Here is a 57671-nt window from a genome sequence, read left to right as displayed (position 1 = left end):
CGTACTCGATATTGCTGTAACCCGCGGACTTCAGGGTATCCACGGCGGACTGGTGGACGCCTTCCAGGAGAAGGAAGCGGATCTTGCTCTTGTCGAGGGAAGTCTTGCTCATCTGCGTTGAATCCAGGGTTTCCAAGGAGAGGGAGCCTGCGCGGCGATCCGACCGGAGTCGCCAGCGGCGAAGGGGCGCCATCTTAACATGAGCGACCAGGTGCAGGTCCGATTGCGACCTGAAGCTTTCTCAGGGCGACCATGAGCGCCTCGCGACCAGCATCGCCCCGCGACCGCCGCTTTTGGTTAAGATCGAAGGCGGACGCCACTCATCAGGAGCACAAGATGGCCTATCAGCACCAGTACCTCGACGGCACCAAGATCCACTTCTCCCTGGGCAAGGTCGTCTGCATCGGCCGCAACTACGCCGAACACGCCAAGGAGCTGAACAATCCGGTTCCCACCGAGCCCCTGCTGTTCATCAAGCCGGCCAGTTGCGTGGTCCCGGTGGCTGAAGGTTTCGCCATTCCCACCGACCAGGGCTCGGTGCACTACGAGGCCGAGATCGCCGTGCTGATCGGCAAGCCGTTGTCGAAGAAGCCATCCGCCGAGGAAGTACGCGACGCCATCTCCGGCTTCGCCCCGTCCCTGGACCTCACCCTCCGCGACGTGCAGAGCCGCCTCAAGGAAAAGGGCTATCCCTGGGAGATCGCCAAGAGCTTCGACGGTGCCTGCGTGCTCGCGCCCTTCGTGCCGGGCGATGCCTTCGAGGACCTGGCCGACATCCCGGTGCGCCTGACCATCAACGGCGAGGTGCGCCAGGACGGCAACAGCCGTGACATGCTCAATCCCATCCTGCCGCTGATCCAGGCCATCGCCGGGCATTTCTCCCTGCAACCGGGCGATGTCATCCTCACCGGCACCCCGGTAGGTGTCGGACCGCTCAATGTGGGCGATGAGCTGGTGCTGGAGCTGCCGGGCGTTAGCCGCTTCGAGACCCGCGTGCTATAAAACCGCCACCCACCGTCGCCGGACGAGTGTCAGGCGACGGTGCGTCTGGCACCCGGTGACTCTCCAACAAGAAGCCGCATGTCCAGACTCCCTCGCCTCCTCCTGTTCCGCCTCCTCTCCGCCTTCGTCCTCTTGGTACTGATCGTCCTCAGCGTCGTCTGGCACTGGAACGACCGGGCGCTGCTCTGGTGGCAGGAATACCGCACGCCGCCAGAGGTGCGTGCCGCTTCGGTCTGGCTGCCGGACTACCAGGCGGTGATCCAGGGCAAGCAGCTACCGGGCCTGGCCGAGGCCGAGACCTCCGATCTCACCTACGATCCGCGCACCCGTACCCTCTTCGCCGTCACCGGCAATACCCCCTACCTGGTGCAGCTGAGCCTGACCGGCGACATCCTCAGGCGCATTCCGATTCGCAACGTCGCCAACCTGGAAGGGGTGAGCGCCCTGGAAGACGGCCGCCTGGCCATCGTCGACGAGCGCCAGCGGCGACTGTCGCTGTTCCGGCTCGCGGACGACGCCCAGGAGCTGGACGCCAACACCTTCGAACACCATGACCTCGGCTTTCCCGACGCCGGCAACAAGGGTTTCGAAGGCATCGCCTGGGACCCGCGCCGCCAGCGGCTGATCCTCAGCAAGGAACGCGACCCGGCCGCCCTCTTCACCCTGGCCAGCGACGGCCGTGGCGTCACCGGTAGCCTCCAGCCCTTCCCGCTCGAGCAACTGGTGATCGACTATTCCGCGGTAGCGGTCGATCCGCGTACGGGTCATCTGCTGGCGCTGTCCGACCAGTCCCACACCCTGGTGGAATTCACCGCCGAGGGCCAACCGGTCAGCTTCATCAGCTTGAGACGCGGCCTGCACGGCCTGGATGCCACCCTGGAACAGCCGGAAGGCGTGGCCCTGGACGAAGCCGGCAATCTCTACGTCATCGGCGAGCCCAACATCTTCCATGTGTTTCGCAAGGTGTCCGCGCCCGCGCGATGAGCGCCTATTCAGCTTGAATTCAGGACGGCGCCCTTAGGCTGCGCGGCAGAGCTGCAGAAGGACCGCCATCGATGTTCCCATTGTTTTCCCTACGCTTTTTCGGCACCGCCCTGGGCGCCGTGCTGTTGCTGGTCTTGACCCTGGTGGCCCAGCAACATCGCCTGTTCGAACGCCTCTGGTTCAATGTCCAGAGCCAGTTCCAGGCCGAGAGCCGGGAGGCCCGCTCGCTGTGGCTACCGGGCTATCGCGTCACCATCGAGGCGCGCGCCATCGGCGAAGGCATCACCGATGTGTCGGCGCTGAGTTTCGATCCGCATCGCCATACCCTGGTCAGCGTCACCAACAAGCCGGCACGCTTTCTCGAACTGGACCTGGATGGCAAGCTATTGCGCCAGGTGGAGCTCAAGGGCTTCAGCGATCCGGAAGCCATCGAATACATAGCCCCGGGCGTCTACATGATCAGCGAGGAGCGCCGCCAGCGTCTGGTGCGGGTGCAGATCGGCGCCGACACCCGCGAGGTGGACATCGACGACCGCCAGGTCAGCCATCCCTTCAGCCTCAGCGACGTGGAAGGCGACAACCGCGGCAACGAAGGCCTGGCCTACGACGCCGCCCGCGAGCGCTTCTTCGTCGCCAAGGAGAGCGATCCGGTGCGCATCTACGAGATCGACGGCCTCGGCAGCCAGGCCTTCGAGGGCCTGCAGGCGCTGTCGCTGCGCACCGATCCCCAGCGCGATCGCCGACTGTTCGTGCGCGACCTCTCCAGCCTGCAATTCGATCCCGGCACCGGTCACCTGCTGGCGCTCTCCGACCAGTCGCGGCTGGTGCTGGAGCTGGACGACGAGGGCCAGCCGATCAGCTCCCTGTCGCTGCTGCGCGGCCAGCACGGCCTGACCCGCAGCGTGCCCCAGGCCGAGGGCGTGGCCATGGACGACCAGGGCCGGCTGTACGTGGTCAGCGAACCGAATCTGTTCTATCGGTTCGAGAAGCCGTGAGGGGTGGGGGCCAGGCCGTGAGCTGATGGGCGGGCCGCTGCAGACAAACGCCTGCTCGGATAGCCCCCTCTCCCCTTGGGAGAGGGTTGGGGTGAGGGCGCGCCTGGCAACGAATTCGTGCCTGCTTTTGTGTCGACGTAAGGTGTGATCGCAGCCATGGCGATCTGCCAACGCGGCCGCTCCTGACTGCTTCTGTGCCGGATTGATGTTTGATCGCGGCCATGGGCCGCTCCTACAGGGGAGTGATGCTTTTGTAGGAGCGGCCCATGGCCGCGATTAGTCAGACGACCCTCACCCTCCTCTCCCAAAGGGAGAGGGGGTCATCTAGCGCGAAGCGCGGCTCCCGAGCCCCCTACTCCCCCTGCTCGAACAATTCCTCCAGATAGCGCCGCGCATTGGCCACGTAGACCTGGGCGTTGGCCGCCAGCTGCGCCTGCTGGGCCTCGCTCAGGGTGCGCACCACCTTGGCCGGCGAGCCGAGCACCAGGGAGCCGTCGGGGATCACCGTGTTCTCGGTGACCAGGGCATTGGCGCCCACCAGGCAGTGGCGGCCAATGCGCGCGCCGTTGAGTACCACGGCGTGGATGCCGATCAGGCAGCCGTCGCCGATCTCGCAGCCGTGCAGCATGGCCTGGTGCCCGACGGTCACACCGCGGCCCAGGGTCAGCGGCGAGCCGGGATCGGTATGCAGCACGGCGCCGTCCTGTACGTTGCTGTCCGGGCCGATGTGGATCAGCTCGTTGTCGCCACGCAGTACCGCGCCGAACCAGACGCTGGCGCCCTCGTCCAGGCGCACCTTGCCGATCACCGCGGCGGTGGGCGCGATCCAGCTCTGCGGATGGGCCTCGACCCGCTGTTCTCCCAGGCGGTATTTCATGCTGCTGATCCTTTTTGTTGTTGTCGATGATGGAGGAGCCGATTGTTCGCCGGTGGCGGTCCCAGGCGCAATCCGGTGCGACGAGCGCCGCGGTTGTTGCAAATAATTCTCGATACAGAAAGAATGGCCGCCGCTGATCCAAAGCCGTTGAACTGCGACGAAAGACCGCGGCCAGAGCCCTGGGCAAGGGCTGCGGCCTTTGCAACGCTTGGCCGCCGTTTACGCCGGCGTTAGAAGCTGTTCACGATCTCGCGAGCTGGAGCCGAACAAGGCGCAACGACCAACGGGAGTAACAGCCAACGGCTGGCCCGTAGGGTAAGCGCCAGCGAATCAAATGCCTGAGGAAGCGCATCGGACCGCGCTCTAGTTTACGACTGGTAAATGAGCATTCCGGTGGGGCTGGTCTTCCAGGCCATTTTCAACACCGTTTGGCCGACGCGCAGCAGGCCGTGAACAGCTTCTAACGCAGGGACAGGCGATTCGGCAGTCGACCCGAGACCACCGCAAGCTACGAGAGCCCGATGCGTACCTCCTGGAAATTCCTGCTGCCCCTGGCCGTCGCCGGCCTCCTGGCCTTGCTGCCCGCACCGGACGGCCTGGCCCCGCACGCCTGGCTGTACTTCGCCCTGTTCGCCGGCGTAGTGGTCGGCCTCATCTTCGAACCCCTACCCGGCGCGGTGATCGGCCTGATCGGCGTGGCCCTGGCCGCCCTGCTGGCGCCCTGGGTGCTGTTCAGTCCGGAGCAACTGGCCACGCCGGGCTTCCGCCCGCCCCAGGAGGCGCTGCGCTGGGGCCTGGCCGGGTTCGCCAACAACACCGTCTGGCTGATCTTCAGCGCCTTCATGTTCGCCCTGGGCTACGAGAAAACCGGTCTCGGTCGGCGGATCGCGCTGCTGCTGGTCAAGGCCATGGGCCGGCGCACCCTGACCCTGGGCTACGCGGTGATGCTGGCGGACCTGGCCCTGGCGCCCTTCACCCCGTCCAACACCGCGCGCAGCGGGGGCACCGTCTACCCGGTGATCCGCAACCTGCCGCTGCTCTACGATTCCAAACCCAACGACCCCAGCGCCCGGCGCATCGGCTCCTACCTGATGTGGGTGGCGATCTCCTCCACCTGCGTGACCAGCACCCTCTTTCTCACCGCCCTGGCACCCAACCTGCTGGCCACGGCCCTGATCGAGAAGACCGCCCAGTTGCACATCAGCTGGGGCCAGTGGTTCATCGCCGCCGCGCCCATGGGCATCCTCCTGCTGGCCCTGCTGCCGCTGCTGGCCTACTGGCTGTATCCGCCGGAGATCAAGCGCAACGACCAGGTCCCGCTGTGGGCGGCCAAGGAACTGGCCGCCCTCGGTCCGCTGACGCGCAACGAGAAGCTGCTGCTGGCCCTGGTGATCGGCGCCCTGGCGCTGTGGATCTTCGGCGCTGCCTGGGCCGATCCGGCGCTGGTGGGTGTCCTGGTGATCGTGCTGATGCTGCTGCTCAAGGTCATCACCTGGGACGACGCCCTGGGCAACAAGGCCGCCTGGAACACCTTCGCCTGGTTCGCCACCCTGGTCGCCCTGGCCGACGGCCTGACCCGGGTCGGCTTCGTCGCCTGGTTCGGCCAGTGGGTGGCCGGCCACCTGGGCGGCTTCCACGCCGGCACCGCCATGGTGGTGCTGGTCGTGGTCTTCTATCTCGCCCACTACCTGTTCGCCAGCACCACCGCCCACACCACCGCGCTGCTGCCGGTGATGCTGGCCGCCGGCATGGGCATCCCCGGCATCGACCTGCCGGTGTTCGCCCTGCTGCTGGGCACGTCGTTGGGGCTGATGGGGATCATCACGCCTTACGGCACCGGGCCGAGTCCGGTGTACTACGGCAGCGGCTACCTGCCCAGCGCCGACTACTGGCGGTTGGGGACGATCTTCGGCGCGCTGTTCCTGTTGGTGCTGCTGGGGATTGGGGTGCCGTGGATGATGATGGTGGCGTGAGGGGGGTGGGCTGAGGCCCGTGTCTTGGTGGCTCGGGCGAAGCAGCGGAGGTTGGGTTGAGCGATAGCGAAGCCCAACGAATAGGAGCCGCCTTAGCTGGCTATCGAGTGCCTTGACGCTTTTTGTTTCGCCCCCTCGGGCGACTCACTTTTTTCAGTCGCGAAAAAAGTAAGCAAAAACGCTTGCCCCGGTCATCCGGCCCGGCGCGAAGCGCCGGGTCCACTCACCCCAGCGCCGCTCCGGGGTCGGCCTACACGGGCCGTCCATGGCCCGTTAGGCCTCTCGCCGCATCCATGCGGCTCGACCCACTCCACGACACTGGGGCTCGCCCTCCTGAACGGGCGGTTTCGCCAGCCTGAAAGTTTTGGTTGAAGAGCCACTAACAGCTCGTAGCGTGGACAACGGCGCAGCTTTGTCCACTGATAGTGCCGGTACCTTCCAGTGGAAAACGCTGCGCGGTTTTCCACGCTACGACCGAACTCCGAATCCTCAAGCTGACGTCCCGTCCCCATCAGTGAGGCCGAGTTCCGGTGTCGTGGCGGGGGTTGCGAGGCAGGACGCCGAGCGAGGCGCGAGGGGCAGGAAGCCCCTTCGTGCCGTGCCCCTGCCACGGCGCCGGAGCGAGGGAAACGTAGCGCAGCGAAGTAACAGCTGCAGGCTGGCCCGAAAGGGTGAGCGAAGCGAATCACCCGGAGCGCAGCGGAGGGCCGAACTGTTGGGGTGTGCTTTCTTTTGCTTACTTTTCTTTGCACAAGCAAAGAAAAGTGAGTCGCCGGCCAGGCGAAACAAGAACTCTCAGCAAAGCTCGATAGATAGTCTGGGCACCGATAGAAAGGTACCACTGTCAACGCCGCACTGTTGGGCTTCGCTATCGCTCAACCCAACCTACGCCACACTCCTCCCAAAATTTCCCCCACCACCCGACCTTTTGCTTAGGGACCTAAGCACCCCTTCCGCGTAGAATCCACATTCTTAGTGTGCTTTCGATAACACCCGCAGAGGTCGTCATGTCCCACCGTATTCGCCATCCTGGCTTCGCCGCCAAACGCCAGAGCGCCGAGCAGGCCGCCCAGTTCATCCGCCACGGCATGACCGTGGGCATGAGCGGCTTCACCGGCGCCGGTTATCCCAAGGCCGTACCCGGTGCTCTGGCCCAGCGCATCACCGCGAGCCACGGCGCCGGCGAGGCCTTTCGCATCAAGGTGCTGACCGGCGCCTCCACCGCACCGGAGCTGGACGGCGCCCTGGCACGGGTCGATGGCATCGAGTTGCGGGTGCCCTTCCAGTCCGATCCGGAGTTGCGCAGTCGCATCAACGCCGGCGGCCTGGACTACATGGACATCCACCTCGGCCAATTGGCGGAGAAGGTGCGCTACGGCTTCTTCGGCAAGATCGACGTGGCGGTGGTGGAGATCGCCGCCATTCGCGAAGACGGTCTGCTGGTGCCCTCCTCCTCGGTGGGCAACAACAAGACCTGGCTGGACATGGCCGATGCGGTGATCCTCGAGGTCAATCGCTGGCAGCCCGATGCCCTGGACGGCATGCACGACATCTACACCGATGGCGCCCTGCCGCCCCATCGCACGCCCATCCCGCTGGCCCATCCCGGCGACCGCATCGGCTCACCCTACCTGGAGGTACCGTTGGACAAGGTGGTGGCCGTGGTGGAAACCGATGCCCCTGACCGCAACAGCCCCTTCAAGGCGCCGGACGCCGCCTCCCAGGCCATCGCCGCGCACCTGTTGGACTTCCTCCGCTTCGAGGTACGCCAGGGCCGTATCCCGGCCAACCTGCTGCCGATCCAGTCGGGCGTGGGCAATATCGCCAACGCCTTCATGCAGGGCCTGGCCGAGAGTGAGTTCGAGGGGCTGACCGCCTTCACCGAGGTGATCCAGGACGGCATGCTGGAATTGCTCATCAGTGGCAAGATAGAATTGGCCTCGGCCACCTCCTTCTCCCTGAGCCCGGTGGGCATCGAGCGCTTCCTCGCCCACGCCGAGTCGCTACGCCAACGCATCATCCTGCGCCAGCAGGGGGTGAGCAACCATCCGGAACTGGTGCGCCGCCTGGGCTGCATCGCCCTCAACGGCATGCTCGAAGCCGACCTCTACGGCAACGTCAACTCCACCCACCAGATGGGTACGGGGATGATGAACGGCATCGGCGGCTCCGGCGACTTCGCCCGCAACGCCTACCTGTCGGTATTCATGGCGCCGAGTACGGCCAAGAACGGGCTGATCTCGACCCTGGTGCCCATGGTCAGCCACGTCGACCATACCGAGCACGACGTCTCGGTGATCGTCACCGACCAGGGCCTGGCCGACCTGCGCATGCTCAGCCCCAAGCAGCGTGCCCGCGCCATCCTCGAGCACTGCGTGCACCCGAGCTTCCGCCCGGCGCTGCAGGATTACTTCGACCGCGCCCTGGCCGGCAGCCATGGCAAGCACACCCCGCACCTGCTGCCCGAGGCCCTGTCCTGGCACGAGCGCTACCTGGTCACCGGCAGCATGCTCGGTCCAACGGCCCAGGAAGCCCATGACTGAAAGGCAAGGCGCCCGACCTCTTTCGGGCGCCCATTCGCTCCGCCATCCCTGCCGTCCGTCGCCCATCTGCAACTAATTGTGACTTTTTCCCAGCGCGCTGTGTAAAAAGCTGCCTTGTCGGATTCCCAGCCGACAATCCGGGTGATAAAAGACGTGAAATCTCTGCGCAATGTCCTTGATCTGCAAGGGGCATTGCCGTTCGCGGTTGTTCTGACCCCGCCCCCCTTTTCGAGAGCTGCCACCGTGAAGATCTGTCATCAACTTGCCGGCCTGTTGCTGGCTGGCTTGGTCGGGCTGAGTCCGGCCGTCCTGGCCCAGACCCCACCGAAGGTCAAGGCCGCGGCCGCGGCCACTGCCCAGCGCCTGGCCTCCAACCACGCCCTGGTCGTGGACCTCAAGACCAACCAGGTCCTGTTCGCCCAGAATCCCGACCAGGTCGCCCCCATCGCCTCGGTGACCAAGCTGATGACCGCCATGGTGGTGCTCGATGCCAAGCTGCCGCTGGAGCAGACCATCGACATCGACATCAGCGAGAACCCGGCCATGCGCGGCATCTTCTCGCGGGTGCGCCTGGGCAGCCAGCTGAGCCGGCGCGACATGCTGCAACTGGCGCTGATGTCCTCGGAAAACCGCGCCGCCACCAGCCTCGCCCACCACTACCCGGGTGGCCAGAAGGCCTTCGTCGCCGCCATGAACGCCAAGGCCCGCGCCCTGGGCATGAAGAACACCCGCTACGCCGAGCCCACCGGGCTGTCGCCGCTCAACGTCTCCACCGCCCGCGACCTGGTCACGCTGCTCAAGGCCACCGAGCACTATCCGCTGCTCGGCCAGCTCAGCACCACCCCGGAAAAGACCCAGGCCTTCCACAATCCCAACTATGTGCTGGGCTTTCGCAACACCAACCATCTGGTCTACAACGCCGACTGGAGCGTGCAGCTGACCAAGACCGGCTACACCGACAAGGCCGGTCACTGCCTGGTGATGCGTACCGTGATGGCCGGCCGGCCGGTGGCCTTCGTGGTGATGGACGCCTTCGGCAAGTTCACCCACATGGCCGACGCCACCCGCGTCCGCCGCTGGCTGGAAACCGGTGCGCTGAGCCCCCTGCCGGGCGCACCCAAGGCGGGGCGCAGTACGGTACTGGCGCGGCAATGACGCCCGCTTGAGCGAGTCCCGAAGCCGCGTTCCGACGCGGCTTTTTCATGCCCGGCGTTTTTCCACGGGTCGGATACGCGCCGCCTCGCCTGGCGGAATCGGCGGCGGACGGCAATAGTTATCCCTGGCGCTGGAAACCGCAGTACCGGCTCGCTCACGCCCGTCCGTAGCTGAAGAGGTCGCTCCGATGAAGCCCTCCCTGTCGCGTCGTCGACTCCTGCATTGCGCCTGCTGCCTGCCGGTGGCCGCTGCCCTGGCGCCTCTCACCCTGCCCGCCCTGGCCGCCCCGACCAAGGCCCATACCACTCTCACCGCCGAGCAGGCCCTGCAACGGCTGATCGACGGCAATCAAGGCTTCATGGACGACCAGCCCCTGCATGGGGAAACCAATCGCGATCGTCGTCTGGAGATCGCCAAGGGCCAGACACCCTTCTGCGTCCTGGTGTCCTGCTCGGATTCGCGGGTCTCGCCGGAACTGCTGTTCGGCCGTGGCCTGGGCGAGCTGTTCATCGTGCGCAACGCCGGCAATACCCTGGACACCACCGCGCTGGGCTCGGTGGAATACGCCATCAGCCAACTGGGGGTGCCGCTGATCGTGGTGATGGGCCACGAGAAGTGCGGCGCGGTGGAGGCCGCGGTGGCGGTGGTGGAGCAGAACGCCCTCTATCCCGGCGCCATCGGCGCCATGATCGAACCCATCCTGCCGGCGGTGCTCAGCGCCCGCGCCGGCAATCCGCCGGACCTGCTGGAAGCGGCGGTACGCAGCAACGTACAGCGCACGGTCAGGCGCCTGCGCGCGGCCTCCGAGCCGACCCTGCTGGCACCGCAACAGGACGGTCGGGTCAAGGTGGTGGGCGCCTACTACACCCTGGAAAACGGCCACGTGGACTTCTTCGACGTCTGAGGCCGGCACCCCGGGCGTCAGGTGCGGTCTAGGCCTGTATCTCCCACCTGGAACGCCCCATGAGCAAAGACGCGATCGCCCACGAGTACTACGAGACCGTCACCGGCCGCTGCTGGCTGGATGACGTGCGTGAATGGCGCCGCTTGCAGGCCGAGGCCCAGGCCGCCGCGGATCGCTATCTGGCCTGCCCGGAGGATCTCGAAGCGCCCGAGCGCCTGCGCCTGGAACAGGCATGGCGCGCCATCAATGAAGAAGCTGGCGCCTTCTGGCAGCGCATGTGGGCGAATCTGGATCGTCAGTGAGCGAGCAAAGGGCTCAGGTAGCGGTAACGACGAGCTCCATCAGGCCTTCGGGGACCAGTCGGCAGGCGTCATCAAAGGAGGCTAGCGAGCGCCAGGTTGCCAGGAAGGCCTCACCATCGCTCTCCTGGCCGGGCAGCTCCGCCCGCTCATAGAGCTGCCGATCGGCGAATTCGGCCGCGTAGACCAGCACTACCTCGTGGCCTGGCCGCCCCGCATAGCTGAACAATGACTCCAGGGTGCCCAGCAGCCTTACCTCGGCCAGCTCGACACCCAATTCTTCGCGGATTTCCCGGCGCACGGCCGCCTGGCTGGTTTCGCCGAACTCCACACCACCGCCCAGGGGACGGCAGAAGCTCAGGCCATCGTGCGGGTCTTGCATCTGCCGTATCAGGATCTGGTCGCCCTGCCGTAGGACACAGAGGGCCAGGACGCGAATCCGACCGCCCATCACACCAGCCCCTCCGCCTTCAACTCGCTCTTCAGATAGGCGTAGTACACCGGCGCCGCCACCAGGCCGGGCAGGCCGAAGGCCGCCTCGAACACCAGCATGGCTACCAGCAGTTCCCAGGAGCGGGCGCTGATCTGGCCGCCGACGATGCGGGCGTTGAGGAAGTATTCCAGCTTGTGGATGGCGATCAGGTAGCCCAGGGCCGCCACCGCGACCCAGATCGACAGCGACAGGCCGGCGATGAAGATCAGGGTGTTGGACATCAGGTTGCCGATCACCGGCAGCAGGCCGAGGATGAAGGTAAGGATCACCAGGGTCTTGGCCAGCGGCAGGTGGACGTCGAACAGCGGCAGGACACCGAGCAGGAAGATGCCCGTCAGGGTGGTGTTGAGCAGCGAGATCTTGATCTGGGCGAAGACGATGTTGCGAAAGGCCTGGGCCACCAGGCCGAGGCGCACCAGCAGCGCGCCGGACAGCGGCCGCAGGCGCTCGGGATCGGGGGTGGGCTGCAGGGCGACGATGGCGCCGAGGATCATGCCGATGAGCACGATGACGAAGGTGCGTGCCGCATCGCGACCGAACAGCTGCAGCTGCGCCACATGGGCGCGTACCCATTCCACCAGTTCCTGCTTCATGCCGTCGGCGTTGGCCGGCAGGTAGGCGTCCAGCGAAGGCGGCAGCTGGGCGCGGGCGCGCTCGGTGAGCACCATGAACTTGTCCAGCAGCCGTCCGGGGTTCTGCACCTCCTGGATGATGAAGCTGGTGAACCAGACGAAGAACAGCGTCAGCAGGCTCACCACCAGGGCGCCGAGCAGGGCGACGGCGAGCCAGCGCGCGCCGCCCCCGGGCAGATGGCGCTGCAGGCGCCCGGCCAGGGTATTGACCAGTTCGTAGACCAGCAGCCCGGCTAGCAGGCTGGGCAGCAGCTTGAGCGGGAGAACCAGGTAGAGAGCGGTGAAGACGATGATCCAGCTGGCCAAGATGGCCTGGCGTTGCGTGAAGGCGTACATAGATTACCGGCGGCAGAATCCCTGCCCGCAGTCTGACAGTCTGCCGCCTCGCCGCCCAGCCTGGTGTCGTGTTTCAAAAGTTATCTACGCAATTTTGGCGGCGCTTTTTCGCCCTGGGCGTTGTTGCCACTCCTCGCCATAGCCCTGCTATGACTCGTCGCGGCGCCTAGCCCAGTCGGAACGCCGAACCGCCCAAAAATCACTCGCCAATTCTTGCGCGAACTTCTGAAACACCACACTAGACGAAGAAAGCCTTCGACCTCTGTTACCCGGCGTTACCTGGCAGGTGCCCCTCAGCCCGCCAGTTCGGCAGCGCAGACCCGGGCGCGGCCCTGGTGCTTGGCCGCATAGAGCTGGGCATCGGCGGCGGTGATCAGGGCGGCCGGATCGACGGCGATCGGCGGCAGCGCGGTGGCCACGCCCAGGCTCAGGGTGACGTAGCCGGTCACCGAGGAGTAGCCGTGGGTCAGGCGCTGGTCGTGCACCTGCTGCAGCAGCCGCTCGGCGACCTGGGTGGCGCCTTCCAGGTCGGTCCCCGGCAGCAGGCAGCCGAATTCCTCGCCGCCGTAGCGCGCCAGCAGGTCATAGGGACGGAACAGCCCCTGCCCCAGCGCCTGGGCGACCTGGCGCAGGCACTGGTCGCCGCCCAGGTGGCCGTAGTGGTCGTTGTAGGCCTTGAAATGATCGATATCCATGAGGATCAGCGAAAAAGGCGTGCCTTCGCGCTGGCTCTGCCGCCAGCCGCGCAGCAGTGCCTCGTCGAACTGGCGGCGATTGGCGACGCCGGTGAGGCCGTCGACCAGGGCGATGCTGCGCAGGGCGTCGCGCTGCGCCTTGAGGGTCAGCTGGGTGCGTACCCGGGCGCGCACGATGACCGGGTTGATCGGCTTGCTGATGAAATCCACCGCGCCCAGCTCCAGGCCGGTCACCTCCTCGTCCGGGCCTTCCTGGCCGGTGACGAAGATCACCGGAATGGCCGCGGTGGCCGGATCGGCCTGCAGCCGGCGCAGGACCTCGTGGCCGTCGAGCTGGGGCATCATCACGTCGAGCAGGATCAGATCCGGCTGCTGGGCCAGGGCCAGTTGCAGGGCCTGGGCGCCACTGGTGGCCATCAGGGTCTCGCAATCCTGGCGAAAGAGTTCGTGGAGGATGCGGATGTTCAGCGGTTGGTCGTCGACGATCAGCAGCTTGGCTTTGCTGCGCCGCCCGGCGGCCTCGGCGGTCGGCGGAGTCATAGGGCTTCCTTCAGATCAGGCAGGATGGTGAGCGCCGCGGCGAAGTCGAGGGTCTCGATCTGGGCGCGGAAGAGGTCGTAGCGCACCTGGGCTTCGGCACGGCAATGCACGGGCAGCCTGGCGATCAGCTCCAGGGCTTCGAGATTGCCCTGGCTGAGCAACTGTTCGAGTTCATCCAGCCGTGCGGACCAGTCGACCAGGGTGTCTTCGTCGGTCGGGATTTCCGCTTCGGCCGGGGTAGGCACGGCAGGCGGCAGGACCTCGGCCAGGGCGCTGCGCAATTCGACGAGGGCTTCGTCGAGCAGCTGTCGCAGGGTCGTCAGTTCCATCGCCACCTCCAGCGGGACACCCGCCCCGGCCTTGCCGGCGCGTTCGCCCTCGGCAGCGCGCGCGGCCAGGCGCTGCGCACCCATGGTGCCGGCGCTGCCCTTGAGGGAGTGTAGTACGGCCACCGCTGCGTCGCTGTCGGCGGCATGCCAGGCCTGGGCGAGGTGATCCAGCAGGCTGACGGAATCCTCGGCGAAGCGCTCCAGCAGCGAGCCGAACAGCCGGGCATCGCCACCGAAGCGGCGCAGGACGAGGCTCAGGGGTTCCACCTGGCGATCCTCGCCGACCGGCGCGGCAAGGGGCGCGGCGCCGACCTCCTGGCCGGTCAGGCGCTGCAGGCGGGCGACCAGCAGTTCCAGGTCGATGGGCTTGCCGACATGGTCGTCCATACCAGCCGCCAGACAGGCGTCGCGGTCGGCATGGGAGGCGTTGGCGGTCATCGCCAGGATCGGCAGGGTGCGGAAGCGGCCGTCGGCGCGGATACGGCGGGTGGCTTCCAGGCCATCGATGTCGGGCATCTGCATGTCCATGATGACCACGTCCAGCGGCGCGCCGGAGAGTACCCGCTCGACCCCTTCCAGGCCGCCCTCGGCCAGTTCCACCTGGGCGCCCTGGGCCAGCAACAGCTCGGCGGCCACCTGGCGGTTGAGGGCATTGTCTTCCACCACCAGTAGGCGCAGGCCGGCCAGCCGGTGGCTTTCGTCGACCACCGCGGCGGCGTGGACACCGGCCGGGATCTCGGCGCCCAGGGCCCGCTCCACCACCTCGACGATCTGTGCCGGGGTCACCGGTTTGGTCAGGTAATCGTCGAAGGGCGCATCGGCGCTCTGCTGGGTTTCGGACAGGAAGTCGCGGCCGAAGCCGGTGAGCATGATGACCTTGGGTCGGTCGTCGGCCTGCCGCTCGCGCAGCTGCCGGGCCGCCAGCAGGCCATCGCCGTCGGGCATGCGCCAGTCCATGAGCACCGCTTCATAGGGCTGCTCCTGTTGCCGGGCCTGGGCGACCCGCGCGAGGGCGGCGGCACCACTGGTGACCAGGTCCACCTGCCAGCCGAGGGCGGCCAGGGTTTCCACCAGCACCTCGCCGACCAGGGTGTTGTCGTCGGCCAGCAGCACCCGCCGGCTTACCGGCGCCAGCTGGGCCTCGCCCTGGCTGTCCACCGCCAGGGCGGCATCGAACCAGAAGCGGCTGCCCACCCCCAGCTCGCTTTCCACCTGCAACTGGCCGTCCATCAGCTCCACCAGGCGCTTGCAGATGGCCAGGCCCAGCCCGGTGCCGCCAAAGCGCCGGCTGATCGAGGCCTCGGCCTGGGTGAAGCCCTGGAACAGTTGCTCCTGATGGGCCGGGCTGATGCCGATGCCGGTGTCCTGCACGGAGAATTCCAGCCGCAACTGACCGTCCGCCCGGGACAGCTGGCGCACGCTGACCAGCACCTGCCCCGCTTCGGTGAACTTGAGGGCGTTGCCGGCCAGGTTGATGAGGATCTGCTGCAGGCGCAGGCTGTCGCCGATCAGGGCGGTGGGCAGCCCGGCATCGAGGCGGTAGTTGATCTCGACGTTCTTCTCGCCGCTATTGCCCGAGAGCACCACCCCGAGGTTGCGCAGCACCTGCTCGAGGCTGAAGGGATGGACGTCCAGCTGCAGCTTGCCGGCTTCGATCTTGGAATAGTCCAGCACGTCGTTGAGCAGCCCCAGCAGCGAGCGCGCCGCCTGCTGGGCCTTGGTCAGGTAGTCACCCTGGCGGGCGTCGAGCGCGGTGCGCTGCAACAGTTGCAGCATGCCCAGCACGGCGTTCATCGGCGTGCGGATCTCGTGGCTCATGTTGGCCAGGAAGGACGACTTGGCCTGGCTGGCCAGGTCGGCACGGGTGCGCTCCTCGCGCAACCGGTTCTCCAGTTCCAGCTGTTCGGTGATGTCCCGGTTGATGCCCACCACCCGCAATACCCGGCCGCGCGGATCCCGCTCGGTGCGGGCGCCGGCGACGATGTGCCGCAGCGAGCCGTCCTGGCGGCGCACGCGAAACACCGGATCGAACACCGCACGCCCGGCCATGGCCGCGCCCAGGCGCTCTTCGGCGCTGGCCAGGTCATCGGGGTGCACGCGGCAGCGCCAGTCGTTGTAGGTGATGCCCGCGACGCGCTGGGCGTCGCTCCATTCGTAGAGTTCGAACATCCGCTCGTTGCACTGCACCTGGCCGGTGTCGGGCTGCCAGCACCAGATGCCCAGTTGGGCGACGTCGGCGGCCATGGTCAGCTGGTCGCGAGCCTGCAGCAGCGCCTGGCGCTGGCGACTCTGCTCGGTGATGTCGGCGATGATGGCCACCGCCAGGCGCTCGCCGTCGGTCCACATCACCCCCAGGCTGAGGGTGATGGGGAAGACGCTGCCGTCCGCGCGACGACCTTCCATCTCCTGGCCCTGCTGGCCGGCCTGGTCGTCGGCGATTTCCTGCGAACAGCTGAACAGTGCCTCGTAGCCGGCCAGATAGCCGGGAATCAGACGACGGATGGGTTGCCCCACCACCTCGGCCGCGCGATAGCCGAAGATGCGTTCGCCGGCCGGGTTGAAGGAGCGCACCAGGCCATTGCTGTCCACGGTGACGATGGGGCTGACCGCGGTGTCCAGGATCGCCCGGGTCAGGGCGAGGCTGGCTGCCAGCTCCTGCTCGGCGGCCTTGCGCTCGGTGACGTCGGAGGCGATGCCCAGGTAGCCGCTGACCTGGCCCGAGACATCGCGCATGGTGGTCACCACCAGGCTGACGTCGCGGTGTTCGCCGTCGCGCCGGACGAAGGTCCACTCGCGGGCGTCGGCACCGGCGCGTTCGGAGCGCTCCACCAGCACGCGGAAGCCGGCGACCGGCAGGCCGTACTCGGCTTCCAGGGCCGCGCCCTGGGTCGCCAGCTCTTCCGGCAGATGGAAATCGCTGGCCTGCCAGCGCCCCACCACCTCGGCGGCGCGATAGCCCAGCAGGCGCTCGGCGCCTTCGTTGAACAGGGTGATGCGACCCTCGTGGTCGGTGGCGATGATGCCCACCTCGGAGGCCGCGCGTAGCACGTCGCCGAGCAGACGGTTGGTCTGGCTCAGTTCGGCAGTACGCTGGGCCACCTGCTCTTCCAGCCGGGCATTGAGCGCCAGGATCTCGGCCTGGGCGGCCTTTTGCAGCGAGATGTCGCGCACCGTCTTGGAGGCGCCGATGATCCGGCCGTCGCGGCCGCGCATGGGCGAGACGCTGACCAAGACATCGATGAGACGGCCGTCGCGGTGCTGGCGACGGGTCTCGAAGTGCGGCACCGGCTCGCCGCGGCCGATGCGTTCGAGCACCGACCATTCCTCGTGCTCCAGCTCGGTGGGCACCACCAGATCGAGCAGGCGCTGGCCCACGGCGTCGCTGGCGGAGTAGCCGAACAGCTCTTCCGCCGCGTGGTTCCAGCTCAGCACCACGCCCTGGAGGTCCTTGCTGATGATGCCGTCGGAGGAACTTTCCACCACCGCGGTGAGATTGGCCTGGTCCTGCTGGTACTGGCGGCGGCGTTGCCGGGTGGTGAGCAGGGCGAAGGTCAGGCCGGCGGCCAGCAGGCTGACGAGCTTGCCGATCAGATGGACCAGGGGCAGCGACACCAGGTTGAGACTGGCGACGAACGCGGGGGTGGCGGTAAACGCCATCTGCCAGCGGCGGCCATAGACCTCACGGGTGGTCACCACCTGGGAGAGCGCCGTGGCAGCCGGCTCGTCGGTGGCGCCGCGGGTATAGAACAGCGTGGGCCGGGTCGGCTCGGTCACGTCGCTCAGGCGGATCAGCAGACCGGGTATGTCCAGGCGCAGACTGCCGAACAGCTCCTGAATGCTCAGGGGAACATAGGACCAGCCCAGGGTGGCGGCCTCGCGTTGGGTCGGGTCCTTGGGCAGTAGGCCGTCGTGATAGATCGGCAGCATCAGCAGCAGACCGCGCTCCGGCGGTTGGTAGGCCTGCAGTTCCACCGGCCCGGACAGGTGCAGGCTGCCGCGCTGCATGGCCAGGACCGCCGTCTCGCGGCGCACCGGTTCGGACGCCGCATCCATGCCGACGGCTCTCTGGTTGAGCGCCACCGGCTCGACGTACTGGACGACGAAGCGATCTCCGCCATGGGGCGCGAAGCTGCGGATGGTGAAGTCCGGCCAGCCATCGGCGCGGGCGGCGTGGACGAAACGCTCCTCCTCGGCGACGGGAACCCGGCGGATGAAACCTATGCCGCGCGCCCCGCGAAACTCCTGATTGAGGTCGTGGGTACGGCCATAGTGCTCGAGCAGTTCGCGCGACAGTCCCTTGCCGGCCACCACGATGACGTCGCGCATACCGCTCAGGCTGTACTCGTAGACGCGCAAGCGCTCGAAGATCTGCTCGCGGACATCGGTCGCCGCGCTTTCCAGGGCATGGCGGACCTGCCGCTCGTTGCGCTCGGCCAACTGCCGGGTGACCAGCGAGGTCAGCAGCACGCCACAGAGGAAGACGCCGAGACTCCAGCGTACGCGAGAGGATTTGCACAGCCGGATGAACATGGTGCCCCTGGTGGCAAGGTGCCACGCCGAGAATTGGCAGGGCCAGGGAGGTGCAGCGCGACGCTGGGCATGGGCCGACACCGGACCTGGCGGTAACGACTAGCCCATCGGCGGGAAAAAAGGCTTTCTTGATGCCGCGAGTCGGCCGCTTGGCCGAGCCGTCACCGCCGACTTGCGCAAAGCGGCTTGCCAGAGCATCTTTTTGCGCTAATTAGTTTTACTTTTTCAGACGAGTGGCAGGGCCCGCCAAGCCCTTAAACCGCCCAGGAATACTGGCTAGCGGCCAGCTTCCCAGGCACGGCGCTAGTGTGGTGTTTCAGAAGTTATCTAGACAATTTTGGCGGCGCTTTTTCGGCCGCAGCGGCGGACCGTCCTGGCGGCGCTGCCACTCCTCGCCATAGCCCTGCCATGACTCGTCGCGGCGCCTGGCCCAGTCGGAACGCCGAACCGCCCCAAAATCACTCGCCAATTCTTGCGCGAACTGCTGAAACACCACACTAGATCCGGAAACCACCCACCAGCCGCTGCAGGCGACCGGCCTCGGCTTCCAGGGCGGTGCAGGCCGCCAGGGTGGCCTGGAGGTTGTCCACACTCTGCTGGTTCAGCAGGTTGATCTCGCTGATGTCCATGTTCAGCGTCTCCACCACCGAGGTCTGTTCCTCGGTCGCCGTGGCCACCGATTGGTTCTGGCCGTCGATCTCGCCGATGCGCTCGGTGACGCTGCCCAGCCGTTCGCCAGCGCTCTTGGCCACCTGCATGCTGTGGGCGCTCTGCCGCTGGCTTTCCTGCATCAGGGCCACGGCGTCGCGGGAGCCGTGCTGCAGCTCTTCGATCATCTGCTGGATCTGCTGCGCCGAACTCTGGGTACGGCTGGCCAGGGAGCGCACCTCGTCGGCCACCACGGCGAAACCACGGCCGGCTTCACCCGCGCGGGCCGCCTCGATGGCGGCGTTGAGCGCCAGCAGGTTGGTCTGCTCGGAGATGCCGCGGATCACCTCGAGGATCTGGCCGATGTTGGCGGTCTTGCCGTTGAGCGCCTCGATATGCTCGCAGCTGGTGCCGATCTTGTTCGATAGCGCCTGCATGGCGTGCAGGGCTTCGTCGAGCACCTCGCGGCCCTCCTCGCCTTGAGCGCGGGCGGTGCTGGCCTCGCCCGAGGCATGGGCGGCGTTGCGGGCGATCTCCTGGGCGGCGGCGCCCAGTTCGTTGATCGCCGCGGCCACGCTGGTGGTGCGTTGGGCCTGGACATCCGATTGCCGCATGGACGATTGGGAAGCCTCCAGCACCCGCCGGGTGACCTGATTGAGTTCGCCGGTGCTATGGGCCACGTCGCGGATCGAGGTGTGGATACGGGCCACGAAGTGGTTGAAAGCCTCGGCCAGGGCGCCGAATTCGTCCTTGGACTGCACCGGCAGCCGCCGGGTCAGGTCGCCTTCGCCCTGGGCGATGTCGTCCATGGCGCGGGTCAGCTCGTGCAGCGGACGCAGCAGCACGCGAATCAGCAGACCCAGCAGCAGGATGATGGCGAGCACCGCCACCAGGGTGGCGACGATGGCCAGGTTGCGCGCCTGGGTCACCGGGGCATAGGCCTTGGCCTGGTCGATGGACAGTGCCAGGTACCACTTGACCGAGGGCAGGCCTGCGACCGGGGTGAAGCTCACCAGGCGGTCGCTGCCGTTCTGCAGGACGTGATGGAAGCCAGGGGCCAGGCTCGGCGTCTGCTCGGGGAAGACATCCTTGAGCGATTTCAGCACCTGATCGGCGTGGCTGCTGACCAGGATCTTGCCGTCGGCGTCCACCAGGAAGGCTTCGCCGAGGCCGCCGGCATCCAGCGAGGTGATCATCTTCATCAGGCTGTCCATCACTAGGTCGCCGGCCACCACGCCGATCAGTTTGCCGTTCTGCAGGACCGGCGCGGCGATGGTGATGCAGAGGAAGTTCTGCGGTGGCGCGGTGAGATAGGGCTCGGTGAGGATGGGGCCACCGGCACTGACCGCGGCCTTGTACCAGTCACGCTGGCGGGCGTCGTAGCCGGCTTCCATGGGCGTGTGGGGACGGTCGGTGAAGGTGCCGTCGACCTCGCCCAGGTAGGTGGAGTCGAAGTTGCTGGTATAGAGCTTCTGTTCGAGCAGGCCGACCACATTGGCCGGGCTGCTGTCGCGGGCCAGCACCTGCGCCTGGCTGTCGATGAGCTTGATGCGGGCGTCGAGCCAGTAGGCGATGTTGCCGGCGGTGGTCCGGCCGATCTCGCTCAGCGAGGCCTCCAGGCTCTGGGTGATGGCCTGGCGTTGCAGGTAGGCATTGAAGCTGGCGAAGCCGGCCAGGGCCAGGGTCACCACTAGGGCGGCCGCCAGCAGGATCTTGTGGCTGAATTGGAGCGAGCGTTTCATGGTTACCACGCGTAAGGCTGGGGAGTGGGCGGCCACGCTCCTCGCAACTAGTTATTGCGATAGGCATCGAGAGGGCGAACCGACCGGGGGACGATCGAGGCCACACTATTTACGCTCAAATCTGACTTTTTGGCCGGATACAACCGATAAACGTTCTCACATAACCGATGTCCGGCCAGTCCGGTCTAGAGCAGGCTGAATCCCTTCAGCAGTACCAGCCCCAGGTTGGTGGTCAGCATCCCGCCCAGGGTGCTGACCACCACGATGGCCGCCGCCAGCTGGGCATTGCTGCCAGCAGCCCGGGCCATGACGAAACTCGATGCCGCCGTGGGACAACCCAGGTAGAGAAAGAGAATGCCCAGCGCCGGTCCCTGGATGCCCACCACCAGGGCACCCAGCACGCCGAACAACGGAATCCAGACGATCTTCCACAGGCTGGCGCCCACCGCCAGGCGACTGCTTTCGCGCAGGGACGCCAGGGACAGGGTGGCGCCGATGCACATCAAGGCCAGCGGCAGGGTGAGCCCGGCGAAATAGCGCGCCGAGGTATCCAGCCAGCGCGGCAGTTGCCACTGGAAATAGGCGAAGGGAATCGCCAGGAGGATGCCGATGATCAGTGGATTGCCGAGGATGCTGCGCAGCAGGGTGCGCCAGTTGGCCTCCAGGTGCGGGCTGTAGAGCGCCAGCACGATGGTCGAGAGCACGTTGTAGAAGAGGATGACCATGCCCGCCATGATCCCGCCCACCGACAGGCCGTAGTCGCCGTACTGGGTGGCCGCCAGGGCCAGGCCGACGATGCCGCAGTTACCGCGAAAGGCGCCCTGCACATAGACCCCGCGGTCGGCCTGCGGACAGCGCCAGACCGCCCAGCCCCAGGCCGCCAGGAAGCTCGCCACCGTGGCCAGGGCGAAGTAACCCAGCAGCAGCGGCTGCAGGGCGTCGCCGAGATCGGCCTTGACGATGCCGAGAAACAGCAGCGTCGGCATGGTGGCGCGAAACACCAGGTTGGACGAGGTGTTGATGAAGGCGGTATCGATCCAGCCCAGCCGCTTGAGCAGGCCACCGAGCAGCACCAGGGCGAAGACCGGGGCGGTGACGTCGAAGGTCGCCTGGACCAGGGCAAGTACGTCGGACATGGCGGGCAACATCAGGAAAAGGCTCGCGATGGTAGCAGGCACGACGTGTCGCGGGCTCCTTCCTTCCGTCATCGCGAAGTGACATCAGTCAATGCTTAGCTTACTATCTACCCGCCCGATTCAACCGACGCCTTCCGCGCCATGCCTCGCTTCGCCTCAGCGCGACCCCACTAGCTTCCTGCCAGGGAAGCCGGCGAAGGGTGGAACAATAAGATAGACAACAGGTTCAGACGTAGCAGACGCCAGATCCGCATGCGGTTCCGATTTGCGCTGACGTCGGTCGAGTCGAAGTCTCTTTCACGATTGCATTGCGAGCACTGCCATGACTGTCACTTCCAACGCGAGACCGGGAGGCCTGCCTGCCAGGTTACTCGGCATCCTGTTCATCCTCCTGGGCCTCGCCCTGCTGGGGCTGGGCATCAAACTGGCCACCCTCGGCGGCTCCCTGTACTACCTCGGCGGCGGCGTGCTACTCGCCCTGAGCGGTTACCTGCTGTGCATCCGCCGGGCCAGTGGCGTCTGGGTCTATGCCTTCTTCCTGGTCATGTCCACCGCCTGGGCCGTGCTGGAAGTCCAGTTCGACTGGTGGCAGCTGGTGCCGCGCCTGGCACTCTGGTTCGTGCTCGGTCTGGTACTGCTGATCCCGGCGTTCCGCCGTCCGCTGGACAGCCGCAGCGGCGGCCTGCCGCTGGTGGGTTCGCTGGTGATCGCCGGCGCCGTTGCCCTGATCGCCCAGTTCGTCAACTACAACCGTCTGGACGGTGACCTGGGCCGCGACACCGCCGGCACCGAGAGCGCCGCGCCGACCGCCGCCGACGGCGACTGGCCCTCCTATGGCCGTACCGCCTTCGGTGATCGCTACTCGCCGCTCAAGCAGATCGACATCAACAACGTGAAGGACCTGCAACCGGCCTGGACCTTCCGCACCGGCGACATCCCCGGCCCGAACGATCCCCAGGAGACCACCGCGGAAAACACCCCGCTTAAGGTCAACGGCATGCTCTACGTCTGCACGCCGCACAGCCAGGTGATCGCCGTGGACCCCGACAGCGGCAAGGAAATCTGGCGCTTCGATCCCAAGCTGAGCACCCAGCACGCCGACAGCTTCAAGGGTTGGGCGCACATGACCTGCCGCGGCGTGGCCTACCACGACGACGCCACCTACGCCGGCACCACCACTGCCGGCCAGAGCCCGGCCACCGGCAATGCCGTGCCGGTCGACGAGCAGAGCACCCCGGTCGCCAACAGCTGCCCGCGGCGCCTGTTCCTGCCCACCGCCGACACCCGCCTGATCGCCCTCAACGCCGACACCGGCAAGGTGTGCAGCGACTTCGGCGACAACGGCCAGATCGACCTGAGCGCCAACATGGGCAGCTTCACGCCCGGTGGCTACTACTCCACCTCGCCGCCGGCGGTGACCCGCAACCTGGTGATCATCGGCGGCCACGTCACCGACAACGTCTCCACGGACGAGCCCTCCGGTGTCGTCCGCGCCTACGACGTGCACAGCGGCAAGCTGGTATGGAACTGGGACAGCGGCAATCCGGACGCCACCGCGCCCATCGCCGCCGACGGCATCTACACCCGCAACTCGCCCAACATGTGGTCGATGATGGCGGTCGACGAGAAGGTCGGCATGGTCTACCTGCCCATGGGCAACCAGATGCCCGACCAGTGGGGCGGTGACCGTACCCCGGCGTCCGAGAAGTACAGCGCCGGCGTCGTGGCCCTCGACATCGCCACCGGCAAGGTGCGCTGGAACTACCAGTTCACCCACCATGACCTCTGGGACATGGACGTGGGCGGTCAGCCGACCCTGGTGGACATCAAGACCGCTGGCGGCGTGAAACCCGCGCTGATGGCCTCCACCAAGCAGGGCAGCATCTATGTGCTGGACCGCACCAACGGTCAGCCCCTCTATCCGATCACCGAAACCCCGGTGCCCCAGGGCGCGGTGGCAGGCGACCACACCTCGCCGACCCAGCCAATCTCCTCGATCAACCTGGCCGCGCCGACCCTTAAGGAAAGCGACATGTGGGGCGGTACGCCCTTCGATCAGGCGCTGTGCCGCATCGCCTTCCGCGAGCACCGCTACGAGGGCATCTACACCCCGCCGTCCACCCAAGGCTCGATCGTCTATCCGGGCAACTTCGGCGTGTTCGACTGGGGCGGTATCTCGGTCGATCCGGTGCGCCAGATCGCCTTCCTCAACCCCAGCTACATGGCCTTCACCTCCAAGCTGGTACCGCGTGAAGAGATCGCCAACCAGCCGGCCCGCAAGAGCGAGACCGAGGGCATCCAGCCCAACAAGGGCGCGCCCTATGGCGTGATCCTGTCGGCCTTCCTGTCGCCGCTGGGCCTGCCTTGCCAGGCACCCGCCTGGGGCTACGTGGCGGGTCTCGACCTGACCACCGGCAAACTGGTCTACAAGCACAAGAACGGCACCGTGCGCGACAACTCGCCGGTTCCGCTGCCCCTGCCCATGGGCGTGCCCAGCCTGGGCGGCACCGTCACCACCGCCGGTGGCGTGGCCTTCCTCAGCGGCACCCTGGACCAGTACCTGCGTGCCTATGACGTGAAGAACGGCAAGGAACTGTGGAAAGGCCGCCTGCCGGCCGGTGGCCAGACCACCCCCATGACCTACACCGGCAAGGACGGCCGCCAGTACGTGCTGGTCTATGCCGGCGGCCATGGCTCGCTGGGCACCAAGCAGGGTGACTATGTGATGGCCTTCGCCCTGCCCGAGAAGCAGTAAGGGCGCCCGCGCCTGAACTCCCCTCTTCTCCGGGAGAGGGTTCGGGGCGAGGATGCTTCGAGCATTTTTGACATCCTGTTGGAACCCCCCTCGCCCCACCCCGAAATCCCGGCCCAACCGGGATTTTTTTCGCCTGGGTTTTATCTTTCTATGAAAAGAGCCCCTGGCACCTAAGGCCCAGCGGAAAAGGCTGCGCCGTTTTCCACGCTACGGGGTCAAGACCGTGCCTCGAACGCTCCCTCTCCCCCTGGCAGAAGGCCAAGGCGAGGACCAACCCAGGCACCCCACCCGCTCTTCCCCCTCTCCCTCGGGGAGAGGGCTGGGGTGAGGGCAAACCCCGCGCCATCACCTTTCCTCGGACTCGGTTAAGCTACCCCCCATGCCCACCTCCGCCCCCCTCCACCGCCGGCTGCGCCTGGCCAATGGCCTGGCCGTCGCCCTGCTGCACGAGCCCGAACTGCCCCAGGCCGCCGCCCTGGTGCGCATCGGCGCCGGCAGTCACCAGGCACCGCGGGCCTTTCCGGGGCTGGCGCACTTTCTCGAACACCTGTTTTTCCTGGGTAGTCGCCACTATCCCGCGGCCGACGGCCTGATGCCGCTGGTGCAACGCCTGGGTGGCGAACTCAACGCCAGCACCCGCGAGACCACCACCGACTTCTTCTTCGCCCTGCCCCCCGAGCATCTGGGCGCCGGCCTCTCCCGGCTGCTGGACATGCTCGCCGCCCCGCTGCTGGCACCCGAGGCGCAGCGCCGCGAGCGCGAGGTGCTGCACGCCGAATTCATCGCCTGGTCGCGCAGCGCCGATACCCGCCGCGACCTGGCCCTGGCCGCCGGACTGCCCGCCGCGCACCTGGCCGTCGGTTTCCACGCCGGCAACAGATACAGCCTGCCGTTGCAAAGTCCAGCCTTCCAGGCGGCCCTGCACCACTTCCAGCGCCAGCACTACCGCGCCGCCAACGCCTTGTTGGTGCTGGCCGGTCCCCAGTCGCTGGCCGCATTGGCGGACCTGGCCCAGGCACACGGCGCCCTGCTGCCATCCGGTCCGGCGCCCAGGGCCGTAAGGCCCCAATCGCTTCCAGCTACAGGTGAACACTGGCAGACCACAGCTGCCACGCCCCCGACCCTCGCCCTGCAATTCGCCCTCGATGACCTGCCACCTGGCAGCTGGGAAGCGGCGGAGCTGCTGGAAACCCTGCTGCTCGGCGAGCATCCCGGCGGCCTGCCAGCGGCCTTGCGCCAGGCGGGCCAGGCCGAACGACTGAGCCTCGCCTGGCCCTATCGCCAGGCACGCCAGGGCCTGCTTCGCCTGGACCTCGCTCCTGGTCCCCAGGCCAGCCCCGGCCGCCTGACCAGCACCCTGTTCGCCTGGCTGGACGCCCTGTGCAAGACGCCGCTCGCCGCGCTGCAGCAGGGCCACGCCGAACGCGTCCAGCGCCAGTGGGCCACCCTGCCCGCCCTGGCGCTGGTGCGGCGTCTGGGCGAACGTCTCTGGCTGGATCGGGCAGGAAACGCCTCGCCACACCCGGCCCTTTCCGCTGCCGCCCAGGCCGCCTGGCCGCTGCTGCTCGCCCAGCTGGTACCGGAACGCCTCACCGGCTTCGCCACCGGCCTGGCCGATCGACCGAGTACCATGGTGCCTGCCACTGTCACCTTCGCCCTGCCAGCGCCCAATCCGCTGCTCGCCGCCCCAATCACGCCAAGCGCCCCCGCGAAGCGACCCTGGCCGATCAGTCCAGCCCTCGCCCCCCAGCGACGCGAAGGCCTGCTATTCCTGCGCTGGCAGTGGCCAGGGCAGGCGCCGGTAGCACCCGAGGCTTCCGTCCTGGGCAACCTGCCCCGGCTGGCCACCGAGGCGGGCGTCAACCTGCGCTGGAGTCCGCCGGATGCGCCCTGGGAATTGCGCCTGCAAGGTTGGGCCGACGCCTTGCCGGCAACCCTGGAGCAGGCACTCGAGCGCCTGGTCGGGGAGCTGGCCACCTCCAGGCCGGTACCCGCGGCGCCGACCGAACCCATGCTCATTCGCCAACTGCTCAAGGTCTTGCCGGAGCGCTTGTCCGTCGTCACGCCGCCCAGAGACGCAGACCACTCAGGTCCTGGCTGGCAAGCCCTGGCCTGCGGCCTGCCTAGCGCCGCGCAAACGCTCCTGGCGGCGGTGGCCCCACCCCCTCAGCCTTTCGCCGCGGTCATTGGCGATCCGCCTCTCTTCACCGGCCGCCATTGGCACCCTGAACCCAGCCCCGACGCCCAGCAGGCGCTGCTGCTGTTCTGCCCGCAACCGGATGCGCAGCCCGCCACCGAAGCCGCCTGGCGGCTGTTGGCGGCGCGCCTGCAGGCGCCGCTGTTCCGCCGCCTGCGCAGCGAGCGGCAACTGGGCTACGCGGTGTTTTCCGCCTATCGCCAGCTGGGCGATCAGGGCGGCCTGCTGATCGGCGTGCAGTCGCCCCATGCCCGGGCGGCGGAGCTCCTGGCGGAAATCGAGGGCTGTCTGGCTGACAGTCTGGCCACGGTGCAGGCCGAGCCCGCGACACTGGCGCAGAGCATCCGCCAACTGGTGCGCGACTTCAGCCCCGCCACGCCCCAGCGCGCCGCCCTGGCCGAGCGCCTCTGGTGGGGCTTCCAGCGCAACGGTGCGCTGGACCTCGAACCCCTGCGAGAGGCCCTGGCGGCGCTGGACGAGCGAGTCCTGCTCCAGGCCTGGAGCCAGCTCACCGCCGTCGACGCCCCGCGCTTCGCCCTGGCCAATGCCGCTGCGCCATCCGACTGGATGTCATAGCTTTCAACACTTTCCCGGGAGCGTGGGCCGTTGTGGGCGGTCAATCTGTTGCAGGATCGGTAAGACAGTTATGTCCGCCGGACCGCCGACGATTCGTCGCGGCGAAAACCCTTAGCTAGGCAACATTTGTTAAACTCGGCGACCGGATCCATCCGGCTTTCGCAGTCAAAAGAGGAGACCTCCCATGTGGACCAAGCCTGCTTACACTGACCTGCGCATCGGCTTCGAAGTCACCATGTACTTCGCCAACCGTTGATGCGCCCCACGCCCCGGTTCGCCGGGGCGTACTTTTTCCAGGTCTAGCCTTTCCCATGCATATCCAGATTCTCGGCTCCGCCGCCGGCGGTGGCTTTCCCCAGTGGAACTGCAATTGCGTCAATTGCGACGGCTTCCGCAGGGGCACCCTCAGGGCCCAGGCCCGTACCCAGTCCTCCATCGCCCTGTCCGACGACGGGGTGAACTGGATCCTGTGCAACGCCTCGCCCGACATCCGCGCCCAGCTGGCCGGCTTCGCCCCGCTGCAACCGGCGCGGGCCCTGCGTGACACCGGCATCCGCGCCATCGTCCTGCTGGACAGCCAGATCGACCACACCACCGGCCTGCTCAGCCTGCGCGAAGGCTGCCCCCACGAGGTCTGGTGCACCGAGATGGTCCATCAGGACCTCACCACCGGCTTTCCGCTGTTCAACATGCTCGAACACTGGAACGGCGGGCTCAGCTGGCAGCCCATCGCCCTGAGCGGCAGCTTCACCATCCCGGCCTGCCCGAACCTGGAATTCACGCCCTTCCCGCTGCGCAGCGCCGCGCCGCCCTATTCGCCCCATCGCCACGATCCGCACCCGGGCGACAACCTGGGCCTGCTGGTCCACGACCGGCGCACCGGCGGCAAGCTGTTCTATGCCCCGGGCCTCGGCCAGCCGGATGCCGCCCTGCTGGAGCTGATGGGCCAGGCCGACTGCCTGCTGGTGGACGGCACCCTCTGGACCGACGACGAGATGCAGCGTCGCGGCGTGGGCACCCGTACCGGCACCGAGATGGGCCACCTGCCGCAGAGCGGTCCCGGCGGCATGCTGGAGGTGCTGGCCGGCTTCGCGCGCCAGCGCAAGGTGCTGATCCACATCAACAACACCAATCCGATCCTGGACGAAGACTCCCCCGAGCGCGCCATCCTCGCGCGCCAGAACGTGGAAGTCGCCTGGGACGGGATGTCCATCGAGTTGTGAACGCCATGCCCAACGCCCTCACCCCCGCCGAATTCGAAGCCGCCCTGCGCGCCAAGGGCGAGCTCTACCACATCCACCACCCCTATCACGTGGCCATGTACCAGGGTCGCGCCAGCCGCGAGCAGATCCAGGGCTGGGTGGCCAACCGCTTCTACTATCAGGTCAACATCCCGCTCAAGGACGCCGCCATCCTGGCCAACTGCCCGGACCGCGAGATCCGTCGCGAATGGGTGCAGCGCATCCTCGACCACGACGGCGAGCCCGGCAGCGAAGGTGGCATCGAGGCCTGGCTGCGCCTGGCCGAGGCCACCGGTCTGGACCGCGAGCAGGTGCTCTCCCAGGAACTGGTGCTGCCGGGGGTGCGCTTCGCGGTGGACGCCTATGTCAACTTCGCCCGCCGCGCCTCCTGGCAGGAAGCTGCCAGCAGCTCCCTGACCGAGCTCTTCGCGCCGCAGATCCACCAGTCGCGCCTGGACGCCTGGCCGCAGCACTATCCCTGGATCGATCCGGCCGGCTACGAGTACTTCCGCACCCGCCTGGGCCAGGCCCGCCGCGACGTCGAGCACGGCCTGCAGATCACCCTGCAGCACTACACCACCTGGGAATCCCAGCAGCGCATGCTGGAGATCCTGCAGTTCAAGCTGGACATCCTCTGGACCATGCTCGACGCCATGAGCATGGCCTACGAACTGCACCGCCCGCCCTATCACAGCATCACCGCCGAGCGCCGCTGGCACCGAGGAATCGACCTATGAGCTTCGACCGTACCCAGGTGCCGCGCTGGCGCCCCGGCTACCGCTTCCAGTTCGAGCCGGCGCAGGACGCCCATGTGCTGCTCTATCCCGAGGGCATGATCAAGCTCAACGACAGCGCCGCCGCCATCGGCGGGCTGATCGACGGCCAGCGCGACGTGGCGGCCATCATCGCCGTCCTCGACGAACGCTTCCCCGGCGTCCCCGAACTGGGCGACGACGTCGAACAATTCATGGAGGTCGCTCGTGCAGAGCACTGGCTCCTACTCGGCTAAGCCTTGTTTGAGAAGTCGCCGAGCGAAGGTCAGGCAAGGCAGAAACCAGCGAGGAAGCGGAGTTTGCAAATGGTAAATGAGCATTCCGAGCAGGTTTCTAACGCAGCATCACCGAGCGCAGGCACTTCTCAACTGCCTGGAGTGCCCATGCAACTCCCGCAGCCGCCGGTGGTAACCAAGCACAATGTCGGCCTGCCGCTGTGGCTGCTGGCCGAGGTCACCTATCGCTGCCCGCTGCAGTGCCCCTATTGCTCCAATCCCCTGGACTTCGCCGCCCAGGGCCGCGAGCTGACCACCGCACAGTGGTTCAAGGTCATGGCCGAGGCGCGGGAGATGGGCGCCGCCCAGATCGGCTTCTCCGGGGGCGAACCCCTGGTGCGCCAGGACCTCGCCGAGCTGATCCGCGAGGCGCGCCGGCTGGGCTACTACACCAACCTCATCACCTCCGGCATCGGCCTGACCGAGGCGCGCATCGCCGAATTCCAGCAGGCTGGGCTGGACCATATCCAGATCAGCTTCCAGGCCAGCGATGCCCAGGTGAACGACCTGCTGGCCGGCTCCCAGAAGGCCTTCGCCCAGAAGCTGGCCATGGCCAAGGCAGTGAAAGCCCATGGCTATCCCATGGTGCTCAACTTCGTCACCCACCGGCACAACATCGATCGCATCGACCAGATCATCGACCTCTGCCTGGCGCTGGACGCCGACTTCGTCGAACTCGCCACCTGCCAGTTCTATGGCTGGGCCGAGCGCAACCGTGCCGGCCTGTTGCCCACCAAGGCCCAGCTGGAGCGCGCCGAGCGCATCACCAATGAATACCGCGCCCGGCTCAAGGCCGAGGATCATCCTTGCAAGCTGATCTTCGTCACCCCGGACTACTACGAGGAGCGCCCCAAGGCCTGCATGGACGGCTGGGGCAAGCTGTTCCTGACCATCACGCCGGACGGCACCGCCCTGCCCTGCCACGGCGCCCGGCAGATGCCCATCGCCTTCCCCAACGTGAAGGAGCAGGACCTGCGGCACATCTGGTACGACTCCTTCGGCTTCAACGTCTACCGCGGCTACGACTGGATGCCCGAGCCCTGCCGTTCCTGCGACGAGAAGGAAAAGGACTACGGCGGCTGCCGCTGCCAGGCCTTCATGCTCACCGGCGATGCGCGCAACGCCGACCCGGTCTGCGCCAAGTCCCCGCACCACGACCTCATCCTCGCCGCCCGCGCCGAAGCCGAGACCACCACCCAGGGCATCGAAGACCTGCAATTTCGCAACGCCCGCAACTCGCGGCTGATCGCCAAGGCCTGAGTCACAGGTACGCCGTTAGGCGCCACGCGCGCGAGGTAACCCCCGTGCCAGAGGGCGCAGCCAGGCACGCCAAGGTCGTCGCCGGAACCCCGTCCTTGACCGCCCAGGCGCAGTCTTGCCGACGGGATTCATTACCCAAGGCTCCGAGGCATTTGCCTCCCGGTCGGGCAGTGACCATACTGCCCGACCGGACCTTTTCCCCCTGTCGTCATGCCCTCGATACGCCCGCTGCGCCCCGCCGACATCCCGACCGTCCTCGACATCCAGGCAGCCAACTACCCTGCCGAGCTGCTCGAAGACCACGGCTTCTACGCCAATCGCCTGGCCCTCGCGCCCGAGCACTGCTGGGCCGCCCTCGACGTCCGGGAGCGGCTGCAAGGCTATCTGATCGGCTATCCCTGGGATGACGGCCTGCCACCGGTACTCGCCGCCCGCCTGGAACGGCTGCCCGAGCAGGCCTCGACCTGGTTCCTGCACGACTGCGCGGTGCATCCCGACGCCCAGGGCCTGGGGGTGGCTGGGCGCCTCTATCGCCATGCCCAGGGCCAGGCGCGCCGCGCCCGCCTGTCCCGCGCTCGCCTGGTGTCCCTGCCCGGCGCCATCGGCTACTGGCAGCGCCATCAGTATCGTCCGGTCCCCGCCGACGCCGTACTCCAGGCCAAACTGGCCGGCTATGGCGCCGGCGCCTGCCTGATGCAGCGCAACCTCGATACCCCGGACAGCGACCACGCGTAAAATCTGCAAATCTAAATGCAAGTATTTCGCTTTCGCCTTAACATGGCCTAGCCCAGGAGGGCCTCCGCTGCCCGGCGCTCTGGCGCGGGTATCTTGATCGCCGCTACAAGGAATCCCTGATGAACATCGCTCCAGCGTCTTCGGCCAAGGGCCGGCGCGTCTTTTCCGTCACCCTGCTGGCCGCCCTGCTAGCGCTGGGCGGGCAAACCGTCCAGGCGCGCTCCAGCTTCGACGCTCCCGATCCGGACTACCGCGGTGAGATCAAGGCCAGCCCCGTCACCGGCACCGCCATCCTCGCGGGCAGCGAGGTGACGCTGGAAGGCCACGGCTTCAAGCCCGGCCAGCAGATCACCCTGTCCCGCGGCGGTGTGGCGCTCAACCCCGACGCCGCCTACGTGGCCGACGCCCAGGGCAACTTCAAGGCGACCATCCGCGTCCCCGAAGACGCCGCGCCCGGCCAGCACCCCATCGTGGTCAACACCGCCCAGCCTTCGGGCGCCGCGGTCTTCCCGCTCAAGGTCTCTCCGGTGGTGCCGCTGTCCGGCGCCGACGCCTACCGTCTCACCACGGTCAAATTGGTCCCCGGCCTCTACCAGGTGGACATCAGCGCCAAGACCGGCGCCCTCTTCGTCACCTCCGCCGTGGGCCGTCCGCCGGTCAAGGTCTCGCAACTGCTCAAGCTCGATCCCAAGGACCTGGCCATCGAACGCCAGGTGACCCCGGCCGCAGCACCCGGCGAAGACGCCGGTGTCTATGCCGTCTATGGCGTGGGCGTGGATGATCGCAACGGCACCGTCTGGACCACCAATACCCGGCAGAACACCGTGGCGGTCTATCGCCAGAGCGACCTGGGCCTGGTCAAGCAATTCGCGCCCGGCCTCGTGCCCCATGCCCACACCGTGGTGGTCGACGAGAAGCTCGACCGCGCCTTCGCCTCGGCGGCCATGACTCCGGACATCATCAGCTTCGACGCCAAGAACCCGGCCGTGCGCAAGCACATCACCATCGAATCGGGCGTGCGCGGCGAGCGGTTCGCCGTGGTCGGCCTGCACCTGGACCCGGCGGTGCACAAGCTCTACGCCGTCAGCCTGAAGACCAACGAAGCCGCGGTGATCGACGCCAAGACCGAGACCGTCGAGAAGGTCTTCCCGATCCAGGGCGCCAAGACCGCCATGAACGTGGCCTACGATCCCCAGACCGACCGCCTGCTCATCACCGCCCAGGGCAGCGACAACCTGCTGATCGTCGACGCCAAGACCGGCCAGACCCTGCACAACGTCACCACCGGCGCCGGGGCCCTGAGCGTGGTCTTCGACCCGGTCAAGCGCCTGGCCTACGTCACCAACCGCGGCGCCGGCACCCTGACCGTGGTCGACCCGGATGGCACCATCAAGGCCAACCTGGAGCTGGGCACCTACCCCAATCATGCGGTGGTGGATGCCAAGGGCGTGGTCTACGCGGTCAACAAGGCCAAGGGGCAGGATGATGCCGAGGGGGATCGGATTACGCGGGTAGTGGCGAAGTAAGAGGCGCGTAGCCCCTGGCTTGGGCTGGGGGTTGCTTTCGTAGGACCAACTGTCTTATCGCGGCCATGGGCCGCTCCTACAGGGTATCCGGCTGCTGTAGGAGCGGCCCATGGCCGCGATAAAGGCGTGATTTCCGAGTGTGGATTGAGCGCGAGCGAAGCCTAACCAGGCGGAGCCAGTACCAAGGCTTATTGGTGCCCTAGCTGTTTATCGAGTTTTGCTGGCACTTTTTGTTTCGCCCACCCGGGCGAGTCACTTTTGCCAGTCGCGGCTGCGCGCCCCGGACAAAAGTAACCAAAACCGCTTGCCCCGACCATCCGGCCTTCCGCTTCGCTCCGGGTGATTCGCTTCGCTCACCCTTCGGGCCAGCCTGCGGCTGTTACTCCGCTTCGCTACGTTTCGCTCACGCCAGCGCCGTTCCGGGGTCGGCCTACACGGTCCGTCCATGGCCCGTTAGGCCTCTCGCCGCATCCATGCGGCTCGCCCCCTCCACGACACTGGCGTTCGCCCTCCTGAACGGGGCGGTTTCGCCAGCCTGAAAGTTTCGGTTGAAGAGACGTCGGCGGCCCGTAGCGTGGACAACGGCGAAGCCTTGTCCACTGATAGTGTCGGTACCCTCCAGTGGAAAACGCTACGCGGTTTTCCACGCTACAAACCTTTAGACACCTAAGCCTCAGGCTGGCGCCCCGCCCCGTCAGTGAGGCCGAGTGAAGGTGTCGCGGAGGGGGATGCGAGGCAGGACGCCGAGCAAGGCGCGAGGGGCAGGAAGCCCCTTCGTGCCGTGCCCCTGGAGCGGCACCGGAGCGAGGGGACCCGGAGCGCAGCGAAGGGCCGAAACGTGGGGCAAGCGTTTTTGCTTACTTTTTTCGCGATTGAAAAAAGTGACTCGCCCGGGTGGGCGAAACAAAAACCATCAAAGCGCTTGATAACCAGCCGAGGCACCCACGCCAAGGTGCAGAATGAAGCCCTGCAACGTTGGGCTTCGCTAACGCTCAGCGCCAACCTACGTCCCCAAAACCAATAACGCCCACCAAATCCAACCCGGCGGGCGTCATCCAAAGGGGAAAACTCACCCCTCCAAAGATTCCACCCCCAACTCATCCCACACCGCCTCCGCCAGATGGAAGGTGGCATTGGCCGCCGGGATGCCGCAGTAGATGGCGCTCTGCATGATCACCTCCTTGAGTTCCTCCCGCGTCACCCCGTTGTTGCGCGCCGCGCGCAGGTGCAGGCGCAGTTCGCCTTCGCGGTTCATGCCGATCAGCATGGCGATGGTGATCAGGCTGCGGGTGTGCCGCGGCAGGCCCGGGCGGGTCCAGATGTCGCCCCAGGCATGGCGGGTGATCATCTCCTGGAATTCTTCGTTGAAGGGCGTCAGCTTTTCCAGGCTGCGATCGACATGGGCGTCGCCCAGCACTGCGCGGCGGACCTGCATGCCGGCTTCATAACGTTCTCTTTCGTCCAAGATCGACTCCTTCAGGCGCTGAGGAAGGCCAGCACGCGCTGGGTAAAGGCAGCGCCCATCTGCACATTGGACAGGTGGGCGGCGGGAAACTCGACGTACTCGGCGCCGGGGATGCGTTCCTGCAGGAAGCGTCCGTCGGCCGGGGTGGTCACGGCGTCGTGACTGCCGGCGACGATCAGCGTCGGGGCGCGGATGGCATCCAGCACCTCGCGGAAGTCGGCATCGCGCACCGCTGCGCAGTTGGCGGCATAGCCCTGGGGCGGGGTGCTGGCGAGCATGGCGACGATGCGGTCGACCTTGTCCGGCTCGGCACTGGCGAAGTCGGGGGTGAACCAGCGGCCGATGGAGGCATCGCGCAGCTCGCGCATGGCCTGTTCGCCGCCGGCCTCGACGGTCTGGATGCGCCCGTTCCACACCTCGGGGGTGCCGATCTTGGCGCCGGTGTTGCACAGCACCAGGCGGGTGACCCGCTCGGGGGCGTTGATGCCCAGCCACTGGCCGATGGAACCGCCCATGGACAGGCCGCAGAAGGCAAATCGGTCGATGCCCAGGGCATCGGCAAGGGCCAGGACGTCACGGCCATTCTGGTCCATGCGATAGGGGCCGGGCGTCACCAGGGAGGCGCCGTGGCCGCGGGTGTCGTAGCGCAGCAGGCGGAATCTTTCGCTGAAGGCGGCGGCCTGGTCATCCCACATGGCGAGGTTGGTGCCCAGGGAGTTGGACAGGATCAGCACGGGGGCGCCTTCGGGGCCCTCCAGCCGGTAGTTCAGGTCGCCATCGGCGAGACGTACGCTGGGCATCAGGCAGTCCTCTTGTTTAGGAATGGGCAAGCAGGGAGCGGTGTTCGGCCAGGGCGCGGGCCACCCAGGCCCGGGCCTGGCCCTGGTAATGGGCGGGGTCCAGCAGGCGATCCAGCTCGGCGCTGGAGAGTTCTGCGGTCACTTCCGGCGTATCGTCCAGCACCTGGCGCAGGTGGCGACCCTCCTGGACGGCGCGCTTGCAGCTCTGTTCCACCAGATGGTGGGCAGCCTCGCGACCCAGGCGCCCAGCCAGGGCGATGCTCACCGCCTCGGCCAGCACCAGGCCGTGGGTCAGTTCCAGGTTGACCTGCATGCGCGCCGCATCGACCTCCAGGCCGGCGACGATGGCCTGGGCCTGCTGCAAGGCGCCGGAGACCAGGCAGAACAGCTCCGGCAGGGTTTCCCACTCGGCGTGCCAGAGGCCCAGGCTGCGCTCGTGCTCCTGGGGCATGGCGGAAAACAGGGTGCTGACCAGACCCGGCGCGCGGGTGGCGGCGGCGATCAGCACCGCCGCGCCCACCGGATTGCGCTTGTGCGGCATGGTGGACGACCCCCCCTTGCCCGGCGCCGAGGGTTCGAAGACCTCGGCGGCTTCGGTCTGCATCAGCAGCGACAGATCGCGCCCCAGCTTGCCCAGGCTGCCGGCCACCAGGCCGAGCCAGGCGCCGACCTCGACCAGGCGATCGCGCTGGGTGTGCCAGGGTTGCTCCGGCAGGCTCAGCGCCAGCTCCCGGGCCAGGGCCTCGGCCACCGGCAGGGCCTGATCGCCCAGGGCCGCCAGGCTGCCCGAGGCACCGCCAAATTGCAGCACCAGCACCCGCGGCCGCAGTTCGGCCAGGCGCTGGCGATGCCGGGTGATGGCGCCCAGCACCCCGGCCAGCTTCATACCGAGCGTCACGGGCGTGGCGTGTTGCAGCCAGGTGCGGCCGGCCAGCACGGTGCCAGCGTGATCCTCGGCCTGGATCGCGAGCGCATCGGCCAGAATGGCCAGATCGCTGTCCAGCAGGTCCAGCGCCTGGCGGATCTGCAGGACCAGGCCGCTGTCCATGGCGTCCTGGCTGGTGGCGCCGCGATGCACATGGCGCTCGGCCTCGGGGTCCCGGGCGGCGATCTGCCGGCCCAGGGCCTTGACCAGCGGAATGGCGGAATTGCCGGCGCTGACTACGGCGCGGGCCAGCTCGGTGGCATCGTACAACTCGGCGCGGCAGGCGGCGGCGATGGGCGCCACCGCCGTCGCCGGGATCACCCCCACCACCGCCTCGGCACGGGCCAGGGCCGCCTCGAAGTCCAGCATGCCCTGCAGTCGACCCCGATCGCAGAACACCTCACGCATCGCGGCGTTGGTGAAGTAGGCGTCGAACAGCAGATTGGACATGGGGACTCCTTTTTAGTGGTCGTGGTGCAGGTAGGCTGCCTGCCGCGGCAGCCGCAGGCTGACCAGGAAGGCCACCGCCAGCATCACCGAGACGTAGATGTAGAACACCTCTTCGTGCCCCTGGGTCTTGAAGCTCAGGGCGACGAATTCCGCCGAACCGCCAAAGACCGCATTGGCCACCGCATAGGACAGGCCCACGCCCAGGGCGCGCACCTGCGGCGGGAACATCTCCGCCTTCACCAGGCCACTGATGGAGGTGTAGAGGCTGATGATGGCCATGGCCAGGCAGATCAGCAGGAAGGCCACGAAGGGACTCTGGACACTGGCCAGCGCCGTGAGGATCGGCCAGGTGCAGACCGCGCCCAGGCCGCCGAACAGCAGCATGGAGGCACGGCGGCCGATGCGATCGGAGAGCATGCCGAACAGCGGCTGCATCAGCATGAACACCAGCAGGGCGCAGGTCATCACGGCACTGGCGGTCTTGGCGTCCATGCCACTGGTGTTGACCAGGTACTTCTGCATGTAGGTGGTGAAGGTATAGAAGATCAGCGAGCCGCCGGCGGTGTAGCCGAGCACGGTGAAGAAGGCCGCCTTGTGATGCTTGAACAGGCCGCTCAGGGTACCGGCTTCCTTGTTGGCGCGGCTCTCGGCGGTGGTGGTCTCTTCCAGCGAGCGGCGCAGGAACAGCGAGATCACCGCGGCGACGGCGCCGACCAGGAAGGGAATCCGCCAGCCCCAGGCGCGCAGCTCTGCGTCGCTGAGCACCTGTTGCAGGATCACCACCACCAGCACTGCCAGCAACTGACCGCCGATCAGGGTGACGTACTGGAAGGAGGCGAAGAAGCCGCGCTGGCCGCGCAGCGCCACCTCGCTCATGTAGGTGGCGGTGGTGCCGTATTCACCGCCTACCGAGATGCCCTGCAACAGTCGCGCGAGCAGCAGCAGGGCCGGCGCCGCGACGCCGATGCTGGCATAGGTGGGCAGGCAGGCGATGGCCAGGGAGCCGGCGCCCATCATCAGGATGGAGATGACCATGGAGGTGCGCCGCCCGTACTTGTCGGCGACGCGCCCGAAGATCCAGCCGCCGAGGGGCCGCATCAGGAAGCCCGCGGCGAAGACACCGGCGGTGCTGAGCAGCTGCACGGTGGGATCGCTCTTCGGGAAGAAGGCGGCGGCGAAGTAGATGGAGCAGAAGGCGTAGACGTAGAAGTCGAACCATTCCACCAGGTTGCCGGACGAGGCGCCGACGATGGCGAAGATGCGCTTCTTGCGCTCCTCGAAGCTGTAATGCGGGCGAGTGCTCATGGAGATCCTTAGTTATAGGTATGGATGGACGGGAGACAGCCTACCGCCATCGGACCAGGAGAGACACACGCGGTTACAGAGAGATGTGGGCATGGGGTGGTTGGAAATTTCGGTGATTGCTCAAGCAAGGACTCTACGATCGACTCTGGTCATCGCGGCCATGGGCCGCTCCTACAAAGGCATCAGGCCCTGTAGGAGCGGCCCATGGCCGCGATAGCCAATGCAAAAACCTAGATCGACTCCACCCGCTCCACCGCCAGCGCCAGCCCCTGGCCGACGCCCACGCACATGGTGGCGAGCCCCAGGCGGCCCCCGGTCTTCTCCAGGTGGTGCACCGCGGTGAGCACCAGGCGGTTGCCGCTCATGCCCAGGGGATGACCCAGGGCGATGGCGCCGCCGTTGGGATTGACCTTGGGACTGTCGTCGGCCACGCCCAGCTCGCGTAGCACCGCCAGGCCCTGGGCAGCGAAGGCTTCGTTGAGTTCGATGACGTCGAAGGCCTCGATGGACAGGTCCAGCTGTTTGAGCAGCTTGCGCACCGCCGGGGTCGGACCGACGCCCATGATGCGCGGCGCTACCCCGCCGCTGGCCATGCCCAGCACCTTGGCGCGCGGGGTCAGGCCGTGCTGCTTCACGGCTTCCGCCGAAGCCAGGATGATGGCCGAGGCGCCGTCGTTGAGGCCCGAGGCGTTGCCGGCGGTCACGGTCTTATCCGGGCCGTTGACCGGCTTGAGCTTGGCCAGGCCCTCGGCGGTGGTGTCCGGACGCGGATGCTCGTCCTGCGCCACCACCACGTCGCCCTTCTTGCCCTTGATGGTCACCGGGACGATTTCCTCGGCGTAGTAGCCGGATTCCTGGGCCGCGGCGGCGCGTTGCTGGCTGCGCAGGCCGAAGGCGTCCTGGTCGGCGCGGCTGACGCCATAGTCGGCGGCGACGTTGTCGCCGGTGACCGGCATGCTGTCGACGCCATAGGCTTCCTTCAGCGCTGGATTGACGAAGCGCCAGCCCAGGGTGGTGTCTTCCAGCTTCTGGCCGCGCCCGAAGGCGCTGTCGGCCTTGCCCATCACATAGGGCGCGCGGGTCATGGACTCCACCCCGGCGGCGATCACCAGCTCCATCTCGCCCAGGGCGATGGCGCGGTAGGCCTGGCCCACCGCCTCCATGCCCGAGGCGCAGAGGCGATTGAGGGTCACGCCCGGCACCGTTTCCGGCAATCCCGACAGCAGCACCGCCATGCGCGCCACGTTGCGATTGTCTTCACCGGCCTGGTTGGCGCAGCCCATGAACACCTCGTCCACGGCGGACCAGTCCACCTGGGGATTACGCTCCTGCAGCGCCTTGAGCGGGATGGCCGCCAGGTCGTCGGCGCGCACGGCGGACAGCCCGCCATTGAGCCGACCGATGGGGGTGCGGACGGCATCGCAGATATAGACGGCGCGACTCATTCCTCACCTCCCTTCTGGCCGCCATGGGCCGCCGTGGTCCGCGCCTGCAGATCGCGTAGGGCCTCGAGCTCGGTGGCAGTCGGCGCCGCGGTAGTGGCGACCTGGTCGGCGAAGCGGATGGCCCAGCCGGTGGCGGCCACCACCTGCTCGCGGGTCACCCCGGGATGCAGGGCGGTCACCACGAATTCGTTCGTGCCGGCTTCCGGCTCCATGATGCACAGGTCGGTGATGATGGCGGTCGGGCCCTTGCCCGGCAGGCCCAGTTGCTGGCGGTGATCGCCGCCCTCGCCGAAGCCCACCGAGGTGATGAAGGCCAGCTTGTCGACGAAGCTGCGGTGCGACTGCTTGAGGATGATCAGCACCTCCTTGGCCGAGCCGGCGATCTCCGGCGCGCCGCCGGCGCCCGGCAGGCGCACCTTGGGCTGGTGGTAGTCGCCGATCACCGTGGTGTTGATGTTGCCGAAGCGGTCGACCTGGGCCGCGCCCAAAAAGCCGACGTCGATGCGTCCGCCCTGCAGCCAGTAGCGGAAGATCTCGCCGGTGGGCACCACGGTGTCGGCGGTCTCGGCCAGTTCGCCGTCGCCGATGGACAGTGGCAGCACCGTCGGCTTGGCGCCGATGGGGCCGGATTCGTAGATCAGCACCACGTCCGGCGCATGGGTCAGGCGCGCCAGGTTCGCGGCGGTGGACGGCAGGCCGATGCCGACGAAGCAGACGCTGCCATTGCCGAGGCGGCGGGCGGCGGCCACGGTCATCATTTCATTGGTGGTGAAGTCGCTCATCATTCAGGCCTCCGCAGCCAGCTTCGCCTGGAAGGCGGCGAAGTCCGCGGTACCGCGGATGTAGGTGTCGATCCACTGGGTGAAGGTCTCGCGGTCGCGGGCGATCGGGTCCCAGGCCTGGTAGAAACGGTTGTCCCGCTCGTAGTAGCCGTGGGCATAGGACGGATGCGCCCCGCCCGGCACCACGCAGACCGCGGCCAGCGCCCAGGTCGGCAGCACGCAGGCGTTCATCGGTGCCTGGAGGTCGTCGACGATCTCTTCCACGGTGACGATGCAGCGCTGGGCGGCCAGGGCCGCCTCCTTCTGCACGCCAAGGATGCCCTGGATCAGCACGTTGCCCTGGCGGTCGGCCTTCTGCGCGTGGATGACGGTGACGTCCGGGCGCACGCTGGGCACCGCGGCGAGCTGCTCGCCGGTGAAGGGGCAGGCGATGAACTTGATGTCCGGGTTGACCTTGACCAGGTCCGAGCCCTGGTAGCCGCGCAGCACGGCGAACGGCAGGTTGGAGGCGCCGGCGACATAGGCATTGGCCAGGGCCGCGTGGCTGTGCTCGGAGATGTCGAGCTTATGCGGCCAGCCCTTCTCCACCGCATCGCGCAGGCGGTGCAGGGAGCCGACGCCGGGATTGCCACCCCAGGAGAAGATCAGCCGCTTGGCGCAGCCGGCGCCGATCAGCAGGTCGTAGACCAGGTCGGGCGTCATGCGCACCAGGGTCAGGTCGCGCCGGTTCTGGCGGATCAACTCGTGGGCGGCGGCGGTCGGGATGAGATGGGTGAAGCCTTCGAGGGCGACGGTCTCGCCATCGTGGACGAAGCGCTGGATGGCTTCGCTCAGGGACAGGATCTGGGCCATGGATTGTCGACTCGCGTCTTTGTTATCGGCGCCGCCCGGTGCGGCGGTCTGGGATCAGACTACAAAGCCCCATCGGCACAAACAATCCGATAATCGACTAACAGTTCGATTATCGAACAAGATTGCTCAGCAGACTATCGACCCGGCCGGTACGCGGTCAGCCGGCGCACCGGCTACACTGCCCTGCCCTAGCCAGGAGCCCGACCGATGTCCGACAAATCCCGCCCCGCCCTCGAAGGCATCACCCTCGAAGCCCTGCTCACCCGTCTGGTGGAGCATCACGGCTGGGAAGAACTCGGTCGCCGCATCCCGCTGCGCTGCTTCACCCATGAGCCCAGCCTCAAATCCAGCCTGACCTTCCTGCGCCGCACGCCCTGGGCACGGGAAAAGGTCGAGCAGCTCTATCGGCGCTTGCCGAAGCGCGACTGACGTTCGGGCCAGCTCAGCCTTGCCGGAACACCAGCACCTTGAGCCCGCCTTCGGGGTCTTCGTCGGCGAATTCCGGCGGGTTGGTCAGGCGCTCGACGAAGGCCAGTCCGGGCGCTTCCTGGGCCATGCCGGCGATGAGGAAGTCCGCCCCCACGCCAGGGTCGTTGACACAGCCCAGCACCCGGCCACCGGGGGTTAGCAGTTCCGGCAGTCGGCGCAGGATGCGCGCGTAGTCCTTGGTCAGGGCGAAGCTGCCCTGCTGGAAGCTGGGCGGATCGACGATCACCAGGTCGTAGGGCCCTAGCTTGCGCACCTTGCCCCAGGACTTGAACAGCTCGTGGCCGAGAAAGGCGACCTTGCCGAGGTCGTGGCCATTGAGCCGGTGATTCTCGCGGCCGCGGGTCAGGGCCCCGCGGGCCATGTCCAGATTGACCACCTGGGCCGCGCCACCGGCCAGGGCGGCCACCGAGAAGCCGCAGGTGTAGGCGAAGAGATTGAGGATTCGCAGGCCGGCGGCCTGTTCGCGTACCCAGCGGCGGCCCAGGCGCATGTCGAGGAACAGCCCCATGTTCTGGTGCCGGGTGAGGTCCAGGCCGAACTTCAGGCCGTCCTCATGGATGACATGCTCGCCCACCGGCGCGCCGATCAGCGCCTCGCTGGCGGCGTCCAGGCGATAGCGGTGCTGCAAGAGCAGGCTGCGCGCACCACTGGCGCTCCAGGCCGGCGCATCCGCCAGCGACCTCAGGGTATCGCGCAGGGCCTCCAGCTCGTCTGCCGGCAATTCGCGAAACAGGCAGACCCGCACCACCCCTTCCAGCCAGTCGACGGTGAGCTGCTCCAGCCCTGGCCGCAGGCGGCCGCGGCCATGGATCAGCCGGCGCGCCTCCGGTGGCGGATTGGCCAAGGCGGCGGTCAGGAGGTCGGTGAGGATGGCGAGGGTGGAGGTGTTCATGCTCGGATCGATACTGGGAAAAGGCGTGAATGCTACGCCGAAACCGGTCGCCTGGGGATGAACCGTGACAATGCCTGATCACGCGGCAAACGAGAGCCACCCAAACTCTGCTGGAGCACCGCAGCGCTTTGTCAGGATTGGGTCTTTCACCCATCCTTTACCACCACGAAGGTACCTGGTGCCTCATGAACTAACGCGCATCAACCTCGACTAGCCCACCGATCGATCGAGCGACCTGTACCCAAGTTTAATCGTCGACATGAAATTATGGCGCGTCGCTCAAGGTCTTCAATACGACATCACTTCATAGTTTCGAAAGAATCGTGCGACTGTGGCGCCATGCCCTGTCACGGCGGTATCTTTTCCATCCCGTCTACCTCATGCAGTCAAACCCATGACGATGGATACGCGCACCGCGCCTACGCAGGATCAAACAGGACTGCACATTCACCAACTACCGCTTTTCCCAGCCACCGAAGAGCCACCTGCCATGGCTGCAGAGCCTGTTCGAGCAGAAAAACTGTTCAGCAGATATGTCGTCTATGTAGATGAAAGCGGAGACCATGGACTGGAGCGGATCGACCCGAACTATCCGGTTTTCACGCTGGCCTTTTGCATCTTCAACAAGAACCACTATGCCCAGCGCGTGGTGCCGTCAATCGAGGCCTTCAAGTTCAAACATTTCGGCCATGATCTCGTGGTCTTGCATGAAACCGACATCCGCAAGTAAAAGAGCGGCTTTCGCTTCGACAGTCGTCAGCACAAAGAACACTTCCTGGATGAACTGACGGACATCATCGAAACCAGCAACTTCATCCTCATCGCTTGCGTTATCGACAAGCATCGCCTACGCGAGCGGAGCGACAATCCTTACCACTTGGCGCTGGGCTTTTGTTTAGAGACGCTATACGAATTTCTCGAAGAAAAGCAGGAGCAGTCATTAACGACGCATGTCGTGGTGGAATGCCGGGGCAGACGAGAGGACGCGGAACTCGAGCTTGAATTCAGACGCCTGTGTGCGGGAGACAACAGGTTCAGCCGAATACTACCCTTCGAGATCATCTTCGCCGACAAGAAGACCAATTCTTCCGGCCTGCAATTAGCAGATCTGGTAGCTCGGCCCATAGGACTATCGGTCGTCAAACCCGAGCAACCGAACCGGGCTTTCGACCTGCTGAAGCGGAAATTCTTCTGTAGTGGTGGCCGTATGCAGGTGGGCATAGGCTTCGAGGGCTGGGGCTTGAAAATTCATCCGCCTTTAGAAAGCGAAAGGCCCCGGTGATCGCACCGAGGCCATGACGCCGACCGGGAACCCCCAGTCCATTTATCGAGAGATTGTAGATTTGATACGCAAAGATGCGCAAGCGTATAAGGTTTCAGCGCTACGAGCGGACTTCGCGTCACATCCTCGTTGAGTACGGAATCAAGGGAAACGATCTGCCGCGACTCTTACAGACTGCTGAACAGGCAGCCTGCTTGCACTTCGCCCGCCACGGCTCCTGTCAGGTCGCATCGGCGTGACTGACCACCCCCTTGATCAGCACGGCCAGGGCGGCGATACCCGCCGGCAAGAGCAGTGCGGTGAGTACCTGGGTGAAGGTCCAGCCCAGGCCCAGCAGGGTCGCGCCCATCCAGGCCCCGGTGATGGCGCCGAAGCGGCCGATACCGAGCATCCAGGACACCCCGGTGGCGCGGCCATGAGTCGGGTAGTAGCGCGCCGCCAGCGAGGGCATGGCGGACTGGGCGCCGTTGATGCACATGCCGGCCACCAGCACCAGGGTGGCGACCAGGGCGACCTGTCCCAGGCTCTGGCCGACACAGTAAGCGAAGATGCCGGCCAGGGCATAGAACAGGCCGATCACCTTGTGCGGATTGAACCTGTCCATGGCCCAGCCGACGAACACCGCGCTGAGCACCCCACCGAACTGGAACAGCGCGCCGATCAGAGCGGCCTGCTCCAGGCTGGCGCCAGCGTCGCGCATCAACGTCGGCAGCCAACTGGTGAGCAGGTAGACGATAACCAGGCCCATGAAATAGGTCAGCCACAGCAGCAGGGTGCCGGCGCTGAAGGTGCGGTTGAAGATCACCGCGAAGACATTGCCGGCCTTGACCGTCTTCTGCTCGGGCACCACGAAGTGGCGCGCCTCGGCGGCCTCACGGCCAATGGGCACCAGCACCCGACGGATGCGCTCGGCGCTCTTGCCGTGCACCACCAGGTAGCGCGCCGACTCCGGCAACCAGAGCAGCAGCACCACGGCCAGGGCCAGGGGCAGCACGCCGCCCAGCACCAGCAGGCTGTGCCAGCCATGGGCCGGGATCATCCAGGCCGAGACGAAGCCGCCACCGGCCATGCCCAGGTTGAAGCCGCAGAACATGCTGGTCACCAGCAGCGACTTGAGTCGTTCGGGGGTGTATTCCGAGAGCAGCGTGGTGGCGTTGGGCATGGCGGCGCCCAGGCCCAGGCCGGTGAGGAATCTCAGGATCACCAACTGGTCGAGGTTGGCGCTGAAGGCCGACAGCAGGCTGAAGCCACCGAAGATGAAGGTGGCGACCACCAGTACGCCCTTGCGCCCGAAGCGATCCGCCAGCGGACCGGAGAACAGGGCGCCGAAGACCATGCCGCCGAGGGCGGCGCTCATCACCGGCCCGAGGCTGGCGCGTGGAATGCCCCACTCCACCGACAGCGCCGGGGCGATGAAGCCCATGGCGGCGGTATCCAGGCCGTCGAGGAAGACGATCAAAAAGCACAGGGCGACGATGCGCCACTGGTAGCTGGAGAGTGCCTGGCGATTGATGAATTGCTGGACGTCCAGGGTACCGGTCACGGCCGGCGCGGGACTGCCGGCCAGGGGTAAGGTGGCGGATTCGAAGGTTTGGGTCATGGCGAGGCGCTCGTTGTTGTTATGGCGTCAGACGACGCTCGCCAGACCTTAAGCTCCTCACCAATCCGCTGACAATTCGATTATCGGCTAGCTAATCGATAATCGACCACTTTTACCTGACCGGTCAGTCTCGAGGGATTCAGCAGGCTTCCCGGCGATTGCGGCAGCGATTGGCCGCCAGGCGCTCCCAGCACCTCCGTTAGAGACCGAGCGCCACTTCGCTCGTCGCGACCCGGGCACGCCCAGCTGGCAGTCCGATGGCGAACGCTCAAGACAGCGCACAACCAGACAGAAGCCCGTGGCTACTAGTACAGAAGCACTGGCTGTACACCCGTACTATTCGTCGCTGCAGAGCGGCTCCAGATACTTCCCGCGCTGGCTACCGGCCGGTCAGGAAAGGTCGAGGTGGTGACAGCGGTCGCCACCACCGTGGCACCCATGGAGTCTCTGGAGTCGTTATGAAGCCCCTATTCAAACAATCCCCGCTCGCCTTCGCCATCTCCCTGGCGCTACTGCCACCGGCCCACGCGGCCGACACCGTCATCAGCACCGGTCAGCAGACCTGGAGCAGTGATCAAACGGTCAATGGCGAGGTAGTGGTCAGGCCGGGCAACGGCGACACCGCCAGTCTCACCATCAACAACGGCGCGACCGTGACCAGCGAGGGCGGCGAGGTCAGCAGCCCATCCAGCAACTCCGCCGCCAACGTCGGCCAGGGCAGCATCCTGGTGGACGGCGCCGGCACCAGCTGGATCGTGCCCCGCACCAACGCCGTGCTGGGCAACACGATCCTGATCGGCAGTAGCGGGCGGGGCATTCTCACCATCAGCAATGGTGCCAAGGTATCGGTGCGAGATCTGCAATTGAGCAGCAACGGCAACACCGGCAACGCGCTGTCGCGCGCGGAGCTGGTGGTGAACGGGCAGAACTCCCTGCTCGACACCGTCAATGTCGACGCCGGCTGGTCCGGCTTGCTGTACGACTCGCGCATCACGGTCAGCAACGGTGGCCACATCAACAGCCAACAGGTCGCCATCGACTCGGTCACCCAGCTCTCGGGCAACGGCAGCCGCTGGGACAACAGCGGAGCCTTCACCAGCAAGAACGACCTCAGCCTGAGCGACGGCGCGGTGCTGACCAGCAACACCCTGGCGCTGGGCTCGGCGCACAACGATCGCAACACCCTGGTGAACGTCTCCGGCCAGGGCACGCGTCTGGCGGTGGCCCAGGACTTCACCCTCGGCACCACCAGCTCCAGCACCGTGCTGACGCTGTCCAACGGCGCCCAGCTGAGCGCCGGCAACGGCCTGACCATCGGCACCCTGACCGGCGTCAACACTGCCGCGAGCGGCGTCCTCAGCATCGGTGGCGGCGTGACGGTGGACGATGGCAGTAGCGACTACGACTCCGTCACCGCCGGTACCGCCCAGGCCGCCGGGCAACTGGACCCCCAGACCGCCGTCCGCTTCGGTCCCGGTCGCGGCGCCCTGGCCTTCAACCACACCGACAGCGGCCTGCAGTTCGGCAACAGCGTGGGCGGCCAGGGGCGGATCTACTCCTTCGCCGGGGACACCACGATGAGCGGCGATCTCTCAGGTTTCTCTGGCTCCGTCGTGGTACGCGGCGGCCGCCTGGTGCTCGCCGGGAACGTCGACCAGGTCAACCTGGGCGGCGCTTCCAGCTTCTCCCAGAGCTATTCGCGGCTGAACGTCGGCAACGGCACCCTGGTGGTCAACGGCACCGTCGGTCGCACGCAATTCGGCACCTACACCAACAGCGCCCAGGTGCTGAACGGTGGCGTGCTGGCGGGTAACGGCCAGGTGGGCAGCACCACGGTCGCCTCCGGCGGTACCCTCTCGCCCGGCGAAGGCGCCATCGGCACCCTGGCCATCCAGGGCAACCTGGACATGGCCGCCGGCTCGCGCTATGCCGCGGACATCGCCGGCAACGGCACGGGCGACCGCATCAACGTCAGCGGCACCGCCACCCTGCGCGGCACCCAGGTCGCGGTGACCGCGCTGGACCCGGCGCAGAGCTACCAGAACGGCCAGAGCTACACCCTGCTGCGCGCCCAGGGCGGTCTGGTCGACGGCGCCGCCCAGGGCACCGTCTATGCCCAGGCGGTGAGCAACTCGGCCTTCCTCGACGTGGCGCTGCAAAAGACCGACACCGACCTGAATCTGACCATCGCGCAGAAGAACACCAATCCCGGTAATCCGGGTAACCCCGGCAACCCAGGTAATCCCGGCAATCCTGGCAATCCGGGTAACCCGACGAACCCGGGCATCTTCCAGACCGTGATGGAAACCCCCAACCAGTGGAACACCGCGGGCGCCCTCGGCGAGCTGGCGCAAAGCGGCGAACCCCTGCGCCTGTACAACAATCTGCTGATCCTGGACGCCGCCAGCGCCCGTGAGGCGGCCGACCAGTTGTCCGGCGACTACCAGGCCAGTACCTCGACCGCCTTGATCGCCAACAGCCAGGTGGTCTCCGGCGTCCTCGGCAATCGTCTACGCAGCCTACTGGACCGGGGTTCGCTGCGCATGCCGGCCATGGCGCTCAACTTCCAGCCCGGCACCGCACCGGCGGAAAACGGGGCCTGGGTGCAGCCCTTCGGCAACTGGACCCGCCTGGGCGGTCAGAACGGCGCCAGCGGCCTGCGGCAAGACACCGGTGGCGTGCTGATCGGCGCCGACGGCAGCTTCACCGAGGATTGGCGCGGCGGCATCTACGGCGGCTACAGCCGCTCGAACTTCGACGCCGACGATCGTGACGCCAGCGGCCACAGCGACAACTATCACCTCGGCCTCTACACCGGCGGCCAGATCGACGCCCTGCGCCTGAGCGCTGACCTGGGCTACACCTGGCATCGCCTGGAGAGCGAGCGCGACGTCGGCTTCGCCAGCTACAGCGATCGCCTGACCGGCAAGCGCAACGCCGAGTCCCTGCAGGCCGGGGGTGAAGCCGCCTATCGCATCCCCTTCGGCCAGGTGGTGCTGGAGCCCTTCGCCGGGCTCTCCTACGTGCGCTTCGATGCCGCGGACCTGCACGAGAAAGGCGGCCCGGCCGCGCTGGACATCTCCAGCGACACCCAGGACACCTTCTTCTCGACGCTGGGATTGCGCGCCACGGCCAACACCCGGGTCGCCAACCACGAGACCCAGCTGTACGGCTCGCTGGGCTGGCGCCGCGCCTACGGTGATCTGGACCCGCGCAACGTGCAGTCCTTCGCCGGAGGTCCGAGCTTCGAGGTGCAGGGCGTGCCCCAGGCGCGCGACACCGCCGTGACCGAGGTCGGCGCGACCCTGCGGGTGAACCGGCTGACCGACGTCGGGCTGTCCTACCAGGGCCAATTCGGCTCGGACACCCGCTTCCACTCGGTGAATGCCGGGCTGACGGTGCGTTTCTAAGCTAGGCGCGCCCCGTCGAGTACCCGGCTAGTGGAACAGCCGGGTACTCAGTTCTTCACTGGCCGCCAGCAGCACCGGCAGGAATCTCGTCTCCAGCTCCTGGCGACTGACCCGGCTGGCGTGGGTGCCGACGTTGAGCGCCGCCAGCACCTGGCCGGCGGCATCTCTCAAGGGGACTGCCAGGGATCGCAGCCCCACCTCCAACTCCTGATCGACCACCACATAGCCCTGCTGCCGCACCTGGCCCAGGCACTCGATGAGCGCCGGCGGCTGGTAGAGGGTGCGACTGGTCTTGGCCTGCAGGTCGGCGTGCTCCAGATAGTCGTGCAGCGCGGCATCGTCCAGGGCGGCGAGCAGGATGCGGCCCATGGAAGTGCAATAGGCCGGCAGCCGGCTGCCGACGCTGAGGTCCACCGAGATCAGTCGCTGCGGCGTCGCCGAGCGAGCGATGTAGAGGATCTCGTCGCCCTCCAGGGTGGCCATGGAGCAGGCTTCGTGCAGCTGTTCGCTCAAGCGATCGAGCACCGGCTGGGCGGTGACTGCCAGCGGCGTCGACGACAGATAGGCATGCCCCAGGGTCAGCACCTTGGGCAGCAGCGAATAGGTACGACCGTCGGTGGTGACGTAGCCCAGCTTCATCAAGGTGTGCAGGCAGCGGCGCACCGCCGCGCGGGGGATCTCGGTGCGATGGCTGATCTGGGCGATGGTCAGCTGGCGCTTGCGCTCCTGGAAGGCATGGATGACCGCCAGCCCACGGGCCAGGGAGGTCATGAAATTCGGATCGCCGGTGAAGGCTTCGATGCGCTTGGCCGGCGAGGCGATGATCGGCGGTGCGGCCAGGGGCGGCAGGCCGGTGGCATGAGCGGTGCGGTTATCGTCCATCGGACCGGTCCTCGGCAGGCTTTTGATCGATTATCGAGCGAATGGGCGGTAATCGCAACAAACAATGCTTAAATGAACGTGATTGCCGGCAAAGCGTAACAAGGCACTTCCTCGAGAAATATGCGTAAAAAGTGCGTTTTAGTTGTTATAAAAGTGCGCTAATGTGTAATGCCTAATGCGTAATGGAAATCTGGGAGGCCACCATGTCTGCAGCCCTCTCCACCGTGCTCGAAATGGCACGTGAGCCGGGCACTTCGCGGTTCTCCGCCAGCGGAGTCGCCAAGCTGCTGGATTTGCAGCAGCAGGATCTGGCGGATTTGGCCCGCGTGCATCGCAACACCTTGCGTACCCATCCTGAGTCGCCCAAGCTGCAAACGGCACTGCGTGACCTGATGCGCGTCATCTCGGCGGCCACGGTCATTCAACCCGACCCGCAGCGCGCCGTGTTCCTGGTCAAGAACGAACCTATCCCGGCGTTCCGCCATCGGACGCTGTTGCAATTGGTACAGGATGGCCGCACCGAAGACGCCATCGGTTATCTGGAGTCCGTCAGCGCGGGCTTCGTGGGATGATCCTGGCCGAGCTGCCGCCGGCAACACCGCTATTCCGCGCCCACACACCATGCTGGGCCAGCCAGCCGCTGAGTGGCGCTGGCGCCGCCTTGCGTGGTGGCCGCTTCAATCGCGAGGGCATCGCGGCACTCTACCTTTCGCTCGATGAACTGACGGCGCTCCGTGAGTACCAACAGACCTCAGCCTTTCTCCCTCCCGCGACCCTCTGCACCTACAGCGCCAGTCTGAGCGCTCTCGTCGATCTACGGCTGCTGCGACAGGGCCCTGACTGGGATGATCTGTGGCACGACTGGCGCGAAGACTGGCGCCACCTGCGCTTCGAACAGCACATAGAGCCACCGACCTGGGTGCTGGCCGATCTGGTCAGAGCCCAGGGGCACTGCGGCATCCTGTTTCCCAGCCTGGTGCATCCGGGTGGGACGAATGTCGTGCTCTATCCGGATCTGTTTGGCGAGGGCCAGTCGCTGCGGGTTGTGGACCCTGATGGCCGCCTGCCGCGCGACCAGTCCAGCTGGAGCCCCTGACCCTTGGCGCACGATGCCGAGTTGCCGGAACAGCAGCGTGAAGTTCAGCGCCTACTCGGCCGCTGTATGTTGCGATTGCAGCAATACGAGCGACTGCTAAAGGCGATGGTGGTAAACCAGCAACTGGCCGGACCAGTGCCTGAACTCGAATCCATCCGCGCTAACCGGGTAGCAAGCGTTGCCAGCCAGACCCTTGGCCAACTGATGAATCAGTTACTGGGCAATTACCTGGTGACCGAGGGTACAGTCTGCCCAGCGCCTGAGCTGGCGTCGGAAAGCGCTTTCTCGATGAGCATGAGTGTTCAGCTGAGCCTCTCGGCCACGGAACATCAAAGGCTCCGGGAGGACCTGAAGGCGCTGGTGCAGTTGAGAAACACCCTGGTGCATCACTTTCTGGAACGGCACGACCTCTGGAGCCTGACCGGTTGCCAGCAGGCCTGCGCAGCCCTTACCGAGGCCGATGCCTTGGTCGACCGTCATCTGGAACAGCTCAAGGGCTGGGCCAAAGGCATGGATGAAGCCAGAAGCAAGCTGGCTGACTTCGTCAATAGCGAAGCAGCCCACGACCTGATCGTGGATGGCCTTGCGCCCAATGGCCAAGTGGTTTGGCCATACGCCGGCTGTGTGCAGGCGCTACGCACTGCCGCGCAAGTGCTGGCCGTAGAGGGCTGGACATCGGTAGCGGCAGCGGGACAGTGGATCGTCCAGCATCACCCCGAGCAGATGCCCAGGCGCTACGGCTGTAGCAGCTGGCACCAAGTCATTCACGAATCACGCCTGTTCGAAACGAAGCGCCGGGAGGTCGATGGCCGATTTGAACGGTGCTATCGACCCACACCGGACGCGAGCACGTAGCGGACTATCGGACGCGCGGAGTCTTCGTCCAGTGTCACCTGCGCCCGCACCCCCCAGACCTGCTGGATCAGCTCTGCCGTCAGCACCTCGCCCGGGGTACCTTCGGCGACCAGGCGGCCATCCTGGAGCACCACCAGGCGGTCGCAGAACAGCGCGGCCAGGTTGAGGTCGTGGATGGCCAGCACGCAGGTCGCCGGCAGGCGGCGGACCATATCGAGGATCTCCAACTGGTGCTGGATATCGAGGTGGTTGGTGGGTTCGTCCAGCAGGAGCTCGCTGGGCTCCTGGGCCAGGGCGCGGGCGATCTGGGCGCGCTGGCGTTCGCCGCCGGAGAGGCTGTGCCAGCGGCGGCCGGCCTTGTCGACCAGGCCGACCTGGGCCAGGGCGCGCTGGCAGACCTCGGCGTCGCGGGAGCTCCAGGCATCGAGCAGGCCACGATGGGGCGTGCGCCCCAGGCGCACCACCTCGGCCACAGAAAGATCGGCCTCGGTACCGGCCTGTTGCTCCACCAGGGCGACGCGGCGCGCCAGGTCGCGGCGGCGCAAGTCAGGCAGCGGCGTCTCGTCGAGACTGACCGAGCCCTCCTCCGGCCGCCGCAGTCCGGCCAACAGCCGCAACAGGCTGGACTTGCCCGAGCCGTTGGGGCCAAGTAGACCGAGCACCCCGCCGGGTGGCACCTGCAGGGTTACCCCGCGCAGGATCGGCTGACCGCCCGCGCTCCAGGCCACGTCCCGCGCGGCCAGGCTCATCGGACTTCCCGTGCGCGATAGAGGATGAAGGCGAAAGCCGGCGCGCCCACCAGGGCGGTGACCACGCCGATGGGCAGGGTCTGCTTGGCCACCAGGGTACGGGCGACGATGTCGGCCAGCACCATGAACAGGGCGCCGATCAGCGCGCAGGTGGGCAGCAGCCGGCCATGTCCCGGACCGACCAGGAAACGCGCCACATGGGGGATCACCAGGCCGACGAAGCCCACCGCGCCCACCAGGCTGACCAGGCAGGCGGTAATCAGGCCGGTGACCGCCAGCAGCAGCAGGCGCAGCGGCCCCACCGCCACGCCGAGGCTGGCGGCGGCGTCTTCGCCAAAGGCGAAGGCATCCAGCGCCCGGGCGCAGGCCAGGCACACCAGCAGACCGCCCAGGACCACGGCGCCGGCCAGCCAGACATCCGGCCAGCGTACCCCGGCAAGGCTGCCGAGCAGCCAGAACATCACGCTGCGCGCCTGCTCGGCATTGGCCGCGGTGGCGACGATATAGGCGGTCAGGGCATTGAACAGCTGGGAGGCGGCCACCCCGGCGAGGATGATACGGGTGCTGCCGCCGCTGCCCAGGAAGGGCAGCACCACGGCGAAGGCCAGCACCGCGCCGAGAAAGGCCCCCAGGGAGACCCCGAGCACCCCGCCGCCGACGCCCAGCAGCATCACCAGCACCGCGCCGGTGGAGGCGCCAGCCGACAGGCCCAGCACATAGGGTTCGGCCAGGGCGTTGCGCAGCAGCGCCTGGAGGATGGCGCCGGAGACCGCCAGGCCGGCGCCGCAGCAGGCGGCCACCAGGGCGCGGCTGAGGCGGTACTCCCAGACGATGCCCTGGACGATGCGCTCCACCGGATAGGGCCCCAGGCCGAGACCGTTGGCGATGGCCTGCAGGCTGGTCAGGGGCGCGATGGGCATCTCGCCGAAGGAGGCCGCCAGCACCACGCTCGCCGCCAACGCCAGCACCGCGGCCAGGCCCAGCAGCCAACGCCAGGGCCGGGCGCCTTCGGCCGCCAGGGGCAGACTCATGGTTGCGGCTTGGCCAGGTCGGCGGCCAGGGCTTCGACGCCGTCCACCACCCGCAGCGAGGGATTGAGGGTCGGGGCGTCCACCACCAGCAGGTGATTCTCGCGCACCGCGCGCAATTCGCGGGTCAGGGGGTCACTGCGCAGGAAGGCCAGCTTCTTGTCGACGTCATCGGCAGGATAGAGACGGCGGTCCATGCGCGCCACCACGATGTAGTCCGGGTCCAGGGCGGCAATACGCTCCCAGCTCACCGCCGGCCATTCCTCGGCGCTGTCGACCACATTGCGCAAACCCAGGGCACGGGCGATCCAGGCCGGCGCACCGAGGTTGCCGGCGACCCAGGGATCGCCCTCCAGACGCGGACTGGAGAACCAGAACAACACCGAACGCCCCTGTACCCCGGCGGCCTTGGCCTGCCCGCCGGCGGCGGCGATGCGGCGGTCCAGTTCGGCGACCAGGCGCTCGCCGGCCGGCTGCACATCGAGGATGGCGGCCAGCTCGTGCGCCTCGCGGGTCACTAGATTCATGTCGAAGGGGGCGCTACGGCTGCCGTCACTGTTGGAGTCGGCGGTGACCGCCTTGCCTTCGCAATCGCTGGGCGCCACGTAGGCGGCGATGCCCAGCTTGGCGAAGCGCGAAAAGTCCGCCACCTCGCCGCCCGGACCGACGTGATAGGTGTACTGGGCTGCCACCAGGTCCGGCCGGGTGCCGACCACCGCCTCGAAGCTGGGGGCGTTGTCGGCCAGCCGCGGAATGCCCTTGCCCGCCGCCTGCAGATCCTTCGGCAGGGCGCCGAACCAGACCCCGGTACCCACCAGGCGCGGGCCCACGCCCAGGCGCAGCAGCAACTCGGTACTGGCCTGGCCGAGGCTGACCAGGCGCTGGGGCGCGCGCTCGAAGACCAGGTCGCGGCCGCAGTTGTGCACGGTCAGCGGATAGGTGGTGGCGGCCTGGGTGGCGAGGGGGGAAACGGCCAGCAGGCCGGCGGCGAGCAGCGGCAGAAGACGGCGAAACATGGACTCTCCTTGGGATGACGCGTCCCTGGTGGTTGATGGATGTCCCCTGGCGAGGTCTGGCTTGCTTCTCGCGAAGCTCACAGTGGCGCGACCGCGCCGGAGTTGCACCGGCTTCCCGCCAGGGAATCTAAGAACCTGTCCACGATCTGCTGCGCGTCGGCCAAACGGCGTTGAAAATGGCCTGGAAGGCCAGCCCCACCTGGGCGGTCCCGTCGCAATGCTCATTTACCATTCGTAAACCCGAGTGCGGGTCCGATCCGCTTCCTCAGCCATTTGATTCGCTGGCGCTTACCCTAAGGGCCAGCCGTTGGCTGTTACTCCCGTTGGTCGTTGCGCCTTGTTTGGCTCTAGCTCGCGAGATCGTGATCAGGTTCTAAGAGGGTCGCCGAGGGTGAGCCAGCGGCGACCAGGATTCAAGCACTAAATGTTACTTTATAACAGCTCCGTATCATACCAACGCGGCGTATAGACCCATTCACCACCATCGGCCCGCGGAAAGCGGCGGGTATGGCTGGAGCCGAGGATCACCAGGGTGCGCGAATCCACCATCTCGCTGCGCAGGGCGCCGAGGCTGGTGTACTCGAGACCGCCACCGGGACGACCGACATCGCGGCCGAGGATCACCGGAGTGAGCGCCGGACGGCAACTGCGCAGGACGTCCAGCGCCCGGTCCAGCTGGTGCGGACGGGCCTTGGAGATGGGGTTGTAGAAGGCCATGGCCAGGTCCGCCGCGGCGGCCTGGCGCAGGCGCTGCTCGATCACCGACCAGGGCTTGAGATTGTCGGACAGGGAGATCAGGCAGAAGTCGTGGCCCAGGGGCGCCCCGGCCAGGGCGGCACTGGCCATGGCCGCGGTGATGCCCGGCAGGATCTCCAGTTCCACCGCCGCCCAGCGCGGGTCGTCGGCACCTTCCAGCACCTCCAGCACCGCGGCGGCCATGGCGAAGACACCGGGGTCGCCCGACGACACCATGACCACCTGGCGACCGCTGGCGGCCAGTTCGAAGGCATGGCGGGCGCGCTGCAATTCTTCGCGATTGTCGCTGGCATGGGTCAGTTGGTCCGGGCGCAGCGGGCCGGCCATCTTCACGTAGGTCGCGTAGCCGAGCACGTCCTGGGCCTGGTCCAGGGCGCGACGCACCACCGGTGCCAGGAGGTCGGCCGCACCGGGACCGAGGCCCACCACGCTGAGGCGTCCGCGACGTTGGCCGAGGCGGTCGATCTCCAGCGGCGCCGGGTGCAGATACAAGGCGACACCCTCCCCCTGGGCTCGCATCACGGCCTGCCCAGCAAATTCAGGGGTGGTATTATTAACGAAGCGCAGTGGCAGGCTCAGGGCGTCGGCCAGCGCGGCCAGGCGCAGGTCGGTCATGTCCTCGGCGCGCGCCAACAGTCCTGCCATGGCGCCCGGGGCATAGCCGGCGCGGGCGAGTCGCTCGCTGACCGTGGCAGCGCTGGCATCGGCGCGCACCGCCACCAGCACGGCACGGGGATGGATCAGGAGGGTGTGGTCGTCGGTACTGGCCAGCGGCGAGACCAGGATGCGCTGGCGAGCGGCGGGATCGCGCGCCAGGGGTACCTCGTCCAGCCAGGGCGCCTCGCCCTCGATGCGCACCGGTTCACCGGCCAGCAGATCGGCCACCCGGTGCTTGGCCACGTCGACGTCGGCCAGGGCATAGCCGACCGGCGGATCGAGCAGGCAGGTGCCGAATCTCAGCTCGCCACTGGTGGTAATGGCCGGGGCCACGTCCAGCAAGGTACTCAACTGACGGGCCAGGCGATTGGCGCCGGCCAGGCCGCCCAGCAGCGGCACCACGGCGCTGCCGTCCTCGGCCACGGCGAGCACCGGCGGCTCGGCGGTCTTGTCGTCCAGCAGAGGCGCCAGGGTGCGGATGACGATGCCGGCGGCGCAGAGCACCACCAGCGGGCGCTGCTGGCGATAGAGGTCACGCAGGTGGTCGCCGAAGGCACTGTAGCTGACATCGCCCTCGACCCGGCCGGTGAGGCCGTGCACCAGGCTGCCCGGCAGGCCGGCCTGCAAGCGGCGGGCAGTGGCCAGGGCGCCGGGTCCGAGGATGACGATGGCCGGGCTCAACCCTTCCATTTCACCCCCGGCACCACCACCAGCGAGAAATAGGGCGAAGCCATGGGCTCGACCTCGTCCAGCGCGACGATGCGCTGGTTGTCCATGGTGGCGCGCTCGATATAGCGGGCGCGCTGGTCCAGGCCCAGGTCACGCAGGACTTGGCGCACCTTGTCGAAGTTGCGGCCAAGCTTCATCACCACGGCGGCGTCGGCGCTTTGCAGACGCGCCTTGAGCTCGTCCGCGGAGAGCACCCCGGAGAGCACCGTGAGCGTCTGGTTGCGATAGACCAGCGGCAGGCCGAGCATGGCCACGCCGCCGAGCATGGAGCAGACCCCGGGCACCACCTGGGCCTCGTAGCGCTCGGCCAGGCGGTCGTGCAGGTACATGTAGGAGCCGTAGAAGAAGGGATCGCCCTCGCAGATCACCGCCACGTCGCGGCCGGCGTCCAGATGGTCGGCCACCTGGGCGGCGGCGGTGTCGTAGAAGTCGGCGATCACCGTCTCGTAGGACAGCGGCGGCGCCAGCTTCTCGGTGGTTACCGGATAGACCAGCGGCAGCCGCTGCTGGCCCGCCTGCAGATAGCCTTCGATGACGCCGAAGGCATTGCCGCCCTGGCCGACGTTGGCCTTGGCCTTGGCGACGAAATAGGCTACCACCGGCGCACCCTGCAGCAGGCGCAGGGCCTTGAGGGTGATGAGTTCCGGATCGCCGGGGCCGACGCCCAGACCGAGCAGGCGGCCAGCCATCACTCCACCTCCGTGGCCAGGGCATTGACCGCCGCGGCGGCCATGGCGCTGCCACCTCGGCGGCCACGGACGATGACGTAGGGCACGCCGCGGCTGTCGGCGGCCAGGGCGTCCTTGGATTCCCTGGCGCCGACGAAGCCCACCGGCATGCCAAGGATCAGCGCCGGCCTGGGCGCCCCGGCATCGAGCATTTCCAGCAGGTAGAACAAGGCGGTGGGGGCATTGCCGATCACCACCACGCTGCCGGCCAGGTGCGGCCGCCAGCGCTCCAGGGCCACCGCCGAACGGGTGTTGCCCTTCTCCAGCGCCAGCTCACGGATGCCGTCGTCGTGCAGGGTGCAGATCACCGGGTTGTTCGCTGGCAAG

The 57671-nt window shown here is 67.0% G+C and carries 46 protein-coding genes, 2 pseudogenes and 1 riboswitch (2 of these 49 only partly in view); of the genes and pseudogenes, 23 read left to right on the top strand and 25 right to left on the bottom strand.

Features of this window, described 5'->3' with window-relative positions; translation table 11 throughout:
- Positions 1–112 carry the beginning of a phosphoglycerate dehydrogenase gene (gene serA, locus AR540_RS21010; protein ID WP_059231792.1) on the bottom strand. Its footprint begins 1118 nt before the window's first position, so 112 of the gene's 1230 nt are visible here — the first part of the coding sequence; the start codon lies at positions 110–112; its stop codon lies off the left edge, out of view.
- 224 nt (positions 113–336) lie between these two features.
- Between serA and AR540_RS21005 the strand changes: the two genes are divergently transcribed.
- The 3 genes from AR540_RS21005 to AR540_RS20995 all read left to right on the top strand — a co-directional run bounded on the left by AR540_RS21005 (position 337) and on the right by AR540_RS20995 (position 2981).
- Positions 337–1002: a fumarylacetoacetate hydrolase family protein gene (locus AR540_RS21005; RefSeq protein WP_058774475.1), complete on the top strand. Its 666-nt coding sequence runs from the start codon at positions 337–339 to the stop codon at positions 1000–1002.
- A 78-nt stretch (positions 1003–1080) separates the two neighbouring features.
- Positions 1081–1986, top strand: a complete 906-nt coding sequence (locus AR540_RS21000) for an SdiA-regulated domain-containing protein (protein WP_059231790.1) — start codon at positions 1081–1083, stop codon at positions 1984–1986.
- Between the two features lie 71 nt (positions 1987–2057).
- Positions 2058–2981: an SdiA-regulated domain-containing protein gene (locus tag AR540_RS20995; protein ID WP_059231789.1), complete on the top strand. Its 924-nt coding sequence runs from the start codon at positions 2058–2060 to the stop codon at positions 2979–2981.
- A 352-nt stretch (positions 2982–3333) separates the two neighbouring features.
- Here the strand turns inward: AR540_RS20995 and AR540_RS20990 are convergent, their stop codons facing one another.
- Complete coding sequence (locus AR540_RS20990) at positions 3334–3858, bottom strand: gamma carbonic anhydrase family protein (protein WP_059231787.1); 525 nt, start codon at positions 3856–3858, stop codon at positions 3334–3336.
- A 521-nt stretch (positions 3859–4379) separates the two neighbouring features.
- Here AR540_RS20990 and AR540_RS20985 point away from each other — a divergent pair.
- The 5 genes from AR540_RS20985 to AR540_RS20965 all read left to right on the top strand — a co-directional run bounded on the left by AR540_RS20985 (position 4380) and on the right by AR540_RS20965 (position 10735).
- On the top strand, positions 4380–5831 hold the full coding sequence (locus AR540_RS20985; protein WP_059231786.1) for an anion permease: 1452 nt from the start codon (positions 4380–4382) through the stop codon (positions 5829–5831).
- Positions 5832–6838: 1007 nt separating this feature from the next.
- Complete coding sequence (locus tag AR540_RS20980) at positions 6839–8374, top strand: acetyl-CoA hydrolase/transferase family protein (RefSeq protein ID WP_059231784.1); 1536 nt, start codon at positions 6839–6841, stop codon at positions 8372–8374.
- A gap of 243 nt (positions 8375–8617) precedes the next feature.
- Positions 8618–9529 (top strand): D-alanyl-D-alanine endopeptidase, encoded by a 912-nt coding sequence (pbpG, locus tag AR540_RS20975; protein ID WP_059231782.1) that lies wholly within the window; start codon positions 8618–8620, stop codon positions 9527–9529.
- 187 nt (positions 9530–9716) lie between these two features.
- A complete protein-coding gene (locus AR540_RS20970; protein WP_059231781.1) occupies positions 9717–10433 on the top strand; it encodes a carbonic anhydrase in 717 nt (238 codons plus the stop codon).
- A 59-nt stretch (positions 10434–10492) separates the two neighbouring features.
- Complete coding sequence (locus AR540_RS20965) at positions 10493–10735, top strand: hypothetical protein (RefSeq protein ID WP_059231779.1); 243 nt, start codon at positions 10493–10495, stop codon at positions 10733–10735.
- A gap of 13 nt (positions 10736–10748) precedes the next feature.
- Here AR540_RS20965 and AR540_RS20960 read toward each other — a convergent pair whose 3' ends face one another.
- The 7 genes and pseudogenes from AR540_RS20960 to AR540_RS20935 form a co-directional block, all read right to left on the bottom strand.
- Positions 10749–11183 (bottom strand): NUDIX hydrolase, encoded by a 435-nt coding sequence (locus AR540_RS20960; RefSeq protein WP_059231777.1) that lies wholly within the window; start codon positions 11181–11183, stop codon positions 10749–10751.
- A complete protein-coding gene (locus tag AR540_RS20955; RefSeq protein ID WP_059231776.1) occupies positions 11183–12193 on the bottom strand; it encodes an AI-2E family transporter in 1011 nt (336 codons plus the stop codon). Before AR540_RS20955 ends, AR540_RS20960 begins: the two co-directional genes overlap by 1 nt.
- A 293-nt stretch (positions 12194–12486) precedes the next feature.
- Positions 12487–13428 carry a diguanylate cyclase domain-containing protein gene (locus AR540_RS20950; protein WP_059231774.1) on the bottom strand — a complete coding sequence of 314 codons (942 nt, stop codon included), beginning with the start codon at positions 13426–13428 and terminating at the stop codon, positions 12487–12489.
- Positions 13425–18287 (bottom strand): PAS domain S-box protein, encoded by a 4863-nt coding sequence (locus AR540_RS20945; RefSeq protein WP_059231771.1) that lies wholly within the window; start codon positions 18285–18287, stop codon positions 13425–13427. Before AR540_RS20945 ends, AR540_RS20950 begins: the two co-directional genes overlap by 4 nt.
- Positions 18288–18784: 497 nt before the next feature.
- Positions 18785–19549, bottom strand: coding sequence for a methyl-accepting chemotaxis protein (locus AR540_RS26705; RefSeq protein WP_442963812.1), 765 nt, complete (start codon positions 19547–19549; stop codon positions 18785–18787).
- A gap of 93 nt (positions 19550–19642) precedes the next feature.
- Positions 19643–20677, bottom strand: a pseudogene (locus tag AR540_RS26700) (HAMP domain-containing protein); the annotation flags it as partial.
- A 185-nt stretch (positions 20678–20862) separates the two neighbouring features.
- On the bottom strand, positions 20863–21813 hold the full coding sequence (locus AR540_RS20935) for an AEC family transporter (protein ID WP_059232049.1): 951 nt from the start codon (positions 21811–21813) through the stop codon (positions 20863–20865).
- A gap of 322 nt (positions 21814–22135) precedes the next feature.
- Here AR540_RS20935 and AR540_RS20930 point away from each other — a divergent pair, with 322 nt between their 5' ends.
- The 9 genes from AR540_RS20930 (at position 22136) to AR540_RS20895 (ending at position 33151) form a co-directional block, all read left to right on the top strand.
- On the top strand, positions 22136–24568 hold the full coding sequence (locus tag AR540_RS20930; protein ID WP_059231768.1) for a glucose/quinate/shikimate family membrane-bound PQQ-dependent dehydrogenase: 2433 nt from the start codon (positions 22136–22138) through the stop codon (positions 24566–24568).
- A 379-nt stretch (positions 24569–24947) separates the two neighbouring features.
- A complete protein-coding gene (pqqF, locus tag AR540_RS20925; protein ID WP_059231766.1) occupies positions 24948–27341 on the top strand; it encodes a pyrroloquinoline quinone biosynthesis protein PqqF in 2394 nt (797 codons plus the stop codon).
- Positions 27342–27525: 184 nt separating this feature from the next.
- Entirely contained in the window at positions 27526–27597 is a 72-nt protein-coding gene (gene pqqA / locus AR540_RS25040) for a pyrroloquinoline quinone precursor peptide PqqA (protein WP_003243383.1), read from the top strand.
- A gap of 55 nt (positions 27598–27652) precedes the next feature.
- Positions 27653–28564: a pyrroloquinoline quinone biosynthesis protein PqqB gene (gene pqqB / locus AR540_RS20920; protein ID WP_059231762.1), complete on the top strand. Its 912-nt coding sequence runs from the start codon at positions 27653–27655 to the stop codon at positions 28562–28564.
- Between the two features lie 5 nt (positions 28565–28569).
- A complete protein-coding gene (pqqC, locus tag AR540_RS20915; RefSeq protein WP_059232047.1) occupies positions 28570–29319 on the top strand; it encodes a pyrroloquinoline-quinone synthase PqqC in 750 nt (249 codons plus the stop codon).
- Positions 29316–29591, top strand: a complete 276-nt coding sequence (gene pqqD, locus AR540_RS20910) for a pyrroloquinoline quinone biosynthesis peptide chaperone PqqD (protein WP_059231759.1) — start codon at positions 29316–29318, stop codon at positions 29589–29591. Before pqqC ends, pqqD begins: the two co-directional genes overlap by 4 nt.
- 147 nt (positions 29592–29738) lie before the next feature.
- Positions 29739–30890, top strand: a complete 1152-nt coding sequence (gene pqqE, locus AR540_RS20905) for a pyrroloquinoline quinone biosynthesis protein PqqE (RefSeq protein ID WP_059231757.1) — start codon at positions 29739–29741, stop codon at positions 30888–30890.
- A gap of 210 nt (positions 30891–31100) precedes the next feature.
- Entirely contained in the window at positions 31101–31625 is a 525-nt protein-coding gene (locus AR540_RS20900) for a GNAT family N-acetyltransferase (protein ID WP_059231755.1), read from the top strand.
- A gap of 119 nt (positions 31626–31744) precedes the next feature.
- The gene (locus AR540_RS20895) at positions 31745–33151 is read left to right on the top strand and encodes a YncE family protein (RefSeq protein WP_059231753.1); all 1407 of its coding nucleotides are present in this window, start codon (positions 31745–31747) and stop codon (positions 33149–33151) included.
- A gap of 1069 nt (positions 33152–34220) precedes the next feature.
- On the opposite strand, the gene pcaC is transcribed toward AR540_RS20895, so the two are convergent.
- From pcaC to AR540_RS20860, 7 genes are all read right to left on the bottom strand, one after another.
- Entirely contained in the window at positions 34221–34616 is a 396-nt protein-coding gene (gene pcaC, locus AR540_RS20890) for a 4-carboxymuconolactone decarboxylase (RefSeq protein WP_059231751.1), read from the bottom strand.
- 11 nt (positions 34617–34627) lie between these two features.
- Positions 34628–35416, bottom strand: coding sequence for a 3-oxoadipate enol-lactonase (pcaD, locus tag AR540_RS20885; RefSeq protein WP_059231749.1), 789 nt, complete (start codon positions 35414–35416; stop codon positions 34628–34630).
- A 16-nt stretch (positions 35417–35432) separates the two neighbouring features.
- Positions 35433–36791: a 3-carboxy-cis,cis-muconate cycloisomerase gene (locus tag AR540_RS20880; RefSeq protein WP_059231748.1), complete on the bottom strand. Its 1359-nt coding sequence runs from the start codon at positions 36789–36791 to the stop codon at positions 35433–35435.
- Positions 36792–36803: 12 nt separating this feature from the next.
- Positions 36804–38096, bottom strand: a complete 1293-nt coding sequence (locus AR540_RS20875) for an MFS family transporter (RefSeq protein WP_059231746.1) — start codon at positions 38094–38096, stop codon at positions 36804–36806.
- Positions 38097–38326: 230 nt separating this feature from the next.
- Complete coding sequence (gene pcaF / locus AR540_RS20870) at positions 38327–39541, bottom strand: 3-oxoadipyl-CoA thiolase (RefSeq protein ID WP_059231744.1); 1215 nt, start codon at positions 39539–39541, stop codon at positions 38327–38329.
- Positions 39538–40323, bottom strand: coding sequence for a CoA-transferase subunit beta (locus AR540_RS20865; protein ID WP_059232045.1), 786 nt, complete (start codon positions 40321–40323; stop codon positions 39538–39540). The genes pcaF and AR540_RS20865 overlap by 4 nt, the downstream gene beginning before the upstream one ends.
- A 3-nt stretch (positions 40324–40326) precedes the next feature.
- A complete protein-coding gene (locus tag AR540_RS20860) occupies positions 40327–41175 on the bottom strand; it encodes a CoA transferase subunit A (protein ID WP_059231743.1) in 849 nt (282 codons plus the stop codon).
- A 207-nt stretch (positions 41176–41382) separates the two neighbouring features.
- On the opposite strand from AR540_RS20860, the gene AR540_RS20855 reads away from it, so the two are divergent.
- The gene (locus AR540_RS20855) at positions 41383–41604 is read left to right on the top strand and encodes a VF530 family DNA-binding protein (RefSeq protein ID WP_059231741.1); all 222 of its coding nucleotides are present in this window, start codon (positions 41383–41385) and stop codon (positions 41602–41604) included.
- Between the two features lie 13 nt (positions 41605–41617).
- On the opposite strand, the gene AR540_RS20850 is transcribed toward AR540_RS20855, so the two are convergent.
- The gene (locus tag AR540_RS20850) at positions 41618–42556 is read right to left on the bottom strand and encodes a class I SAM-dependent methyltransferase (RefSeq protein WP_059231739.1); all 939 of its coding nucleotides are present in this window, start codon (positions 42554–42556) and stop codon (positions 41618–41620) included.
- A gap of 394 nt (positions 42557–42950) precedes the next feature.
- Between AR540_RS20850 and AR540_RS26695 the strand changes: the two are divergent.
- A pseudogene (locus AR540_RS26695) lies at positions 42951–43838 on the top strand (DUF3800 domain-containing protein).
- A 220-nt stretch (positions 43839–44058) separates the two neighbouring features.
- Here AR540_RS26695 and AR540_RS20840 read toward each other — a convergent pair.
- A complete protein-coding gene (locus AR540_RS20840) occupies positions 44059–45438 on the bottom strand; it encodes an MFS transporter (protein ID WP_236712108.1) in 1380 nt (459 codons plus the stop codon).
- A 458-nt stretch (positions 45439–45896) separates the two neighbouring features.
- Here AR540_RS20840 and AR540_RS20835 point away from each other — a divergent pair, with 458 nt between their 5' ends.
- A complete protein-coding gene (locus tag AR540_RS20835; protein ID WP_082707077.1) occupies positions 45897–48848 on the top strand; it encodes an autotransporter outer membrane beta-barrel domain-containing protein in 2952 nt (983 codons plus the stop codon).
- 27 nt (positions 48849–48875) lie between these two features.
- Here the strand turns inward: AR540_RS20835 and AR540_RS20830 are convergent, their stop codons facing one another.
- Positions 48876–49730, bottom strand: coding sequence for an IclR family transcriptional regulator domain-containing protein (locus AR540_RS20830; protein ID WP_059231738.1), 855 nt, complete (start codon positions 49728–49730; stop codon positions 48876–48878).
- Between the two features lie 203 nt (positions 49731–49933).
- Between AR540_RS20830 and AR540_RS20825 the strand changes: the two genes are divergently transcribed.
- From AR540_RS20825 to AR540_RS20815, 3 genes are read left to right on the top strand one after another with little or no spacing between them, the layout of a single operon-like run.
- Positions 49934–50302, top strand: a complete 369-nt coding sequence (locus tag AR540_RS20825; protein WP_059232039.1) for a hypothetical protein — start codon at positions 49934–49936, stop codon at positions 50300–50302.
- Positions 50299–50826 carry an RES family NAD+ phosphorylase gene (locus AR540_RS20820; protein ID WP_059231736.1) on the top strand — a complete coding sequence of 176 codons (528 nt, stop codon included), beginning with the start codon at positions 50299–50301 and terminating at the stop codon, positions 50824–50826. The genes AR540_RS20825 and AR540_RS20820 overlap by 4 nt, the downstream gene beginning before the upstream one ends.
- Before the next feature lie 3 nt (positions 50827–50829).
- Positions 50830–51681, top strand: coding sequence for an OST-HTH/LOTUS domain-containing protein (locus AR540_RS20815; RefSeq protein WP_236712107.1), 852 nt, complete (start codon positions 50830–50832; stop codon positions 51679–51681).
- Here AR540_RS20815 and AR540_RS20810 read toward each other — a convergent pair.
- From AR540_RS20810 to AR540_RS20785, 6 genes are all read right to left on the bottom strand, one after another.
- On the bottom strand, positions 51651–52430 hold the full coding sequence (locus AR540_RS20810; RefSeq protein WP_059231733.1) for an ABC transporter ATP-binding protein: 780 nt from the start codon (positions 52428–52430) through the stop codon (positions 51651–51653). The two genes, AR540_RS20815 and AR540_RS20810, sit on opposite strands and share 31 nt — an antisense overlap.
- Positions 52427–53461 carry a FecCD family ABC transporter permease gene (locus tag AR540_RS20805; RefSeq protein WP_059231731.1) on the bottom strand — a complete coding sequence of 345 codons (1035 nt, stop codon included), beginning with the start codon at positions 53459–53461 and terminating at the stop codon, positions 52427–52429. Before AR540_RS20805 ends, AR540_RS20810 begins: the two co-directional genes overlap by 4 nt.
- Positions 53458–54474: an ABC transporter substrate-binding protein gene (locus tag AR540_RS20800; protein WP_059231729.1), complete on the bottom strand. Its 1017-nt coding sequence runs from the start codon at positions 54472–54474 to the stop codon at positions 53458–53460. The genes AR540_RS20805 and AR540_RS20800 overlap by 4 nt, the downstream gene beginning before the upstream one ends.
- Positions 54475–54515: 41 nt before the next feature.
- Positions 54516–54590, bottom strand: a riboswitch (cobalamin riboswitch).
- A gap of 316 nt (positions 54591–54906) precedes the next feature.
- Positions 54907–56577, bottom strand: coding sequence for a precorrin-3B C(17)-methyltransferase (cobJ, locus tag AR540_RS20795; protein ID WP_059231727.1), 1671 nt, complete (start codon positions 56575–56577; stop codon positions 54907–54909).
- Complete coding sequence (locus AR540_RS20790; protein ID WP_059231725.1) at positions 56565–57305, bottom strand: precorrin-2 C(20)-methyltransferase; 741 nt, start codon at positions 57303–57305, stop codon at positions 56565–56567. The genes cobJ and AR540_RS20790 overlap by 13 nt, the downstream gene beginning before the upstream one ends.
- Positions 57305–57671, bottom strand: the 3' portion of a protein-coding gene (locus AR540_RS20785) for a precorrin-8X methylmutase (RefSeq protein ID WP_059231723.1). 260 nt of this gene lie beyond the right edge of the window; only the last 367 of its 627 coding nucleotides appear in the window; the start codon falls outside the window, past its right edge; its stop codon occupies positions 57305–57307. Before AR540_RS20785 ends, AR540_RS20790 begins: the two co-directional genes overlap by 1 nt.

Origin of the sequence: Pseudomonas sp. EpS/L25 (assembly GCF_001512295.1) — a bacterium.
Classification (GTDB): domain Bacteria; phylum Pseudomonadota; class Gammaproteobacteria; order Pseudomonadales; family Pseudomonadaceae; genus Chryseomonas.
The sequence above is the reverse complement of the archived record's forward strand: the minus strand, read 5'-3'. Positions and strand labels throughout refer to the sequence as shown.

What these genes read in the sequence shown, in the direction of transcription:
- AR540_RS21005 (WP_058774475.1), top strand. Translation starts at nt 337, where the DNA reads ATGGCCTATCAGCACCAGTACCTCGACGGCACCAAGATCCACTTCTCC.
- AR540_RS21000 (WP_059231790.1), top strand. Translation starts at nt 1,081, where the DNA reads ATGTCCAGACTCCCTCGCCTCCTCCTGTTCCGCCTCCTCTCCGCCTTC.
- AR540_RS20995 (WP_059231789.1), top strand. Translation starts at nt 2,058, where the DNA reads ATGTTCCCATTGTTTTCCCTACGCTTTTTCGGCACCGCCCTGGGCGCC.
- AR540_RS20990 (WP_059231787.1), bottom strand. Translation starts at nt 3,858, where the DNA reads ATGAAATACCGCCTGGGAGAACAGCGGGTCGAGGCCCATCCGCAGAGC.
- AR540_RS20985 (WP_059231786.1), top strand. Translation starts at nt 4,380, where the DNA reads ATGCGTACCTCCTGGAAATTCCTGCTGCCCCTGGCCGTCGCCGGCCTC.
- AR540_RS20980 (WP_059231784.1), top strand. Translation starts at nt 6,839, where the DNA reads ATGTCCCACCGTATTCGCCATCCTGGCTTCGCCGCCAAACGCCAGAGC.
- AR540_RS20970 (WP_059231781.1), top strand. Translation starts at nt 9,717, where the DNA reads ATGAAGCCCTCCCTGTCGCGTCGTCGACTCCTGCATTGCGCCTGCTGC.
- AR540_RS20965 (WP_059231779.1), top strand. Translation starts at nt 10,493, where the DNA reads ATGAGCAAAGACGCGATCGCCCACGAGTACTACGAGACCGTCACCGGC.
- AR540_RS20960 (WP_059231777.1), bottom strand. Translation starts at nt 11,183, where the DNA reads ATGGGCGGTCGGATTCGCGTCCTGGCCCTCTGTGTCCTACGGCAGGGC.
- AR540_RS20955 (WP_059231776.1), bottom strand. Translation starts at nt 12,193, where the DNA reads ATGTACGCCTTCACGCAACGCCAGGCCATCTTGGCCAGCTGGATCATC.
- AR540_RS20950 (WP_059231774.1), bottom strand. Translation starts at nt 13,428, where the DNA reads ATGACTCCGCCGACCGCCGAGGCCGCCGGGCGGCGCAGCAAAGCCAAG.
- AR540_RS20945 (WP_059231771.1), bottom strand. Translation starts at nt 18,287, where the DNA reads ATGTTCATCCGGCTGTGCAAATCCTCTCGCGTACGCTGGAGTCTCGGC.
- AR540_RS26705 (WP_442963812.1), bottom strand. Translation starts at nt 19,549, where the DNA reads ATGCGGCAATCGGATGTCCAGGCCCAACGCACCACCAGCGTGGCCGCG.
- AR540_RS20935 (WP_059232049.1), bottom strand. Translation starts at nt 21,813, where the DNA reads ATGTCCGACGTACTTGCCCTGGTCCAGGCGACCTTCGACGTCACCGCC.
- AR540_RS20930 (WP_059231768.1), top strand. Translation starts at nt 22,136, where the DNA reads ATGACTGTCACTTCCAACGCGAGACCGGGAGGCCTGCCTGCCAGGTTA.
- pqqF (WP_059231766.1), top strand. Translation starts at nt 24,948, where the DNA reads ATGCCCACCTCCGCCCCCCTCCACCGCCGGCTGCGCCTGGCCAATGGC.
- pqqB (WP_059231762.1), top strand. Translation starts at nt 27,653, where the DNA reads ATGCATATCCAGATTCTCGGCTCCGCCGCCGGCGGTGGCTTTCCCCAG.
- pqqC (WP_059232047.1), top strand. Translation starts at nt 28,570, where the DNA reads ATGCCCAACGCCCTCACCCCCGCCGAATTCGAAGCCGCCCTGCGCGCC.
- pqqD (WP_059231759.1), top strand. Translation starts at nt 29,316, where the DNA reads ATGAGCTTCGACCGTACCCAGGTGCCGCGCTGGCGCCCCGGCTACCGC.
- pqqE (WP_059231757.1), top strand. Translation starts at nt 29,739, where the DNA reads ATGCAACTCCCGCAGCCGCCGGTGGTAACCAAGCACAATGTCGGCCTG.
- AR540_RS20900 (WP_059231755.1), top strand. Translation starts at nt 31,101, where the DNA reads ATGCCCTCGATACGCCCGCTGCGCCCCGCCGACATCCCGACCGTCCTC.
- AR540_RS20895 (WP_059231753.1), top strand. Translation starts at nt 31,745, where the DNA reads ATGAACATCGCTCCAGCGTCTTCGGCCAAGGGCCGGCGCGTCTTTTCC.
- pcaD (WP_059231749.1), bottom strand. Translation starts at nt 35,416, where the DNA reads ATGCCCAGCGTACGTCTCGCCGATGGCGACCTGAACTACCGGCTGGAG.
- AR540_RS20880 (WP_059231748.1), bottom strand. Translation starts at nt 36,791, where the DNA reads ATGTCCAATCTGCTGTTCGACGCCTACTTCACCAACGCCGCGATGCGT.
- AR540_RS20875 (WP_059231746.1), bottom strand. Translation starts at nt 38,096, where the DNA reads ATGAGCACTCGCCCGCATTACAGCTTCGAGGAGCGCAAGAAGCGCATC.
- pcaF (WP_059231744.1), bottom strand. Translation starts at nt 39,541, where the DNA reads ATGAGTCGCGCCGTCTATATCTGCGATGCCGTCCGCACCCCCATCGGT.
- AR540_RS20865 (WP_059232045.1), bottom strand. Translation starts at nt 40,323, where the DNA reads ATGAGCGACTTCACCACCAATGAAATGATGACCGTGGCCGCCGCCCGC.
- AR540_RS20860 (WP_059231743.1), bottom strand. Translation starts at nt 41,175, where the DNA reads ATGGCCCAGATCCTGTCCCTGAGCGAAGCCATCCAGCGCTTCGTCCAC.
- AR540_RS20855 (WP_059231741.1), top strand. Translation starts at nt 41,383, where the DNA reads ATGTCCGACAAATCCCGCCCCGCCCTCGAAGGCATCACCCTCGAAGCC.
- AR540_RS20850 (WP_059231739.1), bottom strand. Translation starts at nt 42,556, where the DNA reads ATGAACACCTCCACCCTCGCCATCCTCACCGACCTCCTGACCGCCGCC.
- AR540_RS20840 (WP_236712108.1), bottom strand. Translation starts at nt 45,438, where the DNA reads ATGACCCAAACCTTCGAATCCGCCACCTTACCCCTGGCCGGCAGTCCC.
- AR540_RS20835 (WP_082707077.1), top strand. Translation starts at nt 45,897, where the DNA reads ATGAAGCCCCTATTCAAACAATCCCCGCTCGCCTTCGCCATCTCCCTG.
- AR540_RS20830 (WP_059231738.1), bottom strand. Translation starts at nt 49,730, where the DNA reads ATGGACGATAACCGCACCGCTCATGCCACCGGCCTGCCGCCCCTGGCC.
- AR540_RS20825 (WP_059232039.1), top strand. Translation starts at nt 49,934, where the DNA reads ATGTCTGCAGCCCTCTCCACCGTGCTCGAAATGGCACGTGAGCCGGGC.
- AR540_RS20820 (WP_059231736.1), top strand. Translation starts at nt 50,299, where the DNA reads ATGATCCTGGCCGAGCTGCCGCCGGCAACACCGCTATTCCGCGCCCAC.
- AR540_RS20810 (WP_059231733.1), bottom strand. Translation starts at nt 52,430, where the DNA reads ATGAGCCTGGCCGCGCGGGACGTGGCCTGGAGCGCGGGCGGTCAGCCG.
- AR540_RS20805 (WP_059231731.1), bottom strand. Translation starts at nt 53,461, where the DNA reads ATGAGTCTGCCCCTGGCGGCCGAAGGCGCCCGGCCCTGGCGTTGGCTG.
- AR540_RS20800 (WP_059231729.1), bottom strand. Translation starts at nt 54,474, where the DNA reads ATGTTTCGCCGTCTTCTGCCGCTGCTCGCCGCCGGCCTGCTGGCCGTT.
- cobJ (WP_059231727.1), bottom strand. Translation starts at nt 56,577, where the DNA reads ATGGAAGGGTTGAGCCCGGCCATCGTCATCCTCGGACCCGGCGCCCTG.
- AR540_RS20790 (WP_059231725.1), bottom strand. Translation starts at nt 57,305, where the DNA reads ATGGCTGGCCGCCTGCTCGGTCTGGGCGTCGGCCCCGGCGATCCGGAA.